This is a genomic window from Pseudomonas sp. NPDC087358 (genome assembly GCF_044900785.1).
GTDB lineage: Bacteria > Pseudomonadota > Gammaproteobacteria > Pseudomonadales > Pseudomonadaceae > Aquipseudomonas.
On record NZ_JBJDOA010000001.1, the window covers coordinates 176,223 to 232,823 of the forward strand.

Sequence of the window (56,601 nt, forward strand, 5' to 3'; positions counted from 1 at the left end):
AACATGAACATGGGCGACGTGATCGACCTGTATCCGCATGCTGGCAAAGTCTGCAAACACGGCACCGACGAAGTCCTGACCACCTTCGAAATGAAGACCCCGGTGCTGTTGGACGAAGTTCGTGCCGGCGGCCGTATCCCGCTGATCATCGGCCGTGGCCTGACCGACAAGGCGCGCGCCGAGCTGGGCCTGGGTCCTACCGATCTGTTCAAGCTGCCTGAAGCACCTGTCGATACCGGCAAGGGCTACACCCTGGCGCAGAAAATGGTCGGCAAGGCGTGCGGCCTGCCGGAAGGCAAAGGCGTTCGTCCAGGCACCTATTGCGAGCCGAAGATGACCACCGTCGGTTCCCAGGACACCACCGGTCCAATGACCCGTGATGAACTCAAAGACCTGGCGTGCCTGGGCTTCTCGACCGATCTGGTGATGCAGTCGTTCTGCCACACCGCGGCTTACCCCAAGCCGATCGACGTGACCACCCACCACACCCTGCCCGACTTCATCATGACCCGCGGCGGCGTTTCCCTGCGTCCGGGCGACGGCATCATCCACAGCTGGCTGAACCGCATGCTGCTGCCGGACACCGTTGGTACCGGTGGTGACTCGCACACCCGCTTCCCGATGGGCATCTCTTTCCCGGCCGGTTCCGGTCTGGTCGCGTTTGCCGCAGCCACCGGCGTCATGCCGCTGGACATGCCGGAATCGATCCTGGTGCGTTTCAAAGGCAAGATGCAACCGGGCGTCACCCTACGTGACCTGGTTCATGCCATTCCTTACTTCGCGATCCAGGCTGGCCTGCTGACCGTCGAGAAGAAGGGCAAGAAAAACGCCTTCTCCGGCCGCATCCTGGAAATCGAAGGCCTGGACAACCTGAGCATCGAACAGGCTTTCGAGCTGTCCGACGCCTCGGCTGAACGTTCGGCGGCCGGTTGCACCATCAAGCTGTCCAAAGAGTCGATCACCGAGTACCTGAACTCCAACATCACCCTGCTGCGCTGGATGATCGGCGAAGGCTACGGCGATGCTCGTACTCTGGAACGTCGTGCGCAAGCGATGGAAGCCTGGGTTGCCAACCCTGAGCTGATGGTTGCCGATGCTGACGCCGAGTACGCTGAAGTCATCGAAATCGACCTGGCCGACATCAAGGAGCCTGTGCTCTGTGCGCCGAACGATCCGGACGACGCCCGTCTGCTGTCCAGCGTTGCTGGCGAGAAGATCGACGAAGTGTTCATCGGTTCGTGCATGACCAACATCGGCCACTTCCGCGCTGCCGGCAAGTTGCTCGATCAGGTCAAGGGCCAGCTGCCAACCCGTCTGTGGCTGTCGCCGCCGACCAAGATGGACGCTCACCAGCTGACCGAAGAAGGCTACTACGGCATCTACGGCAAGGCCGGCGCGCGCATGGAAATGCCGGGCTGCTCGCTGTGCATGGGTAACCAGGCACGTGTTGAACCGAACTCCACCGTGGTTTCGACTTCGACCCGTAACTTCCCGAACCGTCTGGGCGACGGCGCGAACGTCTACCTGGCTTCGGCTGAGCTGGCGTCCGTGGCATCGATCCTGGGTCGCCTGCCGACCGTCGAGGAGTACATGGAATACGCGGGCAAGATCGACAGCATGGCTGCCGATGTCTACCGCTACCTGTCCTTCGACCAGATCGCCGAGTTCCGTGAAATCGCCGCGAGCGCCAACATTCCGCTCGTTCAAGCGTAAGATCGAAACACAGCGTTGAAAAACCCCGCTCCGGCGGGGTTTTTTTATGGCTGTTCGGGTTGCTGCACATGCTGATTCAGCGCACCGATGGCGGCTTGATCGTACGGGCACCCAGCACCTGCAGGCGTCCGGCTTGCCAGCGGCGCTGTTGCAGGATCCCCGGCCGGTGCCCAGATCACCTTCGTACCCCTTGGGCCGTGAGCGCCATTCAGCGACTGAATGGAGCGTCTGCGTTCACAGTCGAGCGAGGCTCGCGTTATAGTCGCGGCAATTCTTTTCGCTGTTTAGCGCCGTTCGGGCCTGTTCCCGGGCGTTTCGTTCGAGGATTTACCGATGAAGTTCGAAGGCACTCGCGCCTATGTCGCCACCGACGACCTGAAGCTTGCAGTCAACGCTGCCATCACGCTGGAGCGCCCGCTGCTGGTCAAGGGCGAACCGGGTACCGGCAAGACCATGCTCGCCGAGCAACTGGCCGAGTCGTTTGGCGTGAAGCTGATCACCTGGCACATCAAGTCGACCACCAAAGCCCATCAGGGTCTGTACGAGTACGACGCGGTCAGTCGTCTGCGCGATTCACAGCTGGGCGTCGACAAAGTCCATGACGTGCGCAACTACCTGAAGAAGGGCAAGCTCTGGGAAGCGTTCGAGTCCGAGGAGCGGGTGATTCTGCTGATCGACGAAATCGACAAGGCGGACATCGAATTCCCCAACGACCTGCTGCAAGAACTCGACAAGATGGAGTTCTACGTTTACGAAATCGACGAAACGATCAAGGCGAAAAAGCGCCCGATCATCATCATTACCTCCAACAACGAAAAAGAGCTGCCGGATGCCTTCCTGCGCCGCTGCTTCTTCCATTACATCGCCTTTCCAGACCGCCCTACCCTGCAGCGCATCGTCGACGTGCATTACCCGGACATCAAGAAGGACCTGGTCAGCGAAGCGCTGGACGTATTCTTCGACGTGCGCAAGGTGCCAGGCCTGAAGAAAAAACCGTCGACCTCGGAACTGGTGGACTGGCTGAAACTGCTGATGGCCGACAACATCGGCGAGGCGGTGCTGCGCGAGCGCGATCCGACCAAGGCCATCCCGCCGCTGGCAGGTGCGCTGGTGAAAAACGAACAGGACGTGCAGCTGCTGGAGCGACTGGCGTTCATGAGCCGTCGTGGCAATCGTTAAGCTCTTTACGCCAAGTGGAGGGCAATGACCATGCTGCTCAACCTGTTCAACGAAATGCGCGCAGCCAAGGTGCCGGTCTCGGTGCGCGAACTGCTGGACCTGATCAACGCCCTGAAACAGCGGGTGACGTTCGCCGACATGGACGAGTTCTACTATTTGTCGAGGGCGATTCTGGTGAAGGACGAGCGCCATTTCGACAAGTTCGACCGGGCGTTCGGCGCCTACTTCAATGGTCTGGAGAAGCTCGACGATCACCTGCAGGCGTTGATCCCCGAAGACTGGCTGCGCAAGGAGTTCGAGCGCTCGCTGACTGACGAGGAACGCGCGCAGATTCAATCGCTGGGTGGTCTGGACAAGCTCATCGAGGAGTTCAAGAAGCGGCTGGAAGAACAGAAGGAACGCCATGCCGGCGGCAACAAATGGATCGGCACCGGTGGCACCAGCCCGTTCGGCTCTGGAGGATACAACCCCGAAGGCATCCGCGTTGGCGATGCCGGCAAGCGGCAGGGCAAGGCGGCCAAGGTCTGGGAACAGCGCGAGTACAAGAACCTCGACGATCAGGTCGAACTCGGTACCCGTAACATCAAGGTGGCCCTGCGGCGTCTGCGCAAATTTGCCCGCCAAGGCGCGGCGGACGAGCTGGACATTGACGGCACCATCGACCACACCGCCCGCGACGCCGGTTTGCTGAACATCCAGATGCGACCCGAACGACGCAACACCATCAAGCTGTTGCTGCTGTTCGACATCGGCGGCTCGATGGACGCTCATGTAAAAATCTGCGAAGAACTGTTCTCGGCCTGCAAGACCGAGTTCAAACACATGGAGTACTTCTACTTCCACAACTTCATTTACGAGTCAGTGTGGAAAAACAACCTGCGCCGCAGTTCTGAACGCACCTCGACCCAGGACCTGCTGCACAAGTACGGCGCCGACTACAAAGTGATCTTCATCGGCGACGCCGCCATGGCGCCCTATGAAATCACCCAGCCGGGCGGCAGCGTCGAGCACTGGAACGAAGAAGCCGGCTACGCCTGGATGCAGCGCTTCATGGCCAAGTTCAAGAAGATCATCTGGATCAACCCCTACCCCAAGGACGCCTGGGGCTACACCACCTCGACCAATATCGTGCGCGATCTGATCGAAGATCAGATGTATCCGCTGACATTGAGGGGGCTGGAGGAAGGGATGCGGTATCTGGCGAAGTGATGCTGAGACTGTGGGAGCGAGGTTTGTCCCGCGACCAGGCGCGAAGCGGCAGCAAATTCGGCGACCACGATATACTGACACAACGTGATAGCCGGTTTACGACGGGTTCCCCGCCGGTCGCGGGACAAGCCGCGCGCCTACAAGCTCGCCGCCCGTACAGATCCATCAGTGCGCCTTGGCAGCCAGCCTCTGCAAATACCCCACCTGCTCCCGATGCGCCAAGTCCTGCACCACCGGCTTCATCCGTATCACACTGCCCGGCAGCTTCTGCGCCAGGCGAGCCAGTGAAAGCGGGGTCAGGGCGCCGAGTCTTGGGTAGCCGCCGATGGTCTGGCGGTCGTTAAGCAACACGATGGGCTGGCCGTCTGGTGGGACCTGAATGGCGCCCAGCGGGATCCCTTCGGAGATCATCGGCTGGCCTTGATAGACCAGCTGCGGCCCCAGCAGGCGCATGCCCATGCGGTCGGCGCGGCTGTCGAGGGTCCAATCGCTGTTGAAGGCATCGAACAGACTAAGGCCGCTGAACTGGCCAATTTGCGCGCCGAGGACAACGTCCAGCGGGCGCGTGTCGTCAATGGATGGAATCAGATGATCTGCCAGCGCGTGCAAGTGGAATGAAGTACCGGAATAACTCAGGCGATCACCTTCAACCAATGCCCTGCCAGCGCCGTCCAGACCGCCCAGCCCCTCGCGTGTGACAGTGGCGCAACTGCCCAGAACCCTCGCGGCCTGGAAGCCACCCGGCGCTGCAAGGTAGGCTCGCGCGCCCGAGACGGGCTGGATCAAACGCAGTTGCTGGCCCTTGCGGACGAAGAAACTGCGCCACGGTGCAATCGAACGGTCATCGAGCATCGCGCCCAGATCGGCGCCCGCCAATGCCAGGCAGCAGTCGGCCTCGGCGATCAGGGTGAGCCCGCCGAGGGTCACCTCAATGACGGCGGCATCCAGCGGGTTATTCAGCAGGTTGTTGGCCCAGGACATCGACACCCAGTCCAGCGCACCGCCCTGGCTGACGCCCAGATGCCTGACGCCAAAACGTCCCGCATCCTGCAACAAGCACAGCGCCGTACTGCTTTTGACCGTCAGCACACTCATGCCAGCGCCTCCAGCGGCGTGTCGTCGCCGCCCAGACGAATGAATTCTGCGCGGTCGACGGCTTCGAAGCGCACGGTATCGCCGGGCTGCATCAGGCTGTAGCCGTCGATTTGGCGATCGAACAGTCTGGCCGGCGTACGACCCAGGATGTTCCAGCCACCAGGGGACTCAAGCGGATATGCAGCCGTCTGCCGTTCAGCGATGCCGACGCTGCCTGCGGCCACGCGTTTGCGCGGCGTACCGATTCGCGGCGCAGCCAGCAGCTCTTCCACCAACCCCATGAAGGCAAAACCCGGGGCAAAGCCCAGGGCGAACACCTGATAGGTACGCTGGCTGTGACGCCGGATCACCTCCTCCACCGGCAGCCCGCTGCGGCTGGAAAGCAGACTCAACTCCGGACCGACGCTCAGGTCATACCAGACCGGCAACACATGCTGTCTGCCAGCCGCGGCGGCATCTGGCGTCAGCCCGGTCAGCGCCTGAGCGATCAACGCCCGCGCTTGCTGCGGACTTAACGCCATGAGGTCGTAATGCACCATCAAGGTCGTGTAGGAAGGCACCAGATCGATCAGATGCACACCAAAACCCTCGCGCAATCGCAGGCTAGCAGCGAGCATCCACGGCATGTTGGCTTCATCGATGGCGTCGAACAGGCGCACCATCAGACAATCGATCGCGACGACTTCGATCCGCAGATTCATGAGCGAGGTGTCTTACCCAGCGCCTGACGAATGCGTTGCACAGCCGCAATGGAGCTGGCGTTGTCGCCATGCACGCAGAGGGTGTCGACGCCAAGCAGCAGCTCGCTACCATCGCTGGCGATCAGCGCCTCGCCGCGAGACAAGGTGAGCGCCTGGGCGATGATGGTTTCTGGATCATGGTGGACCGCGCCAGGCAGGTTGCGCGAAACCAGGCGCCCGATGCTGTCATACGCCCGGTCTGCGAAAGCCTCGAACCACAGCGTGACACCGAACTCATCGGCCATGGCCTGGGCCGCGCTGTTGTCACGCATGGCCAGCAGCATCAGCGGCAGCTCGGGGTTGTAGCGGGCAATCGCCTCGATAACCGCACGCAGTTGGGTGGGGTTGGCCATCATGTCGTTGTACATCGCGCCATGGGGTTTGACGTACTGCACTCGCCCACCCTGCGCCCGACAAATGCCGTCCAGTGCGCCGATCTGATAATGCAGCATGTCCTGGACTTCCTGCGCCGAGCAGGCCATTGACCGACGTCCGAAGCCCACCAGATCCGGATATGCCGGGTGAGCACCGATGGTCACCTCGTGGGTCAGGGCCAGGGCCACGGTCTTGCGCATCACGCCGGGATCCCCTGCATGAAAGCCACAGGCAATGTTGGCGCAATCGATGTACGGCATGACTTCAGCGTCCAGACCCATGGTCCAGGCACCGTAGCTTTCGCCAATGTCGCAGTTCAATAACAGGCGGCCCAAGGCGCTATCTCCTGTACGAAGGGAAGTGGGGACGAACACTGAGTCTACGCGTGCAACGCATCCGTTTGCAGCGCTGAAACGGATGTGGCTGCATTGTTGGGGCAGGAGAGCTTGCGGTTGTATCAAGCCGGACCGCGATGTGGCTCTGTAGCAACACGCCTTGCCGGCGGTGGCGTGCTCGAGATCGCTGCCGCCGGCAAACCGGGCTATTACAGAACCGGGCGCATGCTCATCGAATCAACGCCAATCGCGATTGACCTGGCGCACATGGTGGCGCCCGACGAAGACCCAGTCGATGAACAGCACAAGACTTTCGATGACCAGCGAGAACAGCAGCGCGCAAACCAGTCCCCAGCCGATGACTTGCGGCGACAACAGCACCTGCCAGGTGTAGCCGTTCCAGGTTTCGCTGCGAATGTCCGGGTCAGCCGCCGTCAACACGTGGTACGCGCGCATGTACCAGGGACCTTGCAGCGCCTGCCATTCGCGATCCAGGACCTGGGTGCGGGTCAAAAGCCTGTTGATGTTGTCGGCATCGGTGCGGAACACCGGATCGTCACTGCTGCGGTAATGCTGGATCAGCGCCTGCACATCACCATTAAAGAAGCGCTGAGCGGTGTCGTTGTACCCGCCCAGGCTTTTCTGCGCTTCGATCAGATGGGCTTCGACCCGCTTGCTGTAATCGCTGATAAACCCGGGGATCTGCACGCCGATCAACAGGCCCGCCGTGAACAACACCAGTCGCAGATAGCTTCGCAGCATAGATCCCTCTCAGTCAGGTTCGGCCTTCGGCCACGCATTCGCCCCGGCGCCACAGGCTCCAGTGACCGGGTTCATAGCGATTCCAGGTCTCGTTTTCAGTCAGCGGCTCGGTGGCGATGACCGTAACCACATCGTTGGGCGTGGTTTCGGCCTGAAAATCGACGATGACGTCGACATCCTTCAAACGAGCCGGACCGAATGGCGCGCGGCGGGTGATGTGCACCAGCTTGGTCGAGCAGAAGCAAAACAGCCAGTCGCCATCACTGAGCAATGCGTTGAATACGCCTTTGCTCCGATACTCGCTGCAGGCTTGGACCAGCGTCGCCAGCAGCTGTTCGATCTCCACAGGCTCGGGAAACGCTTCACGCACCCGGTTCAGCAGGTCGCAGAACGCAGCTTCGCTGTCGGTATCGCCCACCGGCCGATAGAACGTTGCGCGCGGCTGAAAGTCCGCCAGTTGACCGTTATGCGCGAAACACCAGTTACGCCCCCACAATTCGCGGACAAACGGATGAGTGTTGGACAGGCAGACCTTGCCGACATTGGCCTGGCGAATATGCCCGATGACCACTTCGCTCTTGATCGGATAGCGCTGCACCAGTTGTGCGACCTCGGACTCGCTGCTGGCGGCCGGATCCTGGAACAGCCGCAATCCGCGACCTTCGTAGAAGCCGATGCCCCAGCCATCACGGTGCGGGCCGGTGCGACCGCCACGCTGCATCAGCCCGGTAAAGCTGAAGACGATGTCGGTCGGTACGTTGGCACTCATGCCCAGAAGTTCACACATGCTCAGCTCTCGGTAGGTTCAGCGGCGGGCTGGCCTGATACAGCCGGGTCACAACTTGGGCTCGACCCGATAACGGCCACTGGTACCGCCGTTGCCGTTGGGCGCAGTATCGGCAGGTGCAACGGGTTGGCTGGCGTAACGGCTCGAACCTTGCGCGGCGAAGGGCTCGTCGTCCTGCTTGTGCTCGGCCAGCGCCTGTGCGGCGGCGGCTTCGGCGTGGGCCTGACGGGCCTTTTTCTTGCGCAAAAATGGCAGGCGGATCAGCGCGAAGATGACGTACAGTCCCAATGCGACCGCGCCGTAGGTGGCCAGGTCGAGCATTGCGCGCCAGACGTTGTTACCGACCTTGAGCGCCAGGTCGAGCACGCTGATGGCCAGCGCCGGCGCGTATTTATCCTTGACCGGATCGATGATGGTCGGGCAAAACAGCAGCACCGCGCCAATGACTCGCAGCGGCTCGCGCAGGTAGCGCCACATCCAGCCGGTCAGCTTGAACCACACCAACAGACAACCCAACGCAGCGAATGCGTAAAGGCCCCAGGCAATCAGATAGTCGTTGTCGGTCATGACGTCCGTGGTAAGGCAGGTAAAGAGGCGCTTATGATAACGACTTTTCGCCAGCCTAGCTTCCTCGGCTTCAGTTATCGCCGCGCAGCCCTCATCGGGCTGCCGCCCAGGCGAACTATTTCCTTTCAGAGAGCCCAGCATGCCTTCTTCCCGATCCAGCTCCAGCGCCCCCCTCGCCCGCAAGGCCGACGGCGCCGACCCGTATGCCTGGCTGCAGAATCGCGACACCGATGAGGTGCTCGATTACCTCAAGGCCGAAAACGACTATCAGGAACAACAGCTGGCGGACCAGCAGGCCCTGCGTGAGACGTTGTTCCAGGAGATCAAGGGCCGCATTCTGGAAACCGACCTGTCGCTGCCCTCGCCCTGGGGTCCGTATCTGTATTACACCCGCACCACCGAAGGCGACGAGTACGCCCGCCACTACCGCTGCCCGCGTCCGGCGGACGATTCGCAGACGGTCGACGAAAGCGCTGAACAACTGCTGCTCGATCCCAACGCGCTGGCCAACGGCGGCTTCTTCTCTCTCGGTGCGTTCAGCATCAGCCCCGACCATCAGCGTCTGGCCTACAGCCTGGATACCAGCGGCGAGGAGGTCTACCAGCTGTACGTCAAGGAGCTTGGCAGCGGCGATGTCACCAGCCTGCCGTTCGATGACTGCGACGGCAGCATGACCTGGGCCAATGACAGCCAGACGCTGTTTTTCGGTGAACTGGACGAAACCCATCGCCCGCACAAGCTGTACCGCCACAAACTGGGCAATGACTCAGCCGATCTGGTTTTCAACGAGCCGGACGGGCGTTTCTTCCTGCATTGCTACCGCAGCAGCTCCGAGCGCCAGTTGGTCCTGGCCCTGGACAGCAAGACCACGGGTGAAAGCTGGGTGCTGGATGCCGGCAAGCCGGAGCAGGCGTTCGTGTGCATGGACCCGCGCAGTGAAGGTCACGAGTACTCGGTGGATCACGGTTTGATCGACGGGACCTGGAGCTGGCTGATTCGCAGCAACCAGGCGGGTATCAATTTTGCGCTGTACCACGCCGCCGAAAAATCCAGCGGTGTGCCTGCGCGCAAAGACTGGCAGACCTTGGTCGCGCACAGTGACACGGTGATGCTCGATGGCTTCAGCCTCAATGCCAAAGGCCTGACCCTGAGCCTGCGCGAAGGCGGCTTGCCCATCGTCGAGGTTCACCCACAAGGCTTGCCGGCGTATCGCGTGCAACTCCCGGATGCGGCCTACAACCTGTATGTGCAGGACACCCTTGAATTTGACAGCGACAAGATTCGCCTGCGCTATCAATCGCTCAATCGCCCGCCACAGGTACGTCAACTGACCCTGGCGACCGGCGAGCAGGCGGTGCTCAAGGAAACGCCCGTGCTCGGTGTGTTCGACCCCGATGCCTACGTCAGCCAGCGTTTGTGGGCAACCGCTGCCGATGGCACCCAGGTGCCGATCAGTCTGGTGGTCAAGCGTGAGTTGGCAGGCCAGCCCGTGCCGCTTTACCTCTACGGCTACGGCGCTTATGGCGAGAGCCTCGATCCATGGTTCTCCCATTCGCGCCTGAGCCTGCTGGACCGCGGCGTGGCCTTCGCCATCGCCCATGTGCGCGGCGGCGGCGAACTGGGCGAGGCCTGGTATCGCAATGGCAAGCAGGAGCACAAACAGAACACGTTCAGCGACTTCATCGCCTGCGCTGAACATCTGATTGCACAAACCCTCACGAGCGCCGAAAAGCTGGTGATCAGCGGTGGCAGCGCGGGCGGCCTGTTGATCGGTGCAGTGGTCAACCAGCGTCCGGATCTGTTCAAGGCAGCGATTGCCGAAGTCCCGTTCGTCGATGTATTGAACACCATGCTCGATCCCGATCTGCCGCTGACCGTCACCGAGTACGACGAATGGGGCAACCCCCAGGACCCGGCCGTGTATGAGCGCATCAAGGCGTATGCGCCTTACGAAAACGTCCGCGCCCAGGCTTATCCGGCGATGCTGGTGATCGCCGGTTATAACGACAGCCGCGTGCAGTATTGGGAAGCGGCCAAGTGGGTGGCAAAATTGCGCGACACCAAAACCGATGCCAATCTGCTGCTGCTCAAGACCGAATTGGGCGCCGGGCACGGTGGCATGAGCGGTCGCTATCAGGGCTTGCGCGACGTGGCGCTCGAATACGGGTTTATCTTCAAGGTATTGCAGATGGCCTGAGGAACTCTGCGCAGGCCACGAGTCATATCAGGCGGCGCCCGGACGACTATCGTCCGGGACCGTCAAGCCCGTCAGATGCCTGCGCTTGCATTTTTTCAACACTTCAACAAGAACATCCCATGCCGACACCATCATCACTGAATAACGAAATTCGCGACATGCTGATGGACTGCGGTCTGTTTCTCGCCCTGACGCCTGCGGATTTTTCCGCTGCGGCGGGTTACTTCAGCATCAGCAATATCGAAAAAGGCCAGGCGATCTTCAGCGAGGGCGACGCTGGCACCTTCATGTGCATCATCCATTCGGGCACGGTCTCGGTGCAGAAACTCAACGGCGACGGCAAGCAGATCGAGACCGCGACCCTGCGCAGCGGTCGTGCCTTCGGGGAAATGGCGGTGCTCGACGGCGAACGTCGTTCGGCCAGTTGCATCGCCGCTTCGCCTTGTTGCCTGTTGAACCTGGGCAAGGACTCGCTGGACAAGATGCTCAATGACGCGCCGAAAGTGGCGGCGAAAATCATCCGCGCAATCGCCGTGGCCATGTCCAGGCGCTTGCGCATGATGGATGGGCAGGTGGTGGCGCAGCAGGAATGAGCCGATCCCCGTTTGCATGCTGAACCTGTGGAGTCATGCTTGTGGCGGATCAGTTCAGGGAGTCGGCTTTGGCGGCGGCGGCACGCCCTGCAGAGGCTCGTCTTCCTTCGGTGGCCCTGGCTGCGGGATCTTCGGCAATAGCGGGGGATTACCCTGCCCGCCCGCACGCGGAATACTCGGCGGCGCGACTTGCGGATAGGGTGTGGGTGTGGCGGTCCCCGGTGAACCGGCGTTGGCGGCAATCGGTTCAGGTGTATTGAGCACAGGTTGCAGATTCTCGGCAAAAGCCTGTGATGCACCAAGCATCATCAAGGTAATCGCCGCTAGAATGGAGCGCTTCATCGTTGGCCTCCGCTGCCAATCTTTTGCTGTGTCGCCAAGGCTACTCCTGCTCAGCGCATCGTGCGCTGACAAATTGCCAGCCTCACCTCGACCAAGGCCTTTCACCGAGTTATCCATGAAACGTTTCGTTCTGCTCGACACCACCCCGATCCCCGACAACGGCGGCGCCCTGTGCCTGTTCGAATACGGCGAAGACTTCGTGATCAAGATCCAGGGCGGCGACGGCGGCCAGTTGATGAACACGCGCATGCACGGCTCAGAAGACGCGCTGGCGGAAATCCCCTGCAAAAAAGTCGCCTCGCGTCTCAATCCACGGGTGCTGATTGGCGGCTTGGGCATGGGCTTCACCCTGGCCTCGGCACTCAGGCATCTGGGCAAGAACGGTGAGGTGGTAGTCGCTGAACTGGTACCCGGCGTGGTCGAGTGGAATCGCGGGCCACTGGGCGAGAAGTCCGGCAACCCGTTGCAGGACCCACGCGCCAGGGTCGTGGTCCAGGACGTGGCCCAGGTGCTCAAGAGCGAACCGCAGGGGTTCGATGCCATCATGCTTGATGTCGACAACGGACCCGAAGGCCTGACGCAAAAATCCAACAGCTGGCTGTATTCTTCTGGCGGACTGGCTGCCTGCGCCCAGGCGCTGCGCCCTAAAGGTGTGTTGGCGGTATGGTCAGCCAGCGCTGATGCGGCATTCAGTGACAAGTTGCGCAAGGCCGGCTTCAAGGCCGAAGAGGTCAAGGTCTACGCGCATGGCAACAAGGGCACCAGGCACACGATCTGGATCGCTGAAAAAGTGAAGGGCTAACGGCCAGGCAAAGCGCTAGACTTGCCCCATTGCCAAAGCACAACGAAACAGGTGACACCATGAGTTCGGGAACGCCGACCAACACTTCCAAGCTGGACCGTATCCTCGCTGACGCCCAGCGTGACCGCGAAATGGGTTATCGCGACAAGGCGCTGCGTATGTACCCGCATGTATGCGGCCGTTGCGCCCGTGAGTTTGCCGGCAAGCGCCTGAGCGAGCTGACCGTGCATCACCGCGATCACAACCACGACAACAACCCGCAGGACGGCTCCAACTGGGAGCTATTGTGCCTGTACTGCCACGACAACGAACACTCGCGCTATACCGACCAGCAGTACTTCTCCGACAGCTCCCTGAGCACCCCGAAAACCGCCAAGGCGACTCACAACCCGTTCGCCGCCCTGGCCGGCCTCATGAAAAAAGACGATTGAACCGGGCCCTGTAGCAGCACGGCTTGCCAGCGGTGGCGCATGAGTGATCGCTACCGCCGGCAAGCCGTGCTGCGACAGGGGTAAGCACCAATATCCCCATAACCTCCCGTATAATCGCTGCCTTTTCTCAACGAGCACCCTCCCCCGTGGCCAACAAACGCTATGCCTGCATCGGCTTGTACAACCCCAAGTCGCCGGAAAACGTCGGATCGGTGATGCGCGCAGCGGGCTGCTATGGCGTGGCCTCGGTGTTCTATACCGGTACGCGCTACGAACGGGCGCGGGACTTCGTTACCGACACCAAGAAGATCCATCAGGACATTCCGCTGATCGGCATCGATGACCTGAAAAAGATCATTCCACTGGGTTGCATACCCGTGGCTGTAGAGCTGGTCGAGGGCGCGCGCTCACTGCCCGAATACACCCACCCGGATCGCGCGATCTACATCTTCGGACCGGAAGACGGCTCGCTCGACAAGGAGATTCGCGACTGGTGCGAGGACGTGGTTTACATCCCCACCACCGGCTGCATGAACCTGGCCGCGACGGTCAACGTGGTGCTCTACGATCGCATGGCCAAGGGCAACAACACCCGCTCCGGGCCGCAGTTCGGCCGGGACACCGATCGCACCTGACTGCACAGCCTGGACAAACGCATTGAACAGTTTGCGCTTATGACAGTCAGCTTTAAGGACCTTACTCTTCATGGAGAACGCATCATGAGCGACACCCCGATCCTTAAACGCGTCGAACGCACCGTGCGCGATTATCCAGAGCAGAACGTACAGGGCTGGGAGCGTATCGGCTCGCTGGCCGGTGGCGTGCTGATGATGGGCAAAGGCCTGCGCCGTGGCGGGATTTTCGGCCTGGTGCAACTGGCCATCGGCGGCGCAGTGCTGGCCCGCGGCATCACTGGCCACTGCTCGGCCAAGGCGCTGCTGGATAAAAGCCGCAGCGATATGGATCTGGCCCGCTCGCGCATTGAAGAAGCCGGAGCCGAATTGAGCAAGCTCAAGACCAAGGCCGAAGTCGCAGCCGAAGAGGCCGTGGTCAAGAGCATCGATGCGGTCAAAGGCCCCAAGGGTATTTGAACGGATCAGCTTGCACCGTGGTATTCCCGCTCATTGTAGGAGTGAGCTTGCTCGCGAAGCGCAATAGCGCGATAACGCCATGCCGGCCTGTCAGCCAATAGATTCATGACAGATCCAGGGCACCGCGAGCGAGCTTACGCCTGCACAGGCGACATCACGCGCCGGCTCAGCCTGCGCGGAAGATCAGATAATCTTCCCAATCGTCCTCGTCGACGCTGTTTTCACTGACCATGCGACCTGACTGGGAAATTCGCTGCTTGTGCACCTGATCCCGGTCACCGCACACCAGATGGTGCCAGAGCGGCAGATCCTGCCCCTCACTGACCAGGCGATAGCCGCACGTGGGCGGTAACCACTTGAATTCGTCAGCCTGCCCCGGCGTCAGCTGAATGCAATCGGGGACCTGCGCGCGACGATTGGGGTAATCGCTGCACTGGCAGGTTTTCAGGTCCAGCAACTTGCAGGCGATGCGCGTGTAATAGACGCTGCCGTCGTCCTCATCCTCAAGCTTTTGCAGACAGCACAGTCCGCAACCGTCGCACAGCGACTCCCACTCGACGGCATCAAGTTGGTCAAGGGTTTTACGCATCCAGAACGGTTCGACTTTGGCGGCCATGGTTTCGCAGCAATCGGTATCGGCTAATGAAAAGGCCGCCAGTCTAGTGCTACAGCGCGGCCGGGCCAAGCATTGGCGACTGTCGGTACGCCCGCACTTGTCAGCCAATCGCCAGCGCAGTAGCTTTAAGCCCTCGCAAGCACGGGCCAGAGCGCTGCGTGCAGCCTGCACATCACCACCCGTTTCGACGATGCCTGCCGTCCACGGCCCATCTGATTGATCCCGCGGGCCGCCCGATGCGGCCTGCGGTCTATTTACTCTTCAGGATCAGAACTTCATGAGCGCCAATTCACGCGTTGCCGATTACGCGATTCACCCGCAGTTCACCGAGCGCTGGTCGCCCCGCGCCTTCACCGGTGAAAGCATCCCGCAAGACACCCTGCTCAGCTTCTTCGAGGCCGCACGATGGGCACCATCGGCTTACAACTCGCAGCCGTGGCGCTTCCTTTACGCCCGTCGCGATACGCCAGACTGGGAGCGGTTCCTGGGTCTGCTCAACGAGTTCAACCGCGGCTGGGCGCAGCATGCGTCGGCGCTGGTGATCATCATCTCCAAGACCACCTTCACCGCGCCAGGCGCCAGCGAAGAGACACCGGCGCTGTGGCACACCTTTGACACCGGTTCTGCCTGGGGCCACCTGGCGTTGCAGGCCAGCCTCAGCGGCTGGCACACCCACGGCATGGCCGGTTTCGATCAAGAGCTGACGCGCAAGGAGCTGAAGATTCCAGAAGGCTATGCCCTGCATGCGGCCGTGGCGATCGGCAAGCTGGGCGACAAGTCGACCCTGGCCGAGTACCTGCAAGGCCGCGAAACCCCAAGCCCGCGCCGGCCGTTGACCGAATTGGTAGCTGAAGGCGATTTCACCCTGTAAGCCTGCCGCGCGGCTTTATCCAGCAACACGGCTTGGCGACGGTAGCGCCATCAGAATCGCTAGCGCCGCCGAGCCGTGCTGTCAGAGACGATCAACGCAGTGCCAGAGCAATCAGGACCGGCTGCGCAGTCGCTCAATACCCCCTGACGAAATCCACTTCCCCACGCAATGCCTCACCCTGGGCATAGGCCTTGAGGTTGTCGACGAACAGTTGCGTCATTGCCGGCGGCGAGGTCGGCGCGGAGCTGTGCCCGGTCAACAGAAGCCCCCAGGCGGTCCAGAACGGGTGGCGCTGGGGCAACGGTTCCTGACGGCAGACATCGATCACCGCGCCCGCCAGATGGCCTTCCTTCAAGGCCTCGACCAGATCGGCATCGACCACCGAAACCCCACGCCCGACGTTGATGAACAACGACGAAGGCTTGAATCGGGCGAACAGCTTGGCGTCGTACAGATCATGGGTCTGCGGGGTGTTGGGCAGCAGGTTGATGACAAAATCGACTTCCCCCACCAGCCGTGGCAGATCTTCCGGGCCGCCGACTTCAACGAATGGCGCCTGGCTGCGCGCACTGGACGCGATGCCATAAAGCTCGACCCCGAAAGGCACCAGGAACTGCGCCACGCTGACGCCGATGTCACCGGTGCCGACGATCAGCGCCTTGCGTCCGGCAAGGCTATGACCCAGCCGCGCATCCCACTTGCGCTCCACCTGGCTGACCAGCCGCGCCAGCACTTCGCGCTCATGCACCAGCATGTAGGTCAGGACGAACTCGGCCATCACCTGACCAAAGATCCCCACTGCACGGGTCAATCGATAGTCGCGATTCAACCCTTCGGCCAGCAGCGGCGTAATGCCGGCCCAGGTCGATTGCAGCCATTGAGGTGTGTGCCCCTGACGCAGCAGGTTGGCCAGCAGGTCAGGCTGACCCAGCCAGATCGGCGCATCAGCGGCCATTTTCGACAGCTCGGCGGAGTCGCCGCTGCTCAGTATTTCGATCTCGGGAGCGGCCTTGCGAAGCAACTCGGTGTAGATAACGTAATCGTGTTCGGCGATCAGAACGCGCATGGATTCAAAACTCAACAAAGCAGGACATGCGACCGCAGAGCCAATGGCGCCCGGTTGTGCTGAAGAACGGGTCTTCACGCCAACGGGTCATGCCAGACGCAGACAGCGGTCCGGTAAACCCCTGCAACGTGTCGCAGGGTCGAGGTCAGTCACATCGGGTCGTTGCGGCGCAGCAACTCTTCGGGCAAATGTTCGATGTACTCGTCTTCGGCCGGTGGCATCTGCAGGTGATAGCCTTGTTTTTCAAGGTTGGCCAGGACCGCATGGATGTCTTCACGGGCCAGCGCGCGCTCTGGCGTCAGCACCAGGTTGAAGGCGTGCTGCGGCTTGCCGAAGGCGCTGAGCAATTCCACCGGCACGCGCTCGAGCGCATCGCTCTTGAGCACGTACAGGTACATCTCGTTCTTGCGCGGGCTGCGGTAGATGGAGCAAATACGTTTCAAGGCTGTTCTCCGGCATTGGCCAGGCTGTCGAGCAGCATCTGACCCATCAACTCGCGACGCCAGCCACGCAGCGAGTCGGGCAGTTTATAGGGACCGTCAGGAAAGCCGGTCTTGAGCAAGGCTTCCAGCGTCTTCTTGCGCAACATCAACTCCGGTGCCATGTCCAGGCGCTCGGCTTGCTGCTGGCCAAGGCTGCGCAGGCCCTTGAGTACATTCGATGCTTCGATGGGAAGCGGCTCCGGCAACGCCGGGGGCCACAGATCAGGAGAGACGCTGCCAGCCTTTTTGATCAGCTCGAGCAGGAACTCGCCATCCTGGCGCACCGTCTTGGGGTGCATGTCTTCGATTTTCGCCAGCGCTGCGAGGTTATCCGGCTGGGTCTTGGCAAGCGGCCACAACGATTGCTCGCGCAGCACTCGATTGCGCGGCTGGTTGCGCAGACGAGCCTGCTGTTCGCGCCACGCACACAGCTCACGCATCACCGCCAGTTGCGCCCGGGACAGCTTCCAGGCGAGCTTGGCGTCGCGATACGCATCGTAGGGATCGGTCTCACGGCGCAGGTTGGCGACCAGATCGGCGCCGTCCTCGAGCACCCAGGCGTACTTGTCATCGGACAGGCGCGGACGCAGCAGGCTGTAGACCTCGGCCAGATGCACGGCGTCTTCGGCGGCGTAGCTGATCTGGGTCTCGGATAACGGACGTTGCAGCCAGTCCGAGCGGGTTTCGCCCTTGGGCAACTCGATGTTCAGTATTTCCTGGACCAGGCGTGAATAGCCCATCGAAAAACCGAGATTGAGGTAGGCGGCGGCCAATTGAGTATCGAACAGCGGTACCGGCAAGGTGCCGGTGAGGCGCAACAGCACTTCGAGGTCTTCGCTACAGGCGTGGACCACCTTGATGACGCTGGTGTTTTCCAGCAGCGCAGACAGTGGTTTCCAGTCATTGATCAGCAGAGGATCGATCAGGTAGGCGCGCGAGCCGTCACCGATCTGCAACAGTGCAGCAATCGGGAAGAACGTATCGACACGCATGAATTCAGTGTCGAGGGCGACAAACGGCAGCGTTTGCCATTGTGCGCAATGTTGGGCGAGGCTGTCGTCGTCGCGAATCCAGTGAATATCGATGGCCACACGGCTCTCCCTTGAAGAATGGCGCGCAGTATATATCGCTATAGGCGTTTACCGGGCATCCCTCCTGCAAGTCTCGAACAACTTCATCTTTGCTGTTCAGCGAACAAGGCCTTTACGGCCGACCGTCCATCGGCTCGGTCAGCCGCTCTTGCGCAGAACGTAGACACGCCACATGGCGTAGCCTGGCAAAAAATCGTGATGGTCGACGATGGTGAAACCGCTTTGCAGAAACTCCGACTCGATGTCGGCGCGGCAGACCACGAAGCGATTACGCTGCGCTGGTGCGCCATCCTCACCCAGGCGACTGGTCTGCTGGCGCTTGCGCCGCCAGGCTTTGATGTTGCCATCGACCCAGAGAGCGACGATCGCGGTGTCACGGGTGACCCGGTGAAATTCTTCGAGAATCGCCAGACGCTTTTCACTGTCGGCCACGTGATGGAACAGCCGCATGCAAAAGATGCAATCGACGGCGTTGGCCGACAAACCGATGGAGAATGCCGAACTCTGGAAGGTTCGTATCCGCTTGCGCACCTCAGCCGACGATTGCGCTTCGGCGATCTCCAGCATGTCGGTCGAGGGGTCGGCTGCCAGGATCACCCGATTGGCGTGTTCAGCCAGCACCGGCCAGAAACGCCCCGCCCCTGAAGGCAGGTCCAGTACCAGCCCCGGTTCACCGGCGTCGCGCAGCGCCTGGCGAGCCAGCTGAGCATCGCGCCACAGGCTCAAGCGCCGGGTCAGCCCCTGTTCGTGATGCCGGACGTAATGTTGCACCTGATTGGCGCCGCTGGCCTGATCATTCATTGGCCAGTACCCCGTCCGTATATATCCCCCGGCAGCCGGCGAACATATCCAGCGCCGGGTTATAAACGTTGGTATGAACCTGCAACAGCCCCAGCATGGAGTGAAACAGGTTGTCCTGGCTCAGCGGGGCATTTCGCTCTTTTTGCAAACAATGGGTATCGACGGCAAACGCCTGCTGATAGTTATCGGAAAACCAGGCGATCATCGGCACATGTTTCTGTTGATCCGGCGCCAACATGTAAGGGGTGCCGTGCAGGAACAGATTGTACTCACCCAGCGATTCACCATGATCGGACAAATACAGCATGGCGGTGTCGACCTTGTTCTGGTTATTGCGCAGGATATCGATCAAAGAGGCCAATACGTGATCGGTGTACAACAGGGTGTTGTCATAGCCATTGATAATACTTTCGCGCGAGCAATTATTCAGCGCGTTGCTCTCACACACCGGAGTGAATTTTTCAAACTCCTTTGGATAACGTTTGAAGTATTCCGGGCCATGGCTACCCATCTGGTGAAGAACCAGCACGGTGTCCTTGTCCAGGTTATCGATGAAGCCTTGCAGGCCTTGCAACAGGATCTCGTCACGGCATTCGTCGCTGGCGCACAGCACAGGGTCCTTGAGATTGCTGACGTCTTGCAACGTCACGCGGTCGCAGGTGCCTTTGCAGCCGGACTGATTGTCACGCCAGATGACGTCCAGGCCGGCGCGCTTGAGCACGTCGAGCATGCCCTCTTCGTTGCGCGCGGTGGTGGCGTCGTAATCCTTGCGCCCCATGTTGGAGAACATGCAAGGCACCGACACAGCGGTTTCGGTACCGCAAGAGTGCACGTCAGTGAAGGTCAGTAGCCCCCGCTCCTGCTTCAGTTGCGGCGTGGTATCGCGGTTGTAACCCAGAATGCCAAAATTCTCGGCGCGGGCACTTTCACCCACCACCAGTACCGTCAGCGACTTGCGCTTGTGTTGCTGCCAGTCGCTGGCAAGACTGGCGTCCTTGCCGATCGTCACGAAGGGCTGTTGCGCGGACTTCACTTGCTCGCTCACATAGCCTACGGATGCGCCGATGTAATTGCTCGGCACCACCATCAGACGCAGTTCATGGTGATTGCGAAACAGCGACGACAACCCTTGGTAGTTCATCAGCGCCACGCCGCCGATCACCCCGGCGCACACTGCGCTGACCACTACTTTGCTCAGCACTTCGCGAGGCCAGCGACGATAGTTGACAGGGATCTTCCAGACAATCAATGAAGGCACTACACCCAGCAGCAGCAAATAGGCTGCCAGTTTCAAAGACAACAAGTCACGAACTTCAGTGGCATTGGTCTCGGCAAAGTTGCGAAACATCCCCGCGTCGATCATGACACCGTACTGGCTCATGAAATAAGCCACCCCGGCACTGATCATGAAAAGAACGATCAACACCGGTTTCAGTACTTTCTTGAAGGCAAACAGGGTCAGGAAAATATTGAACACGCAGAAAATCATCACGGCGAAAGCGCCGCGCAACAAAAGGCCCTTACCGTCGAAGTCGGTGATGGCGAACAGGTGCTGCCAGAGCGTCAGGTTGAACCCGAGCAACAGGAAGACGCTGGCGACCACCGTCACGAGCTCCGGACGAACTGCTTTTAGGTTGAGCATGAGGATCTGCTTGGCTGGAAGGGCAACGTCGATCAAGAGAAAAGAAACTCTTTCGACGTCGCAAACTTTAGGCAGCAGGCCATCAATTTTTTGTGAAAAGGATGAGAACAAAAGGTCTGGTTGGGATTCTTTTGTTGTGCGAATCGACCTCAACTTTAAAGGCTAGTGGAGACGCTGCTTGTAGGAGTGAGCTTGCTCGCGCTAGCGTCAGATCGGCGAACCGTGCGCTGACTGACCCGCTCAATCGCGAGCAAGCTCACGCCTAGAGGGTCTCGGCGCTCAATACCGAAGTCGTGCCTGCCGCAGCCTTGACTGACGCGTCTTTTAACAGCGCATCTTCAATAATCATCTGCGCAGCCTTCTCGGCGATCATCACCGTAGGCGAGCAAGTGTTGCCTGAGGTGATGGTCGGCATGATCGAGGCATCCACCACCCTGAGCCCGACGATGCCGTGGACACGCAGGCGCTCGTCCACCACGGCATCCGGGCCCTGGCCCATTTTGCAGGTGCCGACCGGATGAAAAATGGTGGTGCCGATGGCACTTGCCGCCTCTCGCAGTTGGGCGTCGGTTTGCAGGCTGGCGCCAGGCAGGTACTCCACCGGCTCGAAGCTGGCAAGTGCGGGGGCGGCCGCAATGCGACGGGTCAGGCGAATCGCATCGGCGGCAACCTTCAGATCGTGCTCATGGCTCAGGTAGTTGGGCCGGATGACCGGCGCGGCATCGGCCAGCGCCGAGCGGATCTCAACGTTGCCGCGGCTTTGCGGGCGCAGGTCGCAGACCGATGCCGTGAACGCAGGAAAGCTGTGTAATGGCTCGCCGAAACGCTCCAGCGACAACGGCTGCACGTGATACTCCAGATTCGCCGTCGCCTGTTCCGGGCTTGAGCGGGCAAAGGCGCCCAACTGACTGGGAGCCATCGCCAGCGGTCCGCTGCGGTTGAACGCATAGCGCAGGCCCATGTGCATCTTGCCCAACAGGCTACCAGCCATCTGGTTCAAGGTATGACCATTGCTCACTTTGTAGATCAATCGCAGCTGCAAGTGATCCTGAAGATTGGCCCCGACGCCGGGCAGTTCGTGGCGCACCCCGATGCCGAGCCTTTCCAGCAGCGGTCGCGGACCGATGCCTGAGCGCTGCAATACCATCGGTGAGCCGATCGAGCCGCAGCACAGAATGATTTCGCGCCTGGCCCGCAGCTTTCGCTGTTGATTGCCGATATTGGCCAGCACCGCACTGGCCCGGCCGTTTTCGAATTCGATGCGCGAGACTTCGGCGCCAGTCATCACGGTCAGATTCTGCCGTTGGGCAATCGGCCGCAGGAACGCCTTCGAGGCATTCCAGCGCACGCCGCGGCGCTGGTTGACCTGGAAGTAGCTGCAACCTTCGTTGTCGCCACCATTAAAATCGGGGATCGATGCGATGCCTGTCTGCGCGGCGGCCTCGCGGAAGGCGTCCAGCAAGGTCCACGACAGGCGTTGCTGCTCGACTCGCCATTCACCTTGTGCGCCATGCAGGTCAGAGTCGCCGGCGTAGTGGCTTTCCGAGCGTTTGAAGATCGGCAACACATCCTGCCAGCTCCAGCCCTTGTTGCCCTGCCCCGCCCACTCGTCGTAGTCGCGGGACTGGCCGCGCATGTAGATCATGCCGTTGATCGACGAGCAGCCGCCCAGCACCTTGCCACGCGGGTAGTTCAGGGCGCGGCCATTGAGGCCAGGCTCGGCTTCGGTCTTGAAGCACCAGTCGGTGCGCGGATTGCCGATGCAGTAGAGATAGCCCACCGGCACATGAATCCAGGGGTAATTGTCCTGGCCCCCCGCTTCGAGCAGCAGCACACGATGCGCAGGATTGTGCGACAGCCGATTGGCCAGCAAACACCCGGCAGGGCCTGCGCCGACGATCACATAGTCATAGAGCACACTGTCCGTTTGCATGCGTCCCTCGTCGATCTTGTTGTTTTTATCGAAGGTCCATCCTGATGTCTTTTGCCGCAAAACAAAAGACCGCCGCATGTTTCCATGGGGCGGTCTTCATGAGGCGATAATCGTCTGTAGGGGTTGGGTCAACTACACCGCGCTACGACGGTAGCTGCGATAGTTCGGCATCCAGAAGTTACGCTCGATGGCTTCCACCAGCATTTCCTCAGTGGTCTCCAGCGCCATGCCTTCGGCTTGCGCCTGCTTGGCCACGGCCAGGGCAATCTTCTTGCTCACTTCCTGGATCTCCTTCAACGGCGGCAGTACCGCGTCGCCTTTGCCCGTCACCATCGGTGAGCATTCCGCCAGCGCATTGGAGGCCGCCATCAGCATCTTGTCCGTGATACGCGTGGCTTTCGCCGCGATCACACCCAGGCCGATGCCCGGGAAGATGTAGGAGTTGTTGCACTGAGCGATATGGAACGTGCGGTCGCCCACAGTCACTGGGGCAAACGGACTACCGGTGGCCACCAGCGCGTCGCCGTTGGTCCAGGTCAGGACTTCCTGCGGCGTGACTTCGACTTTCGAGGTCGGGTTGGACAGCGGCATCACCAGCGGCTTGGCGCAATGCTTGTGCATCTCGCGGATGATTTCTTCGGTGAACAGCCCGCGCTGGCCGGACACTCCGATCAGCACGGTCGGCTTGCCATTGCGCACCACGTCCAGCAGCGCCGGATAACCCTCTGCGCTCGCCCAGCCGGCCACGTCGCCAGACTGTTGCGCGAGGTTCTTCTGGAAGTCCAGCAAGTTGTCCATGCTGTCGGTCAAGAGACCAAAACGGTCAACCATCATCACTCGCTTGCGGGCTTCGGCTTCGCTCAGGCCTTCGATCACCATGGCGGCGATGATGTGCTCGGCAATCCCGCAACCGGCGGAACCGGCGCCCAGGAACACCACGCGCTGCTGGCCCAGGGTTTCATTCTTGGCCTTGCACGCCGCAAGCAAAGTGCCCACCGCGACCGAAGCGGTGCCCTGGATGTCGTCGTTGAAGCAGCACAGCTCGTCACGGTATTTTTCCAGCAACGGCATGGCGTTAGTCTGGGCGAAGTCTTCGAACTGCAAGAGCACGTCCGGCCAGCGACGCTGCACGGCCTCGATGAACAGCGCGATGAAATCTTCGTATTCCTTGCCGGTGACGCGCTCATGGCGCCAGCCCATGTACATCGGGTCGTCCAGCAGCTCTTTGTTGTTGGTGCCCACGTCCAGCACGATCGGCAGCGTGTAGGCCGGGCTGATCCCGCCGCACGCGGTGTACAGCGACAGCTTGCCAATCGGGATGCCCATGCCGCCGATGCCTTGGTCACCCAGACCCAGAATTCGCTCGCTGTCGGTGACCACGATGATCTTGATCCGGTCTTTGGTGGCGCTGCGCAGGATATCGTCGATGCGATCGCGCTCTGGGTAGGAAATGAACAGACCGCGGTGGGTGCGGTAGATCTTGGAAAATTCCTGGCACGCCTGACCCACGGTCGGGGTGTAGATGATCGGCAGCATCTCTTCCAGATGCGAGTCCAGCAGGCGGAAGAACAACGTTTCGTTGTTGTCCTGGATCGAACGCAGGTAGATGTGCTTGTCCAGATCGCTCGCGCACTGCTGGTACTGGTTGTAGACGCGGGTCACCTGCTCTTCGATGGTTTCAACGTTCTGTGGCAGCAAGCCGACCAGGTTGAAGTCGATACGCTCTTGCGGCGTGAACGCGCTGCCCTTGTTGAGCAGCGGCATCTCCAGCAGCGAAGGGCCAGCGTAGGAAATATATAAAGGTCGCGAGGTCTTGGTCATTTTCAGTGATCGCCTTTTCTCTGTTTGCTCTATCAATTGGAAATCGAAACGACGCCCCGGAGGTCGATGTTTCACGACACTCAACGCAGGATCCGTCCGAAGAAATGGGGAGATGAAAAATCAGGGTGCCTATCTTACTCGTCTCGAAGCCATTGCGACATTTTGTCACTCGTTCGATTGCGAAATGATGGCGCAAGGCGATGGGGATTGAACAGTGAAAGAGTTGTCAGCGAGGACGGCCACACGAAAATCAGTCATTTGATAAGCACCGGGCACATCCTCACGTCGTTATTTGGCCAGGTAATACTGCAGACAGTCACTCATGTAGCGTTCCTGTATGACAGCAACCGGCAGCTCGGATCTGGAGTTGTAGACGTTATCGCTGATGGCTTTGGTCATCCGCGGCATCCACGGCTCGGAGTGCGCGACGCTGTCGAAGCTCACCAGGAAATCGCGCCTGGAATGCCCTGACAGCACATTCTCCTGCGCAAGCCCGGCAACGCCCCGCCCCCATTTGCAGCGGGCGACATAACGATCGTCCAGCCCCGAGAAATCGTCGTCCGCAACCACGGACAACGACAGAGACATCAACAAACCCACTTGAAACACGCTCTATTTATTCACCACAACGCCCCAAAAGCGGACTATCACTACTGTAAAACAGCGGCGAAAGAGGCAAGTTCCAAAGCATTTTCCGCGCGCAGGAGCACAGACTCTGGCGCCAGAAAACAGCGCTGGAGATCCGGTGGATTGCAGGGAGACAAGCCGCCGTGCGCCCGGTGGCGCGCCTCTGACGGGAGCGTAAGGGTGATAATGATTTGGACTGGCCAAATATTGTGCCACCCATTTCGACCCGGAAATCATTTTCCGCGAATTCACCGGACAGGTGTGGGGCTGGCAAAAAGACCTGCATCGGCGATCTGGTCAAGGGCATCAAGGACGGCAAAACCGCGTGAGGTGTTCATCTGCCACGTCGCGGACCATTAAGTGGCATTCGCCGAAACCGACAGCCAACGCATCTCGTACACCGCAGGCGTGCCGCGCCTCCATAGTCCATCGCGGCTCAGCACAAACAGGCTGAAGCGGACAAAGTCGCGCAGAGGCTGGGGGATAATCGCGACAGTGATAGGCTACTGAAGCGTCTGATTCGAAAACAGCGGCACTCCTGATGCCGACCAAACCTTCCTAATCGCGATCAATGAAGCCTCCAACCACACTCACGCGCAGTAAAAAAATTGGCGCATTCATAGCCTCCCAAGGCGGCTAGCGGGCTCAGACTGATGAATATTGGATTAGAAGATCAAAAATCTGCGACGCAGTACCTAATACTTCAAAAAAATATTGAGAAAGAACATCAAGCGTTGCACCCGTTGCACAGGGCCAACTATACTGACCTGTATGCCAAAAAAGGTGTGAATATATGGAGAGGTACTTATCATGGAGCAGACAACTCGACCAGAACGCCGCATGCATTATTAATGTAGAGGATTTCATTGAATACTCAGTGACTTTTTCAAAATCGATAGGCTTCGATTTTTTTGTTTATGCAGTGTGTGAAGCTGTTCCATTCACGCGGCCAAAAATGCATGTATTTAGCAACTACCCCACACCGTGGCTTCAACGCTATAAAGAGAGTAACTATGCAGTCGCTGATCCAACAATACGGCACTGCAGATGTTCAAACGAGCCTCTGCGTTGGAGCCAGGAGTTGTTCGATGGTTGCCCACAGTTGTGGAGCGACGCCAACGACCACCAGCTGCGCATTGGCGTTACACAGCCCTCCTGTAAGGTCGGTGGCGGTATTGCGCTGCTTTCCCTGTCCCGAACCAACAAGACCATTGACGATACAGAATTTGAAACCCTCAAACCAATTATTAAAGCTTTCACTGAAACGGTGTGTAGCTGGATATTCAAACTGGACGAGACACTCAATACTCCATTGGATATCGAGCTTAGACAAAAAGAGAAAGAAGTTCTCAGATGGGCGGCGGATGGGAAAACATCTGAAGAAATAGGCCGCATCTTGAACGTAACCGCTGACACAGTTAACTTCCACCTGCGCAACGTTCAAAAAAAACTTGGCGCCTGCAACCGTGTTCAAGCGGTTACTTATGCAGTTGCGCAAGGATACCTATAGTAATGGGCGGGGTTAGCAAATTCGGGATAATTCTACCCAAGACGCTTCCACGACACCCTGCTATTTAGAGCAGGAGCAAACAGGGTTAGAGATGTCTGAGGTCCTGGTAGACACAACTAAACTAACCAAACACACCAATAGTCCCTTGAGTACATGCCGGGCCAACACGCCATAACGGCTGTCGACACCGCTATGGCGAGATAGGAGTTTCAAGCACTCACGTCGATGGCGGCCTGAACATATAACCACCGGACTACATCCACTGTGTCTTCATCGTCGGGTTGCCCGGATAACAACTGCGTCACTGCCACTAAAGCGCCGTGCTGCAATAGCGTGACCAAGGGTCGTATCGCCCGGAACCGTGCTACATGCAGCATCGCTCCCCCGGCGAACAGCAACCCGGCATCTGGTTCCAATGCCAGCAAAAACAGTGGACTGTCCAGTCTTGCCCGGATTAGCAGGCTTGACCACTCCAGGGCATCAGGACGGTCCAAAGTGCGATCCCTGATAACGCCGTTGGAAGACAACTTCAAAAGCATCTGAATTTTGCTGTTATCCCTGATCGTGTCAATAAACCGTGTCGCTTGGGTGGGTAACTGCACCTGCGCCAGCGATTCAAATACCGTACTGGGCAGAGGACCTAGCGCATTCATCGGGGCGCCACTTGCCTCAGAAGCAAACGAAGCCTTGATCGGGTTCTCACAGAAACCCCGGACGGTGCCCTGGCTGAACATCCCCACCGATACCGTCAAAGTGGTTTCAAGTTCGTCCAGTTTGTTGTAATGCCACCAACCAGCCGGAATGAAGAAAATCTCACCCGCAGCGATCTCGTACACGGTTGCATCGGCCGCATAAGGGCTGATATCGACGTGCCCGAAACACACACCATTGAGCGCGGACTTTCTTTCCAAGACCCTACTTTCGAAATAGGAAGGCGGCCACATCATCATGCGCTTACGGCCATACACCGGAAAAAGGAAAGTATCGCAAGAGTCGTTGTGCAGACCAATCCAAGTCGAACGGTATCTGCCACCGATGAAGACCGCATTGGCGCCAGGATATGGCACCCCATAACGTTTGGTGTAGCCATAGGTGAACGCCCGTAGCTTAGCGGCCACGGCACTAGAGTGCTTCAGGCAATAATCGCGAGTAAACGTGATCCCCTCAGCGTTGTTTTGCGCTGCGAACTGCCTGACAAATGCTTCAAATCCCTCAAAGTGAACAGGAAACTCGGGTATTGAAGGTTGCTTGAGCATTTTGCCGTCAGCATTGACAGTCATGTCTCCCGATTCAATGACATTCTTTGCCAGATAAAAAGCATCCTCCAGCGTTAACAGTTGATCTATCAATGCACTCTGTTCCATCACCACTGGTCGCGACTTGTCGTGTGAAACGCTGACAAAGCTTTCCCAAAAAGAAGCGGGGACCGTGGGTGTGTTGGTTGCGATGAAGCGTGCGGTGATCGTTGAAGTCATCGTTCATTACCTTCAATCCGGGAAAGCATCAGGGTAAATATCCTTGTAGATGTTTTTTATCTGGTCATCGCTCATGCCAAGAACCCGCACCAGCGCAGTGTTGAACATACACGGAACAGCCGCCAGGATAACGATCGCGCCGAGGATCGCCATGGCGTAACTCACACCCAACATGCCGGCAAACGCGCCACCGATCAGAGTGCCAAATGGGATGACCATTCCTGAAACAAACGACGTCGCCGAGCCGATTCGATTTCTATAATTATCCGGCGTCGCCAGCATTCGCACTGTGGATGTATTGACTGTGACCATGACCAAGCCGATGCCACCGATAAATAGCAGAGGTACGGTAACGCTGGCGAACCACCATGGATGAATGTGAAAAAAATGGGTGAAGATTCCACTGCCAAACATAGCTAAGCCGACCAAAAGGAAACCAGCGAACACTACGTACGGCCTGCCCCAACGCTGATTTGCACGAGCGACCCACGTCAGGCTTCCTACCAGCAAACCCAATGCAAACGCCCCTTCTGTGAGCGCAATCAACCACAGGTCCTTGGGGAAGTAGCGATTGATCAGGACCGGAAACAGGACCGCAAACAGTGGATATAGTGAAAAATTCACGATAAATGCGAGTACGCTCAAATTCCATTCGGGCTTGACCAGATAGAGCGCGTTAAACCCCTCTCGGGTGCGCTGGTACCAGTGCGCGAAATATGATGCCTGCCCAGAGCCTGGGCTGAAGCTCCTTACCGGCGCCCTGACGCAGACGATCAGCGCGAGCGCCGCTAGTCCTGCAAGGGTATTGAGCCACAGCGTGCCCAGCACACCGAGAGGCCCCAGCAGGATGCCTGCGGCAAGAGGCCCCATCAGGGCTGAGGACGAGCCAACAATACTTCTGAGCCTTACGGCGTCGCTTAGCCTTTCTGGTGGCACCAAGGCGGGCGTCAAACTCATCTGCAGCGGCTCGCGAATGCCTATGCTGACGCCGGAAACCGCCAGGCACAGGCCAATCAACAGCGGTTGATAGATATCCAGCGTGCTCAGCGTGGTCAATACCAGTGTCATCACCGCGCTGGTCACATAGCAACAGAGCAGCAGCCGCTGTCGGTCATACTGGTCTCCCAGCCAGCCAAACACCGCGCGCGACAGCACGTCCGCCAAGGTCGCAATGGCGACGAAGGTAGAAAAGGCAATCGGGTTGCCGGTCTTTCCCAACACCCACCAAGCGATCGCAAACTGGCCGCAACGAGTGCCTATTGCATTAAGGAGCGCGGCGATCTGAATACGGTAGAAATCCCGGCCAAGCCCATTAAGCGACGAGCTATTCATCGTGTGCCCCCGGCTGAGTTCAAGCGCTCCTGGCATCCTGCGGCGACATAGGCATCCAGCCCCCCGGCCAAACTCCGGCAACGCCCTTCCCCGACGATCGCCTTGATGACGTACAGGGCCTTCACACTGCGCACGCCAGTTTTGCAGTAAACCACCGTATCGATGCCCTCCAGCGACTGTGGCAGGTGCAGAGAAAGCTCACTCAAGGGAATGTTGAGACCGCCAAGAGAAGTCTCCGAGTGTTCGTACTGGTCTCGCACATCAATCAGTTGCAACGGTCCTCCGAGCTGCAAACGCTGTTCCAACGCTCGGGGCGAGATTGAATACTTTTCGCTGATAGCCAGGCCGCAGCGGGCCTTTGCGATCTGGGGCTGAAAGATGGAGGGCTGCTCCCCGCTGAGGGGGTTACTTGATCGGTGACGCATCGTTATATTGCGCATCTGCAGACTCAGCGCATCAAACAATGTCAGCCTGTTGGCGAAAGACTCACCCAACCCCGTCAGAATCTTTATCGCCTGTAACGCTTGTAGTGAACCGATGATGCCCGGCAAAACTCCGAGTACGCCCGCCTCGCCACAGTTACCAGACAGGCCAACAGGTGGCGGCTCGGGAAAGATATCGCGCAGATTGGTGGAGCGCCGACCACCGGCATCCACAACGTTGAAAACCGCAATCTGGCCCTCGAACTGGCTGATCGAGGCATAGATCAATGGTTTCCCTGAAAGGTAGCACGCGTCATTGAGCAGGTACTTGGTGGCGAAGTTGTCAGTGGCATCAAGAATCACATCGTAACGTTGCACAAAGTCCATGACGTTGTGTTCATCGACCCGGTCATTGAAATGTTTGATGTCAATGTACGGATTGTTCCCAAGCAGTTTTTGCCGTGCTACTTCGCCCTTCGCCACCCCAATGTCATTGGCCGCAAACAGCAACTGGCGGTGCAAGTTGCTGATTTCCACTGTGTCGTCTTCGACAATACCAATTCGGCCAACCCCCGCCGCCGCGAGGTACATCAGCGCGGGGCAACCCAGACCGCCAGCTCCAACCACAAGGACACTGCCAGCCTTAAGACAGGCTTGGCCTTCGACGCCGAAGCCCTTGACCAGGAAATGCCGAGAGTACTGAGCTTTTTCTTCTTGACTGAATAATTCATCGTACATATCAGCCTCCGGCAACCGCACTTATGATCAGGGCTGTGGAGTGAGGCGTGAGCGGAACATCCTGCCACGGCTCCTCGTCGCCATACGGAATGTCGTCGATAATCAAGCTGACAAAAGGTTTCAGCCGATAGGTGTCTTCTGCGATGGCGCTGAACAACAACGGTTCGCCAAGTCGCAGTTCATCCATCAGTTGCCGGGCGTTCGTACACAATGACGTCCAGGATTTTCGGCCATCGGTAAAGTCCGAGAACTGGCTGGCGATGGTGATAAGGGTCATGATGGGATTCCTTCCGGGCAAATAGTAATGTCCTGATAGAAGTCATTCAGTGCGCGGGCCACCAGACTTCCCATGGGAGTAAAACAAGGTCGTTGCGCGGCAATGTCCAGGCAGCCGGCCAGATACTTGTGCAAGTAAGCTTGCCGCGCGGTCGAGGGCAAGTTGTTGTTCTGGCTGCGATAGAATTTCAAAGCCACTGCGGCAAAATGCGCGGCCGCCATGACCCCCCGCAATGTCTTGCCACTCGTTCCCGAGGGCAGCACATAATCCCTGGGCGCGTCTTCCGTTTGCAGGTCGTAAGCCTCCATGACGAAATTCAGCCAGATATGCGCGTGCTCATGCACTAGGGTTTCTTCCAGCGGAATGTGCGACTCAAATGCTCGCTGCCCCAGGTAGATCGTCTGTGGGATCAACGCACTGGTCGAACTGCTCATCGGCTGGACCAGCTTTCGGTAACGAATGGGGATCGCAAAAAAACTGCGCCAAGCTTCAGCCACTCGACCGATGCGGACAGTAGCTGCGGCAATTTCTTGTTGCTCCAGCGCCGAACAAAAAGTTGAGTCGAATTCATCGACCTGGCTTCTGGCAAGTCGCTTGAATAGCACCCGCGCATTCTCCGGATCCAGGTAATCGATCAACGCCTCGTGGGCATCCGGTGCCGCATTCCGCCGGCTGCATGCAACAGCGGTCAGTAGGGTCGCGGGGCGAGAACCATCGGTTATAAACGGCAAGCCGCCGATGATCTCGAAAAATGCTCTCGCATCCATCGTCCGTTCAATCCTTGCCCCCGGCGCACCAGCACCGGGACGCCAGAAAGTTGTGGAGGTCCTGACTCTTGAACCGATACGCGTTGAAGCCGGATAGCGCCTGTTCGACTTCTTGTATCCGCATCTTCCCGGTATCCAGCAATAGCCTTTTCAGCCGGGGCAGGGTGCGTTCGCCGTACCAGCGCTCCTTCAGGTCGGTGATGATTGCTTGAGCCCTTTCTGCGGAAAGAGCCTGCATTCCCTGCAATGCACTGACAAAACCGCGAATGTGAATCAGCGGCTCGGACAAGGCACGATAGGGGGCGTCGATTTCATGAACCAATGTCACCTCGTCGTCATCGAACTCAAGGTCCTCACAATACTGCCTGTAGACATGCCCGTAGCCGCGCATGCCCAACAAGCGCATCTCGCATGCTCGAATGGCCCCCATAGAAGCCAGCCCCCAGACGACCCAGCCTTCCTGTAAGGCGTGACGAATCTCTATATGGCCTACTGAGGGGAAGCTGTGGAAGGTGCCATCCACAATGGCGATGGTGCCCGGAACAGGGTACCGATCGATCAGTGCCGTGATATCGCCGCGCTTGGCGGGAGAATGCACCACGATCTTGTGCTGTTCGGCCAGCGTCTGCTCCAGTCCTGAACCCGTAGGTCCTACGAATAAATGCAGTTTCATGGTTCTCCGCCCTCGCTTGCGATGTAGCGGGACAGGCGGCGACCTGCGCGCTTGAGAGCCGGCTGGAACGACTCCATACCCGGAATGACAATCTTGACCACCGCGAGCGGCGAATCCTTTTTGCTCAGGACCACCCGCAAGACTTGGCTGAAGCCATTGTTTCTCAGCCGTTCGAGCAGACACTCAAGGGCTGAGTCGATGCTATGGATTTTGTGGTTGGCGTCTTCGATTGAGGAGTAGTCGACAGCCTGATGAGTGTCGTTGACGTCATGACGCAAGCGGGCGACGGCCTCCAGTTCTGCCTGGCGGCCATCGACGCTAAAGTATTTGAACCGCTCGATTAGATCGTCACGACCACCGTGAATGTAAGAAAGCCGCGACTGCGCGGCCTCTGCCAAGCCTCTTACGGCCGCTATATCGCGACACAGATGCAGGCCTGAGCCACAGGAGATCGCGATAGGCGCATTATCGGAGGGCTCCATAATGAACCCTTGGAAGTAAGGGAGCTTGATGACACTTGGGGTGTACCTGAGCACCGCCTTCAATCCTGACTGCTCGACCCGCTCAAACAATGGATCCAGCGTCTCGATCGCACAATCGCGTCGAACTAGACGAGAAGTATTTTTCATGAAGTTGAAGGCCTGGACATCGCGCTCGACGATTTCTGCTATGCCATGCACGCTGGCTTCTTCTACTGTGTTTCCAGAGCAGAGCCCGTTGGTGCTGGTGCCGAAAATACGCTGGCCCGGATTTTCGCTGAATGGAGAGAAAATCAGCTCGGCGGGAACTGCAAAAGTTTGCCCAGTTGCGATGTCGTGTCCATGGACACACGCCAATGGCCCGTCAGGGTCTATTGCCTTGCCGAGGAGGGGGCAAAAGTCGACGAAGTCATACACGAAATCCGTTTGAGCAGCGATTTTACGCGGCGTTGACAGAAATACATCAATGTTCCTGTTGCGATATTCTGCGATGGCAAACTCAATTGCTTCCATGTAGGCACCCACCTGCGCCTCCGCGGCGTGCATGCCTTTCCCCGCACTGACACACAACGACCCCTCAACCGCATCTGGCCGAATACTGGCGAAAACCGGAATACCAATTTTGTCCAACCAGGTTGTATTCGTGACTCGGGTTATGCCGAACTGCACAGCAAGTTGTCTGGCATGGACTAGGGTGTCAGACAGCGATGCCTTGCGCAAACTTGAAGTCATGCGATACATATTTTAGCCTGTGGGAACTTTAACATTAGGGGCGTGCTACTCACATATGCGAATAGCACCCTCTCAATCCTTTACTTACAGTCATCCTTAGCGTCGACAGAGATATTATTGTTGGACTCGTGAATAACGAACCCGGCCCGCATTTGACCCTCATCATTCAGAATATCGGCAAACGCTTCGATTACAGCAGCGTCGAGAGCGAAACCATCTTGTGTGTTTGCGTTCATGTAAACATCCTTAGATTATCAGGCGCCTTAATTGGCTTTTACTCTTTTGACGAGAGAAATCAACATTGCACGTGCGGCAATTCGAGTACCTCAAAAGAGTGACGAGGACTTTAACCAGTGCCAGCAGATCGCTCAACTACAAAATCTGGTAGGTTGGCCCGTGCGATCTGTGCTGATTTATTTCAATCTTCTGTATTTGGAGCGCAGTGTTGATCGCTGAAAAGGAGTAATGAAATATAAGTCGACCCCTGTCGCTTTTCCATCCAGGACGGTGGTTTGCAATCAATAAATCCGGTATGAAATAGCAGTAAATATCGAGGACCGGTCCGCTAGGCTACGAGCTATAGGGCTGGTGAGAAGCCGCTGATATGTAAGCGTAATAAAAGGCTTAAGAAAGAGAGGCATACCTGGAATTTTATATTTTCCAGAGCGCTAAGCATGCATCTGATCGGAAATGCGTTTAAACCGGCTGCCGCGAAAAACAGTACTCAGCGCAAAGAGAAATGCATGGCGACCGGGATCCGATATGGTCAAGAAATATCAATTAAAGCTTTATTTTATGTTGCTGTTCCGGTTTGGCACGTTATTTTTGCTTTGAAGCGAAGCGACCACCAGATAGCGGGCCACGCCCGGCTAATTAAAACAAAAAAAGCCCATTACTGAGCTTTTTCCGTTAGTCACTTTTATTCTAGCTTTTTGATCTGGTCAGAATCGGCGTTGGCCTGTTGGATCTGAGAATTTTCCATGCTGTGTATATTTATCGTGTTGTGCGTAATTGTTTCCGCAAGTTTTTGTTCTTGCTTTGAAAACGTCATTCCTTCGCCTAAAATGCCCCGTGATTCGAGATCTAATGCAAAATCCAATATCTTAGTTTTAACTGAGTCGATTATTAGCACCAATTGGTGAAGCGATGCGTGTAAAGCTGGCTCAAATTCTCGACTGATCAAGTCCATTATTATCTTCGCCTGCTCGGCGGGAAATTTAATTAGAAATGTTCCGCCTTTACTAGACTGAACAAGATTTTCGATCTGGCTGATGGAAATTTCCAGCTTACGAGTACACAGCAAATCCTGCCATTCTTTGTCATTAAGCATCACCGGATTCCAGCCGTTGTACGGGTTGAAAACCTTCAATTCGCCACTTACGGTCCTATAATCGGGAATTTGAGTATTGTCGTAGCCATTCAACTCGCCATTTAACCAATCTTCCAAATCTTTAATTTTCAACTTTCGTGAAACCAGCAGTGCCTTTCTGAGAAGATCCGTAATGTGAATCGTTCTATCGAGAGCGTCCCTTTGTAGTTCGAGTACCAGACTGTCCATGCGGTTCTCCTACAAACAAGCTATCAGCGGTAGCATGATCGGTATGTAGCTAGCGAGTACGCTGCCAGCGGCACCCTCTATGATGTTTTTGATCGACAGCAAGCATTCTTTAATAATGCCTTTTTTCGGTTTCGGAGCATTATTTTGTGTTTTTATGGTCTCAGCGTCAGCCAGCAATGCTTGTGCAGTGGCTTGATCTTGCACTTTGGAAATGTCACGGATGAAGGATTCCAAAAAATCATTCAAATCAGCTTGAAAAGAATTCTGCTCGATATTCTGAGTGGAATGCTGAACATCCTGTTGTACCTGAGAGTTTTCCATCGTTCCGACAGTAATGTTATTGGTCTTGTTTCCCATGGTCATCCCCTAATCACTTAAAGGCGTAGTGCCTTCCGCATACTCACCTGACTGGATCCCATAATCAAGCAGTTGGTCAGGGCATTTCGGCGTTTTCTCATACAGGTAGAAGTCCCTGCACTCGAAACCACTCCGATCTAAAAACGCACGGTTTTCGGGAGTCCAGCGACCGAGAAACACGCCTTTGACGTGGGGTTGTTTACAGATACCCTCGACAATGCTAGTCGGTCATCGCTAGCCGAAATTAAACCAGTAACCTCAGCTGCAAGCTGCAATTAATTGAGTGGCTAACGGCACGTAGTTGTTTAGCACACCACCGGCTGCTCCTTCGAGAATATTTTTTGCCGAAATGAGACATTCAAGAAAAACCGTCTTCTTCGGAGATAACGAGCTAAGTTGTGCTTTAATGGTGTCCAAATCGGCTTTTAGAGACTGCTTTGCTTCATCATCTTCATTCAGCTGGTTTATATCGCTTTTGACCTCAGAAATAAATCTTTTCAGGTCTTTTTTGAATTGGGCTGTTCCATAATACTGCATGGAATTATCGCTATCTTGCTGGATTTGCGAGTTGTGCATGCTGCCGATAGTTATTGTGTTGTAAGTAATTGACGCTGCAGCTGCTTTTTCTTCTTTCGAAAATCCCATCCCCTCTCCAAGAATGCCCTGTTTTTCTAACTCCAATGCGAAATTTAATACTTTATCTCTGACACCGTAAATTATATTTTTTAAAGTGCCCGGCTCGATCTGCAAGCCCGGCTCCATGCGAAAGCTCATGCCGCTCTGAAGCATCTCTGACATTTTTGGTGGAAAGGCAATCACGATACGATCATTATTTGCGGCGTGTTCGCAGAGTTTTCCAAGGGGTTGAGCTATTTTCCGAGTTGTTACCGTCTCTAAAATGTGTGCGTTGTCAATTGATAGGGGGATGTGGCCGTTCATATAGCTGTAACAAACAAGAGTGCCTCCTACATGCCTATAAGTGGGGATTTCGTAAATCGACCTGTAACCTTCTAGCTCGTTATCGATCCATGTCGAGATGGTCGGAGCATTCAGCTTCACCGAAACTGCTTTTGCTTTTCTCATGAGTGCCATGATGTGGACGGACTCGTTGAGTGCATCTGCTTGTAGTTCTTCTACTAAACCCGCCATACCTCATCCTCACTCTGTCATGTGGTCTCACTGCGCCCTGTCCACTGGCCTACCCGCAAGACACTACATCGAACCCACTTTCGACGTGGCACCATTCACCAAACAGATCCATGCGAAGCCACCGCACCGCCGCACGTAGAGACCTAACACGTATTCCGGCGATTTTTCGCAGGTACAAGTCCCTGCACTCAAAACCTCCCTGATCGAAGCACAGGAGCTTCAAACGCATCATTTGGGGCGGGTGCGTCAGGCATCGGACCACATACCCACGGAGTGAAAAAAATTTGGTATCAAGCGAGATTCACTTCCCATCGTCTTGGGAGTTAAGGTAGCTGGCAATCACATCACCATGACAAGCAGCGGGCTTGCAGTGACAACCGAGGGTCTTACCCCTAAGTTTTTCGATATTTTCATCAAATTTTTCGGGTAATTTCAGAAACCGCTTTTCGAAATCATACGCAAACTTGGCTATAACTTCATCGCGAGTGCCTTCTTTACCCATTTGATAAGGGTTGCCCCACAGGGTTCCTCTACCAATGTAAACATCGTAACTATCACCGGCATCTTTGTTTGAAACCTTAGTGATCTTTAGATTTATTAATCTAGTCGGTATCCGGTTGTTCAGCAGCTCATCATACAATGTAAAAAAACAATTTCTTTCTTCGTCTTGAAAAAGAATTGCATGTGTAACGAAGTTCAACGCTTCTTCATCTGAACTAAAATGAACAGTCAGCAATCCTTTGGCCGTCGAATATTTCTCGATGAATCCGTTTTCGTCACGCACAAAAAATAGCTCTACATTTTCAAGAGAGCTGATGATTTTATCGACCTTCCTTTCAAACTTTGAGTATGAAAGGAAATCGATGGGATATGCGATGAGAACTCTTGCCTCTTTTATCATACTAGGTCTTTTATAACCGCGTTAGGCTCATTCCACGCTTGCTTTAAATAATTTGCGACTAAGGTTCTGTGGCACTGATGCGGGAGATGCTCACTGCAAAGCAAGCATCCTTCATCAATTATTTCTGGTTTAATATGTCTTTCAATACTTCTTTTTGACATCAAATTGAGAAATTTATCTTCGTACTGTTGCCAAGTAATCTCTTTTTTCTGATACGGCGATAATATTTCCTTCGTCGGAGCTAAATCGGGGATATGTACATAATCCACATCGCAAAGCTCTTTGAGAAAATATTTCAAATCATCTTTTTTAGCGAAAGCGGCAAGCTGGGAAAAATTATTCAACCGAACGTCAACAATTCGCTTGGTGCCAGACAATTTAATCAGTGAGAAAAAACGCTCTGCTTTCTTCTCTGTGAAACCGATTGTGAAAATCTTCATTCTTATCCCCTGAAAATCTCTGCCACAATTTTCGTGGTATTTCCATTGGCAAATGGCTCTCCTAAGCTGATTGTCATCGCTTGGATATTTTTCAATTCATATTCGCCAATACCACAACCTCTAAAATAATCCTGTGACCAAATATCTGTCGTCGTAAGAGCGTATTTGACTCGATTATATCGAAAATGCAGCCGTATTTTAGTTTTGTCGTCTCTTTCTTTTGCAACAGTCACCGTCAGCAAACCACCATCCGGCTGAACCATCACGAGAGATGACGGCCTAGTTTCGGCTATTATTGGCCCCGAGATCTTATCGTTGGTTCCATACTCACTGTCGTCCCCATTACTCCAAAGGGCGTTTGGTGCATCTAGCCAGTTACAGAGGTTCGTCGGGTCGAGCTTGCCCAGCTTGACCCATCTGGGGCCGGAGATAATCAGATTTTCTTGCTGGAAGGTATTTGGCTCACGAGTCGTGAATTCTATGCGGATGACGTCTAGGATGTTCGCAAACTGGTTTTGGCCGTAGTTCATCTGTGCAAACGTAATCTGTCGGTGGCCGACAGTAGGACTCACCGGCCTTATCCACTCGCCTGATCGATCACCCCCATATATCTTCCCCGCGATGCATCGACCCCCGTGCTTCCACGAGTTTGCAAGACAGACCATGTCTAATGTGTGTGGCATTGACGGACCTCTTCCGTGATGGCTATGTGACGCAAATACTCCCTCCCCTACCGATCCAATGCAATCCTCTTTTGGTTCACCCTCTCTTTGCAGGTAGGGATTTCGAAGGCCGTAATCCACAGACAAAAAAAAACAGCGATTTGGTCGCTGCAGTAAGGCAATAAATTGCTACAAACTGCTGCTACAAATTGCTGCTTCTAAACCTTCGTAACTCGTTGATTTACAAAGGTTTTCGCGTAATGGCGGAGAGATAGGGATTTGAACCCTAGGTACTGTCGCCAGTACAACGGATTTCGAATCCGTCCCGTTCGGCCACTCCGGCATCTCTCCAACGGCGCGCATCATAACAGTTCTGACGTAGAACGCGAACTTTTTTTGAGGATTTTTCGCGTTCTTTCAGATGCTTGCGTGATTTACCGGTTTACAGCGGTACGCCCAGACGCTTGGCGACTTCTTCGTAGGCTTCGATGACATCACCCAGGCCCTGACGGAAGCGGTCCTTGTCCATCTTCTTACGCGTGTCCTTGTCCCACAGACGGCAGCCGTCCGGACTGAATTCATCGCCCAGGACGATGGAGCCGTCGCTGAATACGCCGAATTCCAGTTTGAAGTCGACCAGCAGCAGACCGGCGTCGTCGAACAGTTTGCTCAGGACTTCGTTAACCTTGAGCGACAGTTCTTTCATGCGAACCAGCTGCTCGGCGGTGCCCCAGCCGAACGCGACGACGTGCGAGTCGTTGATGAACGGGTCGCCCTTGGCGTCGTCCTTGAGGAACAGCTCGAAGGTGTACGGGTTGAGCTTCATGCCCTCCTCGACGCCCAGGCGCTTGACCAGGCTGCCGGCGGCGTAGTTACGCACGACGCATTCAACCGGGATCATGTCGAGTTTCTTGACCAGGACTTCGTTGTCGGCCAGCAGCTTGTCGAACTGGGTCGGGATGCCCGCTTCTTCCAGCTTCTGCATGATGAAGGCGTTGAACTTGTTGTTCACCATGCCTTTGCGGTCGAGCTGTTCGATGCGTTTGCCGTCGAACGCCGACGTGTCGTTGCGAAACAGCAGGATCAAGCGGTCAGCGTCGTCGGTCTTGTAAACCGACTTGGCTTTGCCGCGGTAGAGTTCTTCACGTTTTTCCATGATGGGCTCCGCTTGCAAAATGTTTGGGCGAGGCGCCCGGTAATAATGTTTGGGCTGTGGCCCGTTAAAAACAGCCGGGCTGTGGGCCCGTTTGGGACGTCAGGCGATTTCGCGCCAGTCGAGCCCTGAATCCTGGTCGGCCAATTGTAGCCAGTCCGGGTCGCACCCGAGGGTGTCGACGAAACATTGCCGGGCCAGATGCGGCAGGTTGTTCTTGCTGCTCAGATGGGCCAGCACCAGATGCTGCAAGCCCTGCCATCCCAGCTCGCTCACCAGACTGGCAGCCTGGTGATTGTTCAAGTGTCCGAATTGCCCGCCGACCCGTTGCTTCAGGAAGTACGGGTATTGCCCGCGAGCGAGCAGGTCACGACAGTGGTTGGACTCGATCATAAGGGCATCCAGACCGCGATAGCTGTCGAGCACCGACGGACAGTACGACCCCAGATCGGTCAGCAGGCCAAAACGTCGGCGACCGTCATTGAAGACGAACTGCGTCGGCTCCAGCGCATCGTGAGCCACGGACACCACGTCGATATTCAAGCTGCCAATTTGCAGGCCTTGCCCGGCGGCCAACCTGATCCCTGCCTCGACTGGCTTGCGCATGCCGCGCAAGGTGCCGTCGCTGAGATAGACCGGCACATCGTAGCGCCGAGACAGCAAACCCACGCCATGCACATGATCGGCATGTTCGTGGGTGACCAGAATGGCGCTCAGTTGATGACCACCGACGCCGAGCCTGTCGAGTCGACGTTCGGTTTCTCGCAGCGAGAAACCGCAATCGACCAACACATACGTGTCGTTGCTCGCGACCAGCGTGCCATTGCCGCGGCTGCCGCTGCCCAGATTGGCGAAGCGCACTTAACCGAGGTTGTCTTGAATGACGCTCAACACGCGACGGGCGACTTCAGTCGGCGCCACGGTATTGATGTTCTTCTCGACCGTTACCTGAACGTTGTCACCGACCTTGCTCAGGCGAACCTGATAACGCTCGGCACGTGCTTCTTTCTGCTCCTTGGTCTCTTCACTGCCAAACATGCGGGAGAAGAAGCCAGGCTTGTTTTCCGGCTTGTCGGCTTTTTCCGCAAGGTTGATGTAGTACAGACCCAGGCTGCGGTTGATGTCCTCGACGCGCCAGTCGCCCTGGTTCAGGGCGCGACCTACGCTTGACCATGCGCGATCGAGATCGGCACCCAGGTTCAGCACCGGGTTGCCACTGCCGTCTTCGCTCAGGGCAACGCGGCTTGGTGTGTCGAAGTCACGCGCGGCCAGCAGGGACACCGAACCACCCTTCTCGGCGGTCCGGCTCAGGCTCGCCAGCATGTCGTCGGTCAGTACCGAGTCCAGGCCGACGTTGGTGCTGCGCGACGGGAATGCAGGATCGTCGCTGCTGCCCGAAGGGCGCTGCACACTGACGACGTAGATTTCACTGGTGTTGCGCTGCACGCCTGGCTCGATGCGAACGCGCACGCGGGTCTCGGTGCTGGCGCTGTCGCCGCTTGAACCCATGCGCTTGGCAACCGCGGCGGACAACTCATCCATGCGCTGCCAGGTGGTGTTGAATTCACCGGTCTGCGGGCGGTCTTCGGCGATGCGGAAACCGTTGTCTTCGAAATACTGGTGAGCCACTGGCCAGACTTCAGCCGGCGCACGCTGCGCCAGGATCCAGCGGTTGTCGCCGCTTTTCTGCAGGGTGTAGTCGCCGGAATCCTGGGCGGTGGCCAGGGGCTGCGGACGCGGCACGTTGAATTCACCCTTCTGGGTGTCATCGGCCACGTTGCGCGGGATCGGCAGCAACGGGTCCAGGTGCTTGGATTCCTGAACGCCCTCAGGCAACTGCATGGGTGGTTTCTGGGTCGCTTCCAGGTAATCGCTGCTGCGATCACGGAAATAACCGTCCTGACCAAACAGCCAGCTGCAACCGCTGGTGCTGGAGATAATCAAGGCTAGTGCGGAAAGTCCGGCCAGTCGCTTCATTGCGTAGTGCTTCCTCATTAAACCAATACACCGGACTGGCGCAGGGCCTGACGCAGCGGCTCGTGGCAGGACTCGCTGAGCCAGGTGAGCGGCAGACGGATACCGTCCGGCATCAAACCCATCTCATGCAGGGCCCATTTCACGGGAATAGGGTTCGATTCGATGAACAGGGTCTTGTTCAGCGGCATCAGTTTTTCGTGAATCGCACGGGCAGTGACGGCATCACCGGCCATCGCGGCCTTGCACAGGTCGGCCATGGCGCGCGGCGCGACGTTGGCGGTGACCGAGATATTGCCCTTGCCGCCCAGCAGCATCAGCTCGACCGCGGTCGCGTCATCGCCGGAGTACACCAGGAACTCGCTGCTCACGCCGGCCAGGATGTCCCGGGCGCGCTGCAGGTCACCGGTGGCTTCCTTGATGGCGATGATGTTCTTGACCGTGGACAGGCGGATCACCGTCTCTGCAGACATGTCACAGGCCGTGCGGCCCGGTACGTTGTAGAGAATCTGCGGGATGTCGACGGCTTCGGCGATGTGCTTGAAGTGCTGGTACAGGCCTTCCTGGGTCGGCTTGTTGTAGTACGGCGTCACCAGCAGGCAGGCGTCGGCGCCGGCGTTCTTCGCGTTGTTGGTCAGCTCCACCGCCTCGCGGGTGGAGTTGGCGCCCGTGCCGGCGATCACCGGGATGCGACCGGCGACCTGCTGGACCACGCGGCGAATGACTTCGATGTGCTCGTTGACGTCGAGCGTCGCGGACTCACCTGTAGTGCCGACGGCAACAATGGCGTTGGTGCCCTCTTGCAGGTGAAAGTCCACCAGTTTGCTCAGGCTGTCCCAGTCAAGACGACCCTGTGCATCCATAGGTGTGACCAGTGCCACCATACTGCCCGCAATCATGCAAACCGCTCCTGCCGGAAAAAGAGAGCGGTAATGGTACTGGCGCCATCAGCCTTGCACAAGCGAAGTACCTCGCTGCGAGCATTCCCCTGAGCGACGGTTTTCGCTACCCTTCGGTCTTTGATCGGTACTGGTCATCTGCGCAGCTCGTCCGACTGTTCGTTTTCGTCGTCGCAAACCCCGCTCCAGCCTCGCATTCGCTTGGTCACACAAGCCACGCGCGGCAATGGGCCGGGTCGAAGTTGCGAGTCGTTCGTTCGTCGCATCCGCCGCACAAGCCAACAATGTACCGACCGCTCATCGCTTAGGAATGCTGCATGTCGTCCATCCCCACAGTTCGCGAACAATTCCTTGTCATCAGTGCCCTTGGCGCCAACCCAATGGAGCTGACCAACGTCCTGTGCCGCGCCAGTCATGAAAACCGTTGCTCGGTGGTCAGCTCGCGCCTTACTCGTCACGGCGAGTGCAGCGCGTTGATCCTCCAGGTATCGGGCAGCTGGGACGCCCTGGCGCGCCTTGAGACTGGCCTGCCGAACCTCTCGAAGAAACACGCCTTCACCGTCAACGTGGTGCGCAGCGCTTCGCTCGAGAGCCGCCCGGAGGCCCTGCCGTACGTCGCCTACGTCAGCTCGGCGTACCGCCCGGACATCATCAACGAGCTGTGCCAGTTCTTCATCGATCACCATGTCGAGCTGGAGAACCTGATCTGTGACACCTATCAGGCGCCACAGACCGGCGGCACCATGCTCAATGCGACATTTACCGTGACCCTGCCGGCCGGCACCCAGATCAGCTGGCTGCGTGACCAGTTCCTGGACTTCGCCGACGCATTGAACCTCGACGCGTTGATCGAACCATGGCGCCCGCAAGCCCCAATGTAAGGAAACCCGCATGGCTGTAGAACTGGACAAACCCGTTGCCGACTTTCAGGTACAGGCCACCAGCGAGCAGGCCGTCAGCCTGTCGGCGCTGAAGGGCCAGCAAGTGGTGATTTACTTCTACCCCAAGGACAGCACCCCTGGCTGCACCACCCAGGGCCAGGGCTTCCGTGATCACCACGGCGATTTCCTGGCCGCCAACACGGCGGTCTTTGGCGTGTCTCGGGACAGCCTCAAGTCCCACGAGAACTTCAAGGCCAAGCAGCAGTTCCCGTTCCAGCTGATCTCGGACAAGGACGAGTCGCTGTGCCAGCTGTTCGATGTGATCAAGCTCAAGAAGCTGTACGGCAAGGAATACCTGGGCGTAGACCGCAGTACCTTCCTGATCGACAAGGAGGGTGTGTTGCGCAAGCAATGGCGCGGTGTGAAGGTGCCGGGGCATGTCGCCGAGGTGCTGGAACAGGCCCGGATGCTCGACAAGGCCTGAAGCATCAGGCTGATAACCCCCGCCATCGGCGCATTCAATAAAAAGGCCCTGCATCTCTCGATGCAGGGCCTTCTTTTTATCGCCTGGTTACAACGTCAGACCACGGCGGTCTGCCCGCTCATGGCCAGGTCCAGCAGTTCGCGGTTGGCCACGGCATACATTGCGTAGTCGTTGCCACTGGCTGCCCGCAGCTCGACCAGCATGGCACGCCAGCGCTCGACCATCGATATGTGCTGCTCCAGCCACAGGCCAAGACGCTCCTCCACATCCTCAGGGCCGTTGGCCATTTGCAGGACCGAGACCGTGATCGCCCGCTGCTGCCAGTCGATGTCGTCACGGAACGCCTCGCGGGCCAGGGCCTGCCAGTTGTTTTCCACCGGCAATGCACTGATCTGCTGCAGATACCAGGTCACGTCCAGCGAACTGCCCACGGCGAAGTACACCTTGGCCACATCCGCTGCATTCTGACCGGTAACGTCGGACGCTTCGATGATCGGCAGCAGGGTATACAGGTGCGTGGTGCCAGCCACCATGCGTGCCAGCAATTCCGGCACGCCGGCCTCGACGTACTCCTGATAACGCTTCTGCCAGACTTCACGCGGCGGGCCTTCGAGCAGCTCGTCGAGCTTCAGGCCCAGCGCCGCCAGGTGCGGACCGAAGTGCGCGACGTCGCGTGCGGCATCCAGCTCATTGCGACGGCTGCGCAGGAACCAGCGCGTGGCACGACGACCCAGACGCATCAGCTCATCCATCAGCGCCAGCTGGATTTCTGCTGGCACCTTGTAGTCCAGCGCCTCGATCTGCCGGAACCAGTGCGGCAAGTGGAAGATGTCGCGCACGATCACGTATGCACCTGCCACGTTGGCCGCGCTCATGCCAGTCGACTCCTTGAGCCGCTGGACGAAGGTGATGCCCATGTGGTTGACCAGATCGTTGGCGATCTGGGTGCTGACGATCTCGCGCTTGAGACGATGGCGACGCATGGATTCGGAGTATTTCGCACCCAGCGAAGGCGGGAAGGCGGTTTCCATATCGCGGGCCAGGTAGTCGTCGTCCGGTACGCGGGACTCCAGCAGCGCTTCCTTGAGGTCGATCTTGCTGTAGGAGATCAGCACCGACAGCTCGGCACGGGTCAGGCCCTGTTTCTCGGCGATACGCTCGGCCAGTTGATCCTCGGCCGGCAGGAACTCAATGGCGCGATCCAGCTTGCCACGCGACTCCAGGTCGCTCATCAGACGTTTGTATTCGGCGATACGCTCGTAGGCACGGCGCGCTGCCAGCGACAGCGCCTGGGTCTGCTTGTAGTTGTTGCCAAGCACCAGGTTGCCCACTTCGTCGGTCATGCTTTCGAGCAGCAGATTGCGCTGCTTTTCGGTCATGTCGCCGGCCTGCACCACTTCGTTGAGCAGGATCTTGATGTTCACTTCGTGGTCGGAGCAATCCACACCACCGGCGTTGTCGATGAAGTCGGTGTTGGTGGCGCCGCCCAGCAGGCCGAACTCGACACGGCCCAGTTGGGTCATGCCCAGGTTACCGCCCTCGCCCACCACCTTGCAGCGCAGCTGATTGCCGTTGACACGCAAAGCGTCGTTGGCCTTGTCGCCGACATCGGCGTGGCTTTCGGAGCTGGCCTTGACGTAAGTACCGATACCGCCGTTCCACAGCAGATCCACCGGCGCCTTGAGCAGCGCGTGCATCAACTCGGTCGGGGTCAGCTTGTCCGCGCTGATGTCGAAGCGCTCTTTCATCTGCGCGCTGATGGCGATGCTCTTGGCGCTACGCGGGAAGATGCCGCCGCCTTCGGACATGATGCTGGTGTCGTAGTCGGTCCAGGCCGAACGTGGCAGGTCGAACAGACGCTGACGCTCGGCGAAGCTGGTGGCCGGGTCCGGATTGGGGTCGATGAAGATGTGCAGGTGGTTGAATGCGGCCACCATTTTCAGCTTGTCTGACATCAACAGGCCGTTCCCGAACACGTCACCGGCCATGTCGCCGACGCCGATCACGCTGATGCTGTCCTGCTGGACGTTGATCCCGCGCTCGCGGAAGTGGCGCTGCACGCCCACCCACGCGCCCTTGGCGGTGATGCCCATTTTCTTGTGGTCATACCCGGCCGAACCACCGGAGGCGAACGCATCCCCGAGCCAGAAACCGTAATCGATGGCAATGCCGTTGGCGATATCGGAGAAGGTCGCCGTGCCTTTGTCGGCAGCCACGACCAGGTACGGGTCATCGTCGTCATGTCGCACGACGTTGGCCGGCGGAACCAGCGCGCCTTCCTTGAGGTTGTCGGTGATGTCCAGCAAACCGGAGATGAAGATGCGGTAGCAGGCAATCGCTTCGGCCTGGATCTCGTCACGGGTCCCGGCAGTCGGCAGACGACGCGGCAGGAAGCCACCCTTGGCGCCCACCGGCACGATCACCGAGTTCTTCACTTGCTGGGCTTTTACCAGGCCCAGGACTTCGGTACGGAAGTCTTCTTCACGGTCCGACCAGCGCAGGCCGCCACGCGCGACGTTGCCGAAGCGCAGGTGAACGCCCTCGACACGCGGCGAATAGACGAAAATCTCGAACTTGGGCACCGGCTTGGGCAGTTCGGGAATCAGACGCGGGTTGAACTTGAAGCTGAAATAGCTCTTGTTCTGGCCGTTGGCGTCGGTCTGGTAGAAGTTGGTGCGCATGGTCGCCTTGATCAGATCAAGGTAGCGACGCAGGATGCGGTCCTCGTTGAGCACCTGGACGTCATCCAGTGCCGAAACGATCGCCTGCTCCAGACGCTGCTGCATGTCGTCCAGATCACCCGCGGACAGCTTGCGCGCCAGGTAGAAGCGGGTCTTGAACAGACGGGTCAGCTCACGCGCGATATCGGCGTGGTTGTTCAGCGTGCTGGCGATGTAGCCCAAGTCGAAGCCCAGACGAATCTGCTTGAGGTAACGGGCGTAGGCACGCAGCAGCGCGACGTCGCGCCATGGCAGACCGGCCGTCAGCACCAGGCGGTTGAAGGCATCGTTTTCGGCTTCGCCACGCACGATGTGGACGAATGCGTCCTGCAAGGTGTCGTTGAGCTGTTGCAGGTCAAGGTTCAGACCTTCGCCGTAGGTGAAGGCGAAGTCATGAATCCAGAACTCGCGGCCATTGGTGTGGCGCAGGCGATAGGGGAATTCGCCGAGCACGCGCAGGCCGAGGTTTTCCAGAATCGGCAGCACGTCGGACAACGCCAGCGGCGTGTCAGCGTGGTACAGCTTGCAATGCAGCTGCGCCTTGTCGCCGGACAACGGCTGATAAAAGCTCATGACCAGCGGATTGGCCTCGGACAGGCTCAACACGTGCTGCATGTCGACCACTGCCGAGTGCGCGGCGAAGCGCTCGCGATAGCCGGCCGGGAAGCCTTTGGGGAAGTCCGCCAGCACGTTGGTGCCCTGGGCTTCGCCAAAACTGTCGACGACCAGGCTGGCGTAGTCGTCCTTCCACGAACGGCAGGCCTGGATGACTTCGTTTTCCAGTTGCTGCGGGTCGATGTCCAGGGTGACTTTAGGGTCCACGCGCAGGATCAGCTGTACACGGGCCAGGACCGATTCGGAGAAGAAGGTCCAGAACTCGCAGTCGCTGGCCTTCAGGCGCTCCATGAGTACTTGCTGGATCTTCTGCCGCACTTCGGTCGAATAGACATCACGCGGCACGTACGCCAGGCAGTAGCAGAAGCGGCCGTACGGGTCCTTGCGCAGGAACACGCGGATCTTGTTGCGCTCCTGGATCTGTACGATCGACATGACGGTGGTGAACAGCTCATCCACCGGGGTCTGGAACAGGTCGTCACGGGGCAGCACTTCAACGACCTGCGCCAGCTCCTTGCCGAGGTGCGCCTTGGCGTCGAAGCCGGAACGACGCTCGACCTCGGCGACCTTGCGGCGGATGTACGGAATCGCCCGCACGCTCTCGCCATACACCGACGAGGTGTACAGGCCCATGAAGCGGCATTCCTTGATGACATTGCCGTCAGCGTCGATCTGGCGAATCGACACGTAGTCCGGGTATGCCGGGCGGTGCACCCGGCTTGGGTGTGCGGCCTTGGCGAAGGACAGCAGGGTCGGCTCGTGCAGGTAGTTCACTGCATAGCCTTCGATGTGCAGGTCTTCAGGCGACAGACCTGCACGCAGCAGTTTGGTCAGGCCCAGGAACGACGACGGGTCGTAGGTCAACTGGCCGCCTTCGCCGTCGCCACTGACGGTGAACTCTTCGTAGCCCAGGAAGGTGAAGTGGTTGTTGACCAGCCACTCCAGGAACACCTTGACCTCGGCCTTTTCATCCGCATCGACGTTGTACTCAATGCTGTCGACGCCCGCCAGCAACTGGTGCAGCTTGGCTTTCATCGGTTCGAAGTCTTCAACCGCGACGCGCACTTCCCCGAGTACCTGCTCCAGCTCGCGGGCGAGCACGTTGAGCTCGGCAGCGTTGGCGCAACGGTCGATTTCCAGGTACATCAGCGATTCTTGCAGCACGTCGTTGCCGCTGGAGCCTTTGGGCAGCAGCTCGACCAGCTGGCCTTTCTCGTCGCGGCGCACACTCAATACGGTGGTTTGCAAGGTGTGGATGCTGTAACCGCGACGGTTGAGCTCGGTGCGCACCGAATCGACCAGAAACGGCAAATCGTGATGCAGCACTTCAACGGCGGTGTGGGTCGATTGCCAGCCGTGGCGCTCGTAATCGGGGTTGTACACGCGAACCTGCGGCGCGCTGTGTTCGAAACGCTCGAGCAGACGCCAGGCAGAAAGGGTACAACCGGCGAGATCGGAAAGCCTGCGCTGGGTCAGTTCGTCCAGGGAAATGATGCCGAAGAACTGATCGGCGAACAGCGCCACTTGTGGCAGTGCCTGTTCACTGATGTGCTGGGCCAGTGCCGCTCTCAGTTGGTGCTGGAAGTCGGACTTGCTGGCTGCGGTGAAGAACGCCATCTGTGGTACTCCGCTTGGCTTGGGCTTTTATATAGGAGAGATGCGTGTTTCGGGGTCGAGCGTGCAGGTGTGCTGCCACGTTTGCGCCTGTTCGATGATAGTCAGCAAAACGTGACGGCGAGCAGCGTCTGAACGCCTGCATAGGTACTAACGCTCGTCGTGTGTGCGTCGTCACATTGAATCGACCCGAATGAAGATCGGTGAGCGTCTGCCCAGGCAGGCTCGGCTACACGTCCGTTCATCTGCTACGCAGCTTAACGACAGCGGCCACGCACCTGCTTGCGATGCTGCGACATATTCGGACATCGGGTCGCTACACAATGTTTCAGAGGGGTGGGAGATGGCCTGCAATTGTTGTTTTGATGCCCGAAGGTCATCAAAGTGAGAATCCCGAACCCACTCAACCCGGCAAACAGGTAAATTTTCTTCAGGACTGGCAAAATCCCTCCCAGCCCCCGAACCCGAGCCACAGGAATACCGCCATGCTGATGACCACCGACAGCTTCATCCACAACCCTTGCGACGAGGAAGAAGATGACATGGCGCTGGCTTGCTGCCATGCCAGCAACAGCGACCTGTTCCTGTTGGCGCGCTTCCCGGATGAGGATGAGGTCGACATCACCTTCCGTGACGACACCATCCACGTCGACAGCCACCTGATGGTGACGCTCACGGCAACCCGTCTGGTGGTCGAGATCGACGCCGCTGATGCCAAGCCGTTCGGCGATGAGACCACTTTCGAAATTACCCACAACACCTCGGCCGACGAACTGCGAGATCTGGATGCAACGCTGCGGCTGATCCTGCGGGGTGTAGGGACCTACGTCAGCGAGGTCAGTTGAGGCCAAACCTGACGCATGCTCAGGCACCCCGATCATCGGCCAGGACAGCCATCAAGCCGTCCAGGCCAACCGCGCTTGCGCTCAATCGGCAGTCATAAGCCCAGCTGAACCGCGTTGAACAGTGGGAAACCCCGCAACTTGTCAGACAATTCTGATTTTCGCCCCGTCAACCGCGCCAAATGCTGAAAAAACCCCTTGGCCAGTTAGTCGCCACACCCCGGGATGGATTAAAGTAACGCCCCCAGCTTCGGTGCCACCTGTGGCACTGCTGCCTCTCCTGCCAGGAACCGTCATCGATGGAACATCGTGAAGCGTTGATCGCGCTGCGAACCTTTCTCTCCACCCAGATTCTCGGGCAGGAGAAACTGGTCGAACGCCTGTTGATCGCGCTGCTTGCCGACGGTCATATGCTCGTCGAAGGGGCACCGGGCCTGGCCAAGACCAAAGCCATCAAGGAGCTGGCCGAAGGCATCGAAGCGCAATTCCATCGCATTCAGTTCACCCCCGACCTGCTGCCCGCCGACATTACCGGTACCGAGATCTATCGTCCGGAAACCGGCAGCTTCGTGTTCCAGCAGGGTCCGATCTTCCACAACCTGGTGCTGGCCGACGAAATCAACCGGGCGCCTGCCAAGGTGCAGTCGGCTTTGCTCGAAGCCATGGCCGAGCGCCAGGTCAGCGTGGGCCGCAGCACCTACGATCTGTCGCCGCTGTTTCTGGTAATGGCGACGCAGAACCCGATCGAGCAGGAAGGCACCTATCCCCTGCCCGAGGCTCAACTGGACCGCTTTCTGATGCACGTGAAAATCGGCTTTCCGGACGCCAGCGTCGAACGCAAGATCCTGCAGCAGGCGCGGGGTGAAGCGCTCAACGGCGAAACCAAACCCGAACGGCGCGTGACCCAGCAGGCGATCTTCGCCGCGCGCAAGGAGATCCTCGGGCTGTACATGGCCGATGCCGTGGAGGAATACCTGGTGCAGCTGGTCATGGCGACCCGCACGCCTGCCAAGTTCGACGCCGAGCTGGCCGAATGGATCGGTTATGGCGCAAGCCCCAGGGGCTCGATTTCGTTGGACCGATGCGCCCGCGCCCATGCCTGGCTGGCCGGTCGCGACTTCGTCAGCCCCGAAGACATCCAGGCGATGGTGTTCGATGTGTTGCGTCACCGCATCATCCTGTCGTTCGAGGCCGAGGCTGCAGGCATTGATCAGGACCGCGTGATTCAGCGCATTCTTGACGTCGTTGCCGTCGCCTGACCCGATGCAACCCTACCTGATCTCCCAACCGGGCATTCGCATCAGCCTTGCCGAGCTGATCGAGATGCGCCATCGCGTTCGCGAAGTGCAGCTGTTTTCCTCGCCCAGTCAGCGCAGTCCGCTGATCGGCCTGCACCACTCCAAGTTGCGCGGTCGCGGTGTGGATTTCGACCAGGTGCGGGTCTATCAGGCCGGCGACGACGTGCGCACCATCGACTGGCGGGTCACCGCGCGCACCCAGGAACCGCACACCAAGCTGTTTCATGAAGAACGCGAGCGACCGATTTTCCTCATGGTCGAGCAAAGCCGCCGACTGTTCTTCGGCTCGGGCCTGATGTTCAAGTCGGTACTGGCCGCGCAGGCCGCCGCGCTGATCGGCTGGGCAGCCCTGGGTCACAACGACCGGGTCGGCGGCCTGGTGTTCGGCGACAACGAGCATTACGAAATCAAGCCCCGGCGCAGCAAGCAGAGCCTGTTGCAATTGCTCAACCGGCTGGTGCGCGTCAACCAGTCGCTGCACACTGAGGCCGCGGCCGACCGCGACACCTTTGGCGTGGCCCTGCGGCGGGCGCGCGAAGTCCTGCGCCCAGGAAGCCTGGTGTTCATCCTGTGCGACGAGCGCGCGCTCTCCGACACCGCCGAGCAGCAACTGGCCCTGCTCTCGCGCCATTGCGACCTGCTGCTGATGCCGCTGTCCGATCCGCTCGATCGTGCGTTGCCCGCGGCCGGGCTGCTGCGCTTCGCCGACCAGGGCGGGCAGCTGGAACTCGACACCCTGAACCCCGACCTGCGCCAGACCTATCGTGCTCAGGGCCAGGCCCGCGAGGCACGCTGGGAGTTACTGGCGAAAAAACTGCGCGTGCTGTTGATCCCCCTGAGCACCCAACGCGAAATGGTCGAGCAACTGCGCGATTACCTGAACGCCCAGCGACCGGTAAAACACAAATGAGTCTGCTCGATCAGCTGCAGCCGCTGATAGCCCCGGAGCCGGTAGGCTTCTGGCCGCCGGCGCCCGGCTGGTGGCTGCTGCCGCCGTTGCTTGCGGCGCTTGGCTATGGCCTCTGGCGCGCCCGCGTGCTGCTGCCGAAAAAAGCCGCAGACAAAAATGCCGAGCAGCCACTCGACCCCCTCCGCCAGGCCGCCCTGGTGGAGCTGGCTCAGTTGCCCAAACCCTACGATGGCGCTCCGGCCGGCGCCTGGCTGCAACAGATCAACGGCCTGCTCAAACGCCTGTGTCGCAACCATTATCCGTACAGCCAGAGCCACACACTCAACGGCCGCAAATGGCTGGCCTTTCTCGATAACCGCTGCCCGGCGGCGGGCCTGACCCGCTGGATGATCCTCGTCGAAGGCGCCTACAAGCCCGAATGCAAGCTCGACGACAAGGCCATCAATGGCTTGACCCAATCGGTCGAGACCTGGATCCGCAAACATGTTTGAGTTCGCCTGGCCGTGGGTCTTCGTGCTGTTGCCACTGCCCTGGGTGCTGCGTTTCGTGCTGCCGGTGGCCGACAGCGGCGAAGCAGCGCTCAAGGTCAGCTTCCTCAATGAGCTGGAGGGCCTGGCCGGGCGTCGTGCCCGGGCGCATCTGCCCGGCTGGCGTCGGCAGCTGCCCTTCGTCATCCTGTGGTTGTTGCTGCTGGTGGCCGCCGCGCGCCCGCAATGGCTGGGCGAACCCTTGCCAGTGGCCGCCAGTGGCCGCGATCTTCTGGTGGCGGTGGACGTGTCGGGGTCGATGGATTATCCGGACATGATCTGGCAGAGCGATGAAGTCAGCCGACTGGCGCTGGTCAAGCTGCTGCTCGGCGACTTCCTGGAACACCGTCAGGGCGATCGCGTTGGCCTTATTCTCTTTGGCAGCCAGGCCTACCTGCAGGCGCCCCTGACTTTCGATCGCAAGACCGTGCGCGTCTGGCTGGATGAAGCGCGGATCGGCATCGCTGGAAAAAATACCGCCATCGGCGACGCCATCGGCCTTGCGCTCAAGCGCTTGCGGCTGCGTCCGGCGCAGAGCCGGGTCCTGGTGCTGGTCACCGATGGCGCCAACAACGCCGGGCAGATCGACCCGGCGACCGCCGCACGGCTGGCCGCTGGCGAAGGGGTGAAGATCTACCCGATCGGCATCGGTGCCGACCCGGACAAGGGCGCCACCAGCATTCTGGGCCTGAACCCGAGCCTGGATCTGGACGAGCCTGCCCTGCGCGAGATCGCCGAGATCACTGGCGGGCAGTATTTCCGCGCCCGTGATGGCGCCGAGCTGGCCAAAATCGGCAAGGCCCTGGACACCCTGGAGCCGGTGACCCAACAACCGACGCAGGCCCGCCCGGCGCTTGCGCTCTACCACTGGCCGCTGGCTTTGGCCCTGCTGCTGAGCCTGGTGCTGGTCGTCCATGAGCGCTGGCCGCACAACCCGCTGTACCGGTTCCTGGCGCGCCAGCCGGGTTTGCATCGGCCGCAATGGCGTCAGCGCTTCAAGCGTTTGCGGAGCCGCCGATGATTGCGCTCTGGCCGCACTGGCTGCGCCCCTGGTGGCTGCTGCTTCTACCCTTGCTTGGCTGGTTGCTCTGGCGCCTGTGGAACCGACAAAAGCGCGTGGGCCGCTGGCAGATGATCTTGCCCAGCGCCTTCCATGCCGTGTTGCTCAGCGGCGGCAGCGGACGCGAAAGCAAACTGCCGTGGATTGCCCTGGGGTTTGGCTGGTTGCTGGCGCTGCTGGCCTTGCTCGGGCCGAGTTGGCAGCGCGTCGAACAGACCAGCCAGAAACCCGCCGACCCACTGGTGGTGCTGCTGGAGCTGACCCCGGAAATGCTCGCTGCCGACAGCCCGCCGTCGCGTCTGGAACAGGCCCGGCGTAAACTGCTCGACCTGTTGCAGGCGCGCAGCGATTCGCAGACCGCGATCATTGTCTACGCCGGCAGCGCCCATACGCTGGTGCCGCTGTCCGATGACCTCGGCACCAGCAAGAACCTGCTGGACGCCATCAAGCCATCGATCATGCCCGAAGCCGGGCAGCGTGCCGATCTGGCGCTGCTCAAGGCGCTCGATCTGCTCAAACAGGGCGATCTGGGCCAGGGACGCTTGCTATGGATCGGCTCCTCCTTGAACGACTCCGAGCGCGAGGGCATGCGTCAGGCGATGACCGGCCATGGGCCGCAACTGTTGCTGCTGGGCGTCGGCACCGCCGAAGGCGCCCCGGTGGCGCAGGAAAAGGGCGGTTTTCTCAAGGATGCTCAAGGCGGGATTCTGGTGCCGCGTCTGGACGGCCCCAGTCTCAAGGATTTCGCCGAAGGGCTTGCTGGGCATTACGCCCAATTGGGGCTGGCGGATGATGACCTGCGCGACCTCGGCCTGCTCGACGGCCCGAAACAGATGCGCAGTCTGGGGCAGACCGTGCAGCTCGACAGCTGGGCCGATCAGGGATACTGGCTGTTGCTGCCACTGCTGTTGCTGGCCGCCTGCGCCGGGCGACGCGGCTGGGTGCTGTGCCTGCCGCTGCTGATGCTGATTCCGCAGCCCAGCTATGCGGCCCAGGCCCAGTCCGATTTTTTCCAGAACCTGTGGCGCCGCCCCGATCAGCAAGGCCAGCACCTGCTCGAACGGCATCGACCGGCAGAGGCCGCCCGGCACTTCGAAAACGTGCAGTGGCAAGGCGTTGCGCTTTATCAGGCCGGTGACTATGCCGGCGCCGCTCAGCGTTTCGCCCAGGGCAACACCGCCGTCGATCACTACAATCGCGGTAATGCGCTGGCCAAAAGCGGCGAACTGGAAGCCGCGGTCGACGCCTACGAGCAGGCCCTGGAGCGTCAGCCAGAGTTTCCTGCAGCAGCAGCAAACAAGACGCTGGTCGAACAGATGCTGGAGCAGAACAGACAGGCCGCGGCCGAAGACGCCAGCGAAGGCCGCAGTGAAGACAAAAGCCAGGCCGGCAACCCCCAGGCTGACAGCGCCGGGCAACAACAGCAGAATGCGAAAAGCGTCGGTCAGAATGAACAGCCGGCCGGCCCGGCGAGCCCGCAGGAAATCTCCGGCGCGACTGCCCAGGCCAATGGCTCGTCGCCCGATGACGAACAACCGACACGCGCGCCCAGTCGCCCTGCCGACAGTCACATCGACGGTGAGCAACGCCAGGCGCTCGAACAGTGGTTGCGGCAGATTCCGGACGAACCCGGCGAGCTGTTGCGACGCAAATTCTGGTATGAACAACAGCAACATCAGGAAAAACGATGATCCGTCTGCCTACGCTGGTAATCGCCTGGTTGTTGTGCCTGCTTGCCGTGGTGGCGCAGGCCGACACGCCCGCTGCAACCTTGCAGGCCAGCGTCGACCGCACGCGGGTGAACACCGGCGAGACCGTCGAGCTGACCCTGGAATCCGACGACGCGACGCTGTTCGGCAAGCCCGACATGAGTGCGCTGGACGCCGACTTCGAAGTGCGCGACACCCGTCAGCTCAATAGCCTGACCACCCTTGAGGGCAATGTTCACGCCACCACCCGCTGGCTGATTACCCTGATGCCGCGCCACAGTGGCTCGATCGACATCCCGCCGCTGAAACTGGGCGAGCTGGTCAGCCAGCCCATCGCCCTGCAAGTGGTCGAGGTCGAACCCTCAGCGCAATCCCAGGAGCAGAAACTGGCGCCGGTGTTCATGGAGGCGAGCCTGGATCAGGACAGCGTCTACGTGCAGGCCCAGGCGGTGCTGACGGTGCGGATCTACCACTCGGTGTCACTGTTTGACGACAGCAGCCTGACACCGCTGCAAGTGCCCGATGCTCGCATCGAGAAGCTGGGCGACACCCGCACCTACGAGAAGCAGATCAACGGCATTCGCCATGGCGTGATCGAAATGCGCTATGCGCTTTATCCACAACACAGCGGCGACATGACGATTCCGGCGCAGGAGTTCAGCGCGACGATGGTCCAGGACATCCCTGAAGCCAGTCAGGCGGCTGCCACCAGCCAACCGGCCGTGGCCACCAGCCCCAAGCCGGGCAAGCTGATGCGGGTCACCTCCGATCCGTTGCCACTGAAGGTCAAGCCGCAACCCGAACACTACCCGGCCAACACCCCGTGGCTGCCGGCGCACAGCATCAGCCTGAGCGAAAACTGGAGCCCTGATCCCGCCCACAGCCAGATCGGCGACTCGCTGACGCGCACCCTGGTGATCAAGGCCGAGGGCTTGTCCAGCGCCCAGCTGCCGCCCTTGCCGGCCACCGAGGTCAGCGCCCTGCGCCGTTACCCCGACCAGCCACAACTGACCAATCAACCCAGCGAACGCGGGCTGGTGGGCACCCGTGAGGAGCGTGAGGCGCTGGTGCCCAATCGCCCCGGCGCCATCGATATTCCGGCCGTGGACCTGGTGTGGTGGAACACCCTGGAAGATCATCTGGAGCACAGCGCCCTGCCCGCTCGCACATTGCAGGTCAGCACCAATCCGGCGTTGGCGGTGGACATGCCGGTCAGCGATAACAGCGGCGTGAGCGTGATCGGCCCGCCAGTGTGGCCGTGGCAACTGAGCACCG

The 56,601-nt window shown here is 58.7% G+C and carries 55 protein-coding genes and 1 tRNA gene (1 of these 56 cut by a window edge); 21 read left to right on the forward strand and 35 right to left on the reverse strand.

What is annotated here, in order from left to right; translation table 11 throughout:
* The 3 genes from ACI2KS_RS00740 to ACI2KS_RS00750 all read left to right on the forward strand — a co-directional run.
* Positions 1–1,713 (forward strand): bifunctional aconitate hydratase 2/2-methylisocitrate dehydratase (locus ACI2KS_RS00740; RefSeq protein WP_404616489.1); only part of this gene is annotated, 1,713 nt, incomplete at its 5' end.
* Positions 1,714–2,046: 333 nt separating this feature from the next.
* Positions 2,047–2,892, forward strand: coding sequence for an AAA family ATPase (locus ACI2KS_RS00745; protein WP_404616490.1), 846 nt, complete (start codon positions 2,047–2,049; stop codon positions 2,890–2,892).
* A 30-nt stretch (positions 2,893–2,922) separates the two neighbouring features.
* Positions 2,923–4,101, forward strand: a complete 1,179-nt coding sequence (locus ACI2KS_RS00750) for a VWA domain-containing protein (RefSeq protein ID WP_404617227.1) — start codon at positions 2,923–2,925, stop codon at positions 4,099–4,101.
* 165 nt (positions 4,102–4,266) lie between these two features.
* On the opposite strand, the gene ACI2KS_RS00755 is transcribed toward ACI2KS_RS00750, so the two are convergent.
* The 6 genes from ACI2KS_RS00755 to ACI2KS_RS00780 all read right to left on the reverse strand — a co-directional run bounded on the left by ACI2KS_RS00755 (position 4,267) and on the right by ACI2KS_RS00780 (position 8,762).
* Positions 4,267–5,196, reverse strand: a complete 930-nt coding sequence (locus ACI2KS_RS00755) for a biotin-dependent carboxyltransferase family protein (protein ID WP_404616491.1) — start codon at positions 5,194–5,196, stop codon at positions 4,267–4,269.
* Positions 5,193–5,897, reverse strand: coding sequence for an allophanate hydrolase subunit 1 (locus ACI2KS_RS00760; RefSeq protein WP_404616492.1), 705 nt, complete (start codon positions 5,895–5,897; stop codon positions 5,193–5,195). Before ACI2KS_RS00760 ends, ACI2KS_RS00755 begins: the two co-directional genes overlap by 4 nt.
* The gene (locus ACI2KS_RS00765) at positions 5,894–6,646 is read right to left on the reverse strand and encodes a 5-oxoprolinase subunit PxpA (protein WP_404616493.1); all 753 of its coding nucleotides are present in this window, start codon (positions 6,644–6,646) and stop codon (positions 5,894–5,896) included. The genes ACI2KS_RS00760 and ACI2KS_RS00765 overlap by 4 nt, the downstream gene beginning before the upstream one ends.
* A 237-nt stretch (positions 6,647–6,883) precedes the next feature.
* A complete protein-coding gene (locus tag ACI2KS_RS00770) occupies positions 6,884–7,408 on the reverse strand; it encodes a DUF2937 family protein (protein WP_404616494.1) in 525 nt (174 codons plus the stop codon).
* Between the two features lie 13 nt (positions 7,409–7,421).
* Complete coding sequence (locus ACI2KS_RS00775) at positions 7,422–8,195, reverse strand: class II glutamine amidotransferase (RefSeq protein WP_404616495.1); 774 nt, start codon at positions 8,193–8,195, stop codon at positions 7,422–7,424.
* A 48-nt stretch (positions 8,196–8,243) separates the two neighbouring features.
* Positions 8,244–8,762: an MFS transporter gene (locus tag ACI2KS_RS00780; RefSeq protein WP_404616496.1), complete on the reverse strand. Its 519-nt coding sequence runs from the start codon at positions 8,760–8,762 to the stop codon at positions 8,244–8,246.
* A 139-nt stretch (positions 8,763–8,901) separates the two neighbouring features.
* Here ACI2KS_RS00780 and ACI2KS_RS00785 point away from each other — a divergent pair, with 139 nt between their 5' ends.
* Positions 8,902–10,959, forward strand: coding sequence for a S9 family peptidase (locus ACI2KS_RS00785; protein WP_404616497.1), 2,058 nt, complete (start codon positions 8,902–8,904; stop codon positions 10,957–10,959).
* A 119-nt stretch (positions 10,960–11,078) separates the two neighbouring features.
* Positions 11,079–11,552 (forward strand): Crp/Fnr family transcriptional regulator, encoded by a 474-nt coding sequence (locus tag ACI2KS_RS00790; protein ID WP_404616498.1) that lies wholly within the window; start codon positions 11,079–11,081, stop codon positions 11,550–11,552.
* 54 nt (positions 11,553–11,606) lie between these two features.
* Here ACI2KS_RS00790 and ACI2KS_RS00795 read toward each other — a convergent pair whose 3' ends face one another.
* Entirely contained in the window at positions 11,607–11,894 is a 288-nt protein-coding gene (locus ACI2KS_RS00795; protein WP_404616499.1) for a hypothetical protein, read from the reverse strand.
* A 115-nt stretch (positions 11,895–12,009) separates the two neighbouring features.
* Here ACI2KS_RS00795 and ACI2KS_RS00800 point away from each other — a divergent pair, with 115 nt between their 5' ends.
* From ACI2KS_RS00800 to ACI2KS_RS00815, 4 genes are all read left to right on the forward strand, one after another.
* Positions 12,010–12,696, forward strand: a complete 687-nt coding sequence (locus tag ACI2KS_RS00800; RefSeq protein WP_404616500.1) for a spermidine synthase — start codon at positions 12,010–12,012, stop codon at positions 12,694–12,696.
* 59 nt (positions 12,697–12,755) lie between these two features.
* A complete protein-coding gene (locus tag ACI2KS_RS00805; RefSeq protein ID WP_404616501.1) occupies positions 12,756–13,127 on the forward strand; it encodes a YajD family HNH nuclease in 372 nt (123 codons plus the stop codon).
* A 146-nt stretch (positions 13,128–13,273) separates the two neighbouring features.
* Positions 13,274–13,762 carry an RNA methyltransferase gene (locus ACI2KS_RS00810; RefSeq protein WP_404616502.1) on the forward strand — a complete coding sequence of 163 codons (489 nt, stop codon included), beginning with the start codon at positions 13,274–13,276 and terminating at the stop codon, positions 13,760–13,762.
* Positions 13,763–13,846: 84 nt separating this feature from the next.
* Positions 13,847–14,218, forward strand: a complete 372-nt coding sequence (locus ACI2KS_RS00815) for a DUF2892 domain-containing protein (protein WP_404616503.1) — start codon at positions 13,847–13,849, stop codon at positions 14,216–14,218.
* A 166-nt stretch (positions 14,219–14,384) separates the two neighbouring features.
* On the opposite strand, the gene ACI2KS_RS00820 is transcribed toward ACI2KS_RS00815, so the two are convergent.
* The gene (locus ACI2KS_RS00820) at positions 14,385–14,834 is read right to left on the reverse strand and encodes a YcgN family cysteine cluster protein (protein ID WP_404616504.1); all 450 of its coding nucleotides are present in this window, start codon (positions 14,832–14,834) and stop codon (positions 14,385–14,387) included.
* Positions 14,835–15,111: 277 nt separating this feature from the next.
* Between ACI2KS_RS00820 and ACI2KS_RS00825 the strand changes: the two genes are divergently transcribed.
* Complete coding sequence (locus tag ACI2KS_RS00825) at positions 15,112–15,705, forward strand: nitroreductase family protein (protein WP_404616505.1); 594 nt, start codon at positions 15,112–15,114, stop codon at positions 15,703–15,705.
* Positions 15,706–15,838: 133 nt separating this feature from the next.
* Here the strand turns inward: ACI2KS_RS00825 and ACI2KS_RS00830 are convergent, their stop codons facing one another.
* The 8 genes from ACI2KS_RS00830 to ACI2KS_RS00865 form a co-directional block, all read right to left on the reverse strand.
* Positions 15,839–16,771: a D-2-hydroxyacid dehydrogenase gene (locus ACI2KS_RS00830; protein ID WP_404616506.1), complete on the reverse strand. Its 933-nt coding sequence runs from the start codon at positions 16,769–16,771 to the stop codon at positions 15,839–15,841.
* A gap of 149 nt (positions 16,772–16,920) precedes the next feature.
* Positions 16,921–17,214, reverse strand: a complete 294-nt coding sequence (locus ACI2KS_RS00835; RefSeq protein WP_404616507.1) for a YcgL domain-containing protein — start codon at positions 17,212–17,214, stop codon at positions 16,921–16,923.
* A complete protein-coding gene (gene rnd, locus ACI2KS_RS00840) occupies positions 17,211–18,344 on the reverse strand; it encodes a ribonuclease D (RefSeq protein ID WP_404616508.1) in 1,134 nt (377 codons plus the stop codon). The genes ACI2KS_RS00835 and rnd overlap by 4 nt, the downstream gene beginning before the upstream one ends.
* Positions 18,345–18,482: 138 nt before the next feature.
* Positions 18,483–19,145 (reverse strand): class I SAM-dependent methyltransferase, encoded by a 663-nt coding sequence (locus ACI2KS_RS00845; RefSeq protein ID WP_404616509.1) that lies wholly within the window; start codon positions 19,143–19,145, stop codon positions 18,483–18,485.
* Positions 19,138–20,787 (reverse strand): phosphoethanolamine transferase, encoded by a 1,650-nt coding sequence (locus tag ACI2KS_RS00850; protein ID WP_404616510.1) that lies wholly within the window; start codon positions 20,785–20,787, stop codon positions 19,138–19,140. The genes ACI2KS_RS00845 and ACI2KS_RS00850 overlap by 8 nt, the downstream gene beginning before the upstream one ends.
* Positions 20,788–21,049: 262 nt before the next feature.
* Complete coding sequence (locus tag ACI2KS_RS00855; RefSeq protein ID WP_404616511.1) at positions 21,050–22,720, reverse strand: GMC family oxidoreductase; 1,671 nt, start codon at positions 22,718–22,720, stop codon at positions 21,050–21,052.
* 132 nt (positions 22,721–22,852) lie between these two features.
* A complete protein-coding gene (locus ACI2KS_RS00860) occupies positions 22,853–24,541 on the reverse strand; it encodes an NAD-dependent malic enzyme (RefSeq protein WP_404616512.1) in 1,689 nt (562 codons plus the stop codon).
* 288 nt (positions 24,542–24,829) lie between these two features.
* Entirely contained in the window at positions 24,830–25,129 is a 300-nt protein-coding gene (locus ACI2KS_RS00865) for a hypothetical protein (protein ID WP_404616513.1), read from the reverse strand.
* An 832-nt stretch (positions 25,130–25,961) separates the two neighbouring features.
* Between ACI2KS_RS00865 and ACI2KS_RS00870 the strand changes: the two genes are divergently transcribed.
* Positions 25,962–26,678 carry an autoinducer binding domain-containing protein gene (locus ACI2KS_RS00870; protein ID WP_404616514.1) on the forward strand — a complete coding sequence of 239 codons (717 nt, stop codon included), beginning with the start codon at positions 25,962–25,964 and terminating at the stop codon, positions 26,676–26,678.
* Positions 26,679–26,887: 209 nt separating this feature from the next.
* Here the strand turns inward: ACI2KS_RS00870 and ACI2KS_RS00875 are convergent, their stop codons facing one another.
* From ACI2KS_RS00875 to ACI2KS_RS00905, 7 genes are read right to left on the reverse strand one after another with little or no spacing between them, the layout of a single operon-like run.
* Positions 26,888–28,153 carry a cupin-like domain-containing protein gene (locus tag ACI2KS_RS00875; RefSeq protein ID WP_404616515.1) on the reverse strand — a complete coding sequence of 422 codons (1,266 nt, stop codon included), beginning with the start codon at positions 28,151–28,153 and terminating at the stop codon, positions 26,888–26,890.
* 12 nt (positions 28,154–28,165) lie between these two features.
* On the reverse strand, positions 28,166–29,485 hold the full coding sequence (locus ACI2KS_RS00880; RefSeq protein WP_404616516.1) for an MFS transporter: 1,320 nt from the start codon (positions 29,483–29,485) through the stop codon (positions 28,166–28,168).
* Positions 29,482–30,645, reverse strand: a complete 1,164-nt coding sequence (locus ACI2KS_RS00885) for a ThiF family adenylyltransferase (protein WP_404616517.1) — start codon at positions 30,643–30,645, stop codon at positions 29,482–29,484. Before ACI2KS_RS00885 ends, ACI2KS_RS00880 begins: the two co-directional genes overlap by 4 nt.
* A 1-nt stretch (position 30,646) precedes the next feature.
* On the reverse strand, positions 30,647–30,922 hold the full coding sequence (locus ACI2KS_RS00890; RefSeq protein WP_404616518.1) for a hypothetical protein: 276 nt from the start codon (positions 30,920–30,922) through the stop codon (positions 30,647–30,649).
* A complete protein-coding gene (locus ACI2KS_RS00895; RefSeq protein WP_404616519.1) occupies positions 30,919–31,689 on the reverse strand; it encodes an aKG-HExxH-type peptide beta-hydroxylase in 771 nt (256 codons plus the stop codon). The genes ACI2KS_RS00890 and ACI2KS_RS00895 overlap by 4 nt, the downstream gene beginning before the upstream one ends.
* Positions 31,690–31,696: 7 nt before the next feature.
* The gene (locus ACI2KS_RS00900) at positions 31,697–32,362 is read right to left on the reverse strand and encodes a TfuA-like protein (protein WP_404616520.1); all 666 of its coding nucleotides are present in this window, start codon (positions 32,360–32,362) and stop codon (positions 31,697–31,699) included.
* The gene (locus ACI2KS_RS00905) at positions 32,359–33,582 is read right to left on the reverse strand and encodes a YcaO-like family protein (RefSeq protein ID WP_404616521.1); all 1,224 of its coding nucleotides are present in this window, start codon (positions 33,580–33,582) and stop codon (positions 32,359–32,361) included. The genes ACI2KS_RS00900 and ACI2KS_RS00905 overlap by 4 nt, the downstream gene beginning before the upstream one ends.
* Before the next feature lie 665 nt (positions 33,583–34,247).
* On the opposite strand from ACI2KS_RS00905, the gene ACI2KS_RS00910 reads away from it, so the two are divergent.
* On the forward strand, positions 34,248–34,472 hold the full coding sequence (locus ACI2KS_RS00910) for a hypothetical protein (protein ID WP_404616522.1): 225 nt from the start codon (positions 34,248–34,250) through the stop codon (positions 34,470–34,472).
* Positions 34,473–34,492: 20 nt separating this feature from the next.
* Here the strand turns inward: ACI2KS_RS00910 and ACI2KS_RS00915 are convergent, their stop codons facing one another.
* From ACI2KS_RS00915 to dapA, 11 genes are all read right to left on the reverse strand, one after another.
* A complete protein-coding gene (locus ACI2KS_RS00915) occupies positions 34,493–35,131 on the reverse strand; it encodes a hypothetical protein (RefSeq protein ID WP_236437471.1) in 639 nt (212 codons plus the stop codon).
* 9 nt (positions 35,132–35,140) lie between these two features.
* Positions 35,141–35,488, reverse strand: a complete 348-nt coding sequence (locus tag ACI2KS_RS00920; protein WP_404616523.1) for a hypothetical protein — start codon at positions 35,486–35,488, stop codon at positions 35,141–35,143.
* A gap of 258 nt (positions 35,489–35,746) precedes the next feature.
* Positions 35,747–36,637, reverse strand: coding sequence for a hypothetical protein (locus ACI2KS_RS00925; RefSeq protein ID WP_404616524.1), 891 nt, complete (start codon positions 36,635–36,637; stop codon positions 35,747–35,749).
* 301 nt (positions 36,638–36,938) lie between these two features.
* A complete protein-coding gene (locus ACI2KS_RS00930; RefSeq protein WP_404616525.1) occupies positions 36,939–37,538 on the reverse strand; it encodes a DUF4326 domain-containing protein in 600 nt (199 codons plus the stop codon).
* Positions 37,535–37,978: a DUF488 family protein gene (locus ACI2KS_RS00935; RefSeq protein ID WP_404616526.1), complete on the reverse strand. Its 444-nt coding sequence runs from the start codon at positions 37,976–37,978 to the stop codon at positions 37,535–37,537. Before ACI2KS_RS00935 ends, ACI2KS_RS00930 begins: the two co-directional genes overlap by 4 nt.
* A 2-nt stretch (positions 37,979–37,980) precedes the next feature.
* Entirely contained in the window at positions 37,981–38,661 is a 681-nt protein-coding gene (locus tag ACI2KS_RS00940) for a dual OB domain-containing protein (RefSeq protein ID WP_404616527.1), read from the reverse strand.
* A 240-nt stretch (positions 38,662–38,901) separates the two neighbouring features.
* Positions 38,902–38,991 (reverse strand) — tRNA-Ser (locus tag ACI2KS_RS00945).
* Between the two features lie 91 nt (positions 38,992–39,082).
* Positions 39,083–39,796 (reverse strand): phosphoribosylaminoimidazolesuccinocarboxamide synthase, encoded by a 714-nt coding sequence (gene purC, locus ACI2KS_RS00950; protein ID WP_404616528.1) that lies wholly within the window; start codon positions 39,794–39,796, stop codon positions 39,083–39,085.
* Positions 39,797–39,895: 99 nt separating this feature from the next.
* Positions 39,896–40,654, reverse strand: coding sequence for an MBL fold metallo-hydrolase (locus ACI2KS_RS00955; RefSeq protein ID WP_404616529.1), 759 nt, complete (start codon positions 40,652–40,654; stop codon positions 39,896–39,898).
* Entirely contained in the window at positions 40,655–41,770 is a 1,116-nt protein-coding gene (bamC, locus tag ACI2KS_RS00960; protein ID WP_404616530.1) for an outer membrane protein assembly factor BamC, read from the reverse strand.
* A 17-nt stretch (positions 41,771–41,787) separates the two neighbouring features.
* Positions 41,788–42,666 (reverse strand): 4-hydroxy-tetrahydrodipicolinate synthase, encoded by an 879-nt coding sequence (dapA, locus tag ACI2KS_RS00965; RefSeq protein ID WP_404616531.1) that lies wholly within the window; start codon positions 42,664–42,666, stop codon positions 41,788–41,790.
* Positions 42,667–42,983: 317 nt separating this feature from the next.
* On the opposite strand from dapA, the gene ACI2KS_RS00970 reads away from it, so the two are divergent.
* Together ACI2KS_RS00970 and ACI2KS_RS00975 are read left to right on the forward strand one after the other, a co-directional pair.
* Complete coding sequence (locus ACI2KS_RS00970) at positions 42,984–43,547, forward strand: glycine cleavage system protein R (RefSeq protein ID WP_404616532.1); 564 nt, start codon at positions 42,984–42,986, stop codon at positions 43,545–43,547.
* Between the two features lie 10 nt (positions 43,548–43,557).
* A complete protein-coding gene (locus ACI2KS_RS00975) occupies positions 43,558–44,031 on the forward strand; it encodes a peroxiredoxin (RefSeq protein WP_404616533.1) in 474 nt (157 codons plus the stop codon).
* Between the two features lie 95 nt (positions 44,032–44,126).
* Here the strand turns inward: ACI2KS_RS00975 and ACI2KS_RS00980 are convergent, their stop codons facing one another.
* On the reverse strand, positions 44,127–48,983 hold the full coding sequence (locus ACI2KS_RS00980) for an NAD-glutamate dehydrogenase (protein WP_404616534.1): 4,857 nt from the start codon (positions 48,981–48,983) through the stop codon (positions 44,127–44,129).
* A 482-nt stretch (positions 48,984–49,465) separates the two neighbouring features.
* On the opposite strand from ACI2KS_RS00980, the gene ACI2KS_RS00985 reads away from it, so the two are divergent.
* The 7 genes from ACI2KS_RS00985 to ACI2KS_RS01015 all read left to right on the forward strand — a co-directional run.
* On the forward strand, positions 49,466–49,825 hold the full coding sequence (locus ACI2KS_RS00985; RefSeq protein WP_404616535.1) for a hypothetical protein: 360 nt from the start codon (positions 49,466–49,468) through the stop codon (positions 49,823–49,825).
* A gap of 296 nt (positions 49,826–50,121) precedes the next feature.
* Positions 50,122–51,081, forward strand: coding sequence for an AAA family ATPase (locus tag ACI2KS_RS00990; RefSeq protein WP_404616536.1), 960 nt, complete (start codon positions 50,122–50,124; stop codon positions 51,079–51,081).
* A gap of 4 nt (positions 51,082–51,085) precedes the next feature.
* Positions 51,086–52,030: a DUF58 domain-containing protein gene (locus ACI2KS_RS00995; RefSeq protein ID WP_404616537.1), complete on the forward strand. Its 945-nt coding sequence runs from the start codon at positions 51,086–51,088 to the stop codon at positions 52,028–52,030.
* A complete protein-coding gene (locus ACI2KS_RS01000; RefSeq protein ID WP_404616538.1) occupies positions 52,027–52,521 on the forward strand; it encodes a DUF4381 domain-containing protein in 495 nt (164 codons plus the stop codon). Before ACI2KS_RS00995 ends, ACI2KS_RS01000 begins: the two co-directional genes overlap by 4 nt.
* A complete protein-coding gene (locus tag ACI2KS_RS01005; RefSeq protein ID WP_404616539.1) occupies positions 52,514–53,578 on the forward strand; it encodes a vWA domain-containing protein in 1,065 nt (354 codons plus the stop codon). The genes ACI2KS_RS01000 and ACI2KS_RS01005 overlap by 8 nt, the downstream gene beginning before the upstream one ends.
* Positions 53,575–55,308: a VWA domain-containing protein gene (locus ACI2KS_RS01010; protein WP_404616540.1), complete on the forward strand. Its 1,734-nt coding sequence runs from the start codon at positions 53,575–53,577 to the stop codon at positions 55,306–55,308. The genes ACI2KS_RS01005 and ACI2KS_RS01010 overlap by 4 nt, the downstream gene beginning before the upstream one ends.
* Positions 55,305–56,601 carry the 5' portion of a BatD family protein gene (locus tag ACI2KS_RS01015; RefSeq protein WP_404616541.1) on the forward strand. 389 nt of this gene lie beyond the right edge of the window, so 1,297 of the gene's 1,686 nt are visible here — the first part of the coding sequence; it begins with the start codon at positions 55,305–55,307; its stop codon lies off the right edge, out of view. Before ACI2KS_RS01010 ends, ACI2KS_RS01015 begins: the two co-directional genes overlap by 4 nt.

Coding starts and splice junctions, on each gene's coding strand:
- ACI2KS_RS00745 (WP_404616490.1), top strand. CDS start 2,047: ATGAAGTTCGAAGGCACTCGCGCCTATGTCGCCACCGACGACCTGAAG.
- ACI2KS_RS00750 (WP_404617227.1), top strand. CDS start 2,923: ATGCTGCTCAACCTGTTCAACGAAATGCGCGCAGCCAAGGTGCCGGTC.
- ACI2KS_RS00755 (WP_404616491.1), bottom strand. CDS start 5,196: ATGAGTGTGCTGACGGTCAAAAGCAGTACGGCGCTGTGCTTGTTGCAG.
- ACI2KS_RS00760 (WP_404616492.1), bottom strand. CDS start 5,897: ATGAATCTGCGGATCGAAGTCGTCGCGATCGATTGTCTGATGGTGCGC.
- ACI2KS_RS00770 (WP_404616494.1), bottom strand. CDS start 7,408: ATGCTGCGAAGCTATCTGCGACTGGTGTTGTTCACGGCGGGCCTGTTG.
- ACI2KS_RS00775 (WP_404616495.1), bottom strand. CDS start 8,195: ATGTGTGAACTTCTGGGCATGAGTGCCAACGTACCGACCGACATCGTC.
- ACI2KS_RS00780 (WP_404616496.1), bottom strand. CDS start 8,762: ATGACCGACAACGACTATCTGATTGCCTGGGGCCTTTACGCATTCGCT.
- ACI2KS_RS00785 (WP_404616497.1), top strand. CDS start 8,902: ATGCCTTCTTCCCGATCCAGCTCCAGCGCCCCCCTCGCCCGCAAGGCC.
- ACI2KS_RS00790 (WP_404616498.1), top strand. CDS start 11,079: ATGCCGACACCATCATCACTGAATAACGAAATTCGCGACATGCTGATG.
- ACI2KS_RS00795 (WP_404616499.1), bottom strand. CDS start 11,894: ATGAAGCGCTCCATTCTAGCGGCGATTACCTTGATGATGCTTGGTGCA.
- ACI2KS_RS00800 (WP_404616500.1), top strand. CDS start 12,010: ATGAAACGTTTCGTTCTGCTCGACACCACCCCGATCCCCGACAACGGC.
- ACI2KS_RS00805 (WP_404616501.1), top strand. CDS start 12,756: ATGAGTTCGGGAACGCCGACCAACACTTCCAAGCTGGACCGTATCCTC.
- ACI2KS_RS00815 (WP_404616503.1), top strand. CDS start 13,847: ATGAGCGACACCCCGATCCTTAAACGCGTCGAACGCACCGTGCGCGAT.
- ACI2KS_RS00820 (WP_404616504.1), bottom strand. CDS start 14,834: ATGGCCGCCAAAGTCGAACCGTTCTGGATGCGTAAAACCCTTGACCAA.
- ACI2KS_RS00825 (WP_404616505.1), top strand. CDS start 15,112: ATGAGCGCCAATTCACGCGTTGCCGATTACGCGATTCACCCGCAGTTC.
- ACI2KS_RS00830 (WP_404616506.1), bottom strand. CDS start 16,771: ATGCGCGTTCTGATCGCCGAACACGATTACGTTATCTACACCGAGTTG.
- ACI2KS_RS00845 (WP_404616509.1), bottom strand. CDS start 19,145: ATGAATGATCAGGCCAGCGGCGCCAATCAGGTGCAACATTACGTCCGG.
- ACI2KS_RS00850 (WP_404616510.1), bottom strand. CDS start 20,787: ATGCTCAACCTAAAAGCAGTTCGTCCGGAGCTCGTGACGGTGGTCGCC.
- ACI2KS_RS00855 (WP_404616511.1), bottom strand. CDS start 22,720: ATGCAAACGGACAGTGTGCTCTATGACTATGTGATCGTCGGCGCAGGC.
- ACI2KS_RS00860 (WP_404616512.1), bottom strand. CDS start 24,541: ATGACCAAGACCTCGCGACCTTTATATATTTCCTACGCTGGCCCTTCG.
- ACI2KS_RS00865 (WP_404616513.1), bottom strand. CDS start 25,129: ATGTCTCTGTCGTTGTCCGTGGTTGCGGACGACGATTTCTCGGGGCTG.
- ACI2KS_RS00870 (WP_404616514.1), top strand. CDS start 25,962: ATGGAGAGGTACTTATCATGGAGCAGACAACTCGACCAGAACGCCGCA.
- ACI2KS_RS00875 (WP_404616515.1), bottom strand. CDS start 28,153: ATGACTTCAACGATCACCGCACGCTTCATCGCAACCAACACACCCACG.
- ACI2KS_RS00880 (WP_404616516.1), bottom strand. CDS start 29,485: ATGAATAGCTCGTCGCTTAATGGGCTTGGCCGGGATTTCTACCGTATT.
- ACI2KS_RS00885 (WP_404616517.1), bottom strand. CDS start 30,645: ATGTACGATGAATTATTCAGTCAAGAAGAAAAAGCTCAGTACTCTCGG.
- ACI2KS_RS00890 (WP_404616518.1), bottom strand. CDS start 30,922: ATGACCCTTATCACCATCGCCAGCCAGTTCTCGGACTTTACCGATGGC.
- ACI2KS_RS00895 (WP_404616519.1), bottom strand. CDS start 31,689: ATGGATGCGAGAGCATTTTTCGAGATCATCGGCGGCTTGCCGTTTATA.
- ACI2KS_RS00900 (WP_404616520.1), bottom strand. CDS start 32,362: ATGAAACTGCATTTATTCGTAGGACCTACGGGTTCAGGACTGGAGCAG.
- ACI2KS_RS00905 (WP_404616521.1), bottom strand. CDS start 33,582: ATGTATCGCATGACTTCAAGTTTGCGCAAGGCATCGCTGTCTGACACC.
- ACI2KS_RS00910 (WP_404616522.1), top strand. CDS start 34,248: ATGCATCTGATCGGAAATGCGTTTAAACCGGCTGCCGCGAAAAACAGT.
- ACI2KS_RS00915 (WP_236437471.1), bottom strand. CDS start 35,131: ATGGACAGTCTGGTACTCGAACTACAAAGGGACGCTCTCGATAGAACG.
- ACI2KS_RS00920 (WP_404616523.1), bottom strand. CDS start 35,488: ATGGGAAACAAGACCAATAACATTACTGTCGGAACGATGGAAAACTCT.
- ACI2KS_RS00925 (WP_404616524.1), bottom strand. CDS start 36,637: ATGGCGGGTTTAGTAGAAGAACTACAAGCAGATGCACTCAACGAGTCC.
- ACI2KS_RS00930 (WP_404616525.1), bottom strand. CDS start 37,538: ATGATAAAAGAGGCAAGAGTTCTCATCGCATATCCCATCGATTTCCTT.
- ACI2KS_RS00935 (WP_404616526.1), bottom strand. CDS start 37,978: ATGAAGATTTTCACAATCGGTTTCACAGAGAAGAAAGCAGAGCGTTTT.
- ACI2KS_RS00940 (WP_404616527.1), bottom strand. CDS start 38,661: ATGCCACACACATTAGACATGGTCTGTCTTGCAAACTCGTGGAAGCAC.
- purC (WP_404616528.1), bottom strand. CDS start 39,796: ATGGAAAAACGTGAAGAACTCTACCGCGGCAAAGCCAAGTCGGTTTAC.
- bamC (WP_404616530.1), bottom strand. CDS start 41,770: ATGAAGCGACTGGCCGGACTTTCCGCACTAGCCTTGATTATCTCCAGC.
- dapA (WP_404616531.1), bottom strand. CDS start 42,666: ATGATTGCGGGCAGTATGGTGGCACTGGTCACACCTATGGATGCACAG.
- ACI2KS_RS00970 (WP_404616532.1), top strand. CDS start 42,984: ATGTCGTCCATCCCCACAGTTCGCGAACAATTCCTTGTCATCAGTGCC.
- ACI2KS_RS00975 (WP_404616533.1), top strand. CDS start 43,558: ATGGCTGTAGAACTGGACAAACCCGTTGCCGACTTTCAGGTACAGGCC.
- ACI2KS_RS00980 (WP_404616534.1), bottom strand. CDS start 48,983: ATGGCGTTCTTCACCGCAGCCAGCAAGTCCGACTTCCAGCACCAACTG.
- ACI2KS_RS00985 (WP_404616535.1), top strand. CDS start 49,466: ATGCTGATGACCACCGACAGCTTCATCCACAACCCTTGCGACGAGGAA.
- ACI2KS_RS00990 (WP_404616536.1), top strand. CDS start 50,122: ATGGAACATCGTGAAGCGTTGATCGCGCTGCGAACCTTTCTCTCCACC.
- ACI2KS_RS00995 (WP_404616537.1), top strand. CDS start 51,086: ATGCAACCCTACCTGATCTCCCAACCGGGCATTCGCATCAGCCTTGCC.
- ACI2KS_RS01000 (WP_404616538.1), top strand. CDS start 52,027: ATGAGTCTGCTCGATCAGCTGCAGCCGCTGATAGCCCCGGAGCCGGTA.
- ACI2KS_RS01005 (WP_404616539.1), top strand. CDS start 52,514: ATGTTTGAGTTCGCCTGGCCGTGGGTCTTCGTGCTGTTGCCACTGCCC.
- ACI2KS_RS01010 (WP_404616540.1), top strand. CDS start 53,575: ATGATTGCGCTCTGGCCGCACTGGCTGCGCCCCTGGTGGCTGCTGCTT.